Here is a 41361-nt window from a genome sequence, read left to right as displayed (position 1 = left end):
GGTTCCTCCTGGTGGTGTGGTCCAAGGGGTGCCTGCGGAGACGAGAACGAGGGTGTCCAAGATCGTCTTATGGCGAACGACGTGGACACCCTCGCGACAGCACTCTAGGCGACGACCGACGACATGCTGAAAGAGCGTCCCGACCCGGCGCCGTGGCGCCCGCCGGTCGGCATTACGCCCCGCCTGAGCGATGCCGAACTGGTCACCCTCGCCATGATGCAGGCCATACTCGGCTTCACCTCCGAGGCCAAATGGCTCCGCCATGCCCGTGCCCACCTGCGCCACCTCTTCCCCTACCTGCCCCAGCAGCCCGGCTACAACAAGCGGCTGCGCAAGGCCGCCGGTCTGATGCGAAGCGTCAACCGGATCCTGGCCACCACCACCTCGGTGTGGAGCGACGACGTATGGGTCGTGGACTCCACCCCGGTGGAATGCGGCCACTCCCGCGAGACCGTCAAACGCTTCGACCTGGCAGGCTGGGCCGAATACGGCTACTGCGCCAGCCACAGGCGCTTCTGGGGCCTGCGCCTGCACCTGGTCTGCACCCTTCAGGGCCTGCCCATCGCCTTCGCCCTGACCGGGGCCAAGGCCAACGAACGCGAGACCCTCCTCGACCTCCTGGCCGCCGAATGCGAGCTTCTGCGAGAGCGCCACGGACAGACTCTCATCGGCGACAAAAAACTACTTCGGCCGTGGTTTCGAACGCGAACTGTCCGAGCGTGGAGTCCAGTTGCTGCGGCCGGCCCGTAAAGGTGAACGGGAACGGCCTGGTGCAGCCCTGTTCAAGCCACTGCGGCAGGTCATCGAATCGATCAACGAGCCCTTCAAGGGACAGCTTGACCTCGAACGGCATCGAGGGCGCACACCCGGAGGGGTCATAGCCCGCGTCATGCAACGCATCCTCGCGCTGACCGCCGCGATCTGGCACAACGACGCCACCGGACAAACCGTCCTACGCTCACTGATAGATCATCTAGTGTCTGGGCGCAGCGTAGGGGGTGATCGAGGAGAGGTCATCGGTCGCGTCAGCGATGATGGCGGAGAGTGGTCTCTGTAGGGGGCGCATCAAGTTATATCGACGACTACTTCTCGATCCGGCGCCGATGCCTGGCCGTCAAATCGGACTGCTCGGGATCTGCCGTGTTTTGCCTTGTCAGTAGTAGTGCGGCCGAGGCGAGCAGGGTGCAAAGGGTCATTCCGGCGAACAGGGGTATGGCGGTGTGCTCGCCGGCGACGCTCATCAAGGGGGCCACAGCAGCGCCGAGGACGTTCTGCAGCATGCCCAGCACCGCCGAACCCGTTCCGGCAGCGTGCGGAACTCTGTATGCGCTCGCACGCGTTCTGCGGTTGGGTGGGATAACGGAGGCAGGACTGCCGTCCCTGGCGCCGTCGGAGCTGGACGTGCTGCGCTACGTGCTGGACTCGCCCGGCACGGGCACCAAGGCGCTCGCCCACGAGCTGGGCCTGCACAGCAGCAACGTCAGCACGGCCGTGCGCGGCCTGCTCGCCCGCGGTCTCATCCGCCGCGAGCCCGATTCGCACGACCGTCGCGCGGTACGCTTGTACCCGACCATGAGCGCCCAGCACGGCATGGCCCTGATCGAGGACGCCCAGGCGGAGATATTCGCCGCTGCCCTCGCCACGCTGCCCCCGGGCGAACGCGGAGCCCTGACGGCCGCCGTGCCCGCACTCCACTCCTTCGGCGCACCTCTCAGGGGGCGACGCGCTCCTGCCCGCGACTGATCAGCCGGTGTGTGTGGCCAGCAGTCCGCGGACGGTACGAGCGCCCGCCGCGGCCACTCCGGGGATGCCCGAGGTGATGAACGGACCGCCACCGGCCAGGTCGCCCACCACGTACAGGCGCGGGTCGGCGGGGACCAGCCCGCCCGACGGGTGCAGCGCGGCCAGTCCATCGGCGAGCAGGCACGTGACCAGCGGCTCGGCCGCGCGGGGCACCGCCCGGGGCGGCGGGTTCACGGCGTTGACGACGACTCCGGCGTTCAGGTCGCCACCGTCGCCCCGGACCCGGAACCCTCCCTCCACAGCCTCGATCTTGCGTACGCCTGCCGTCATGGTGAGCTGCCCGGACTCGAACAACCGCAGCAGGGCGGCGGCGTTCACCGGCACCATGGGCGAAGCCATGCTGGTGGCCAGGCGGAAGTGCCTGCGCAGCCGTTCGCGGTCGGGCTCGGGCAGCAGCCGCCAGGCGTACGGGCCGACGGTGTGGGCGGTCTCCTGGAGCACCCGCCGCCCGATCCGCGGGTCGTCGACGGCGGCCAGTTGCCGCCGCAACCGCCCTACGGGCTCCTCCGATCCCGCTGCCAGGAGCTCGGCCGTGAAGCGCGCGAAGTCCTCCCCCTCCGCGGCCAGTTCGGCGCGGAGCAGCCCGGCGAGGTCGTCGAGGGTGACGCCGCCGTGCTCTCGGCACAGCGCCTCCACCCGCTCGACGGTCACGTGCGCGGGCCGGTGGCCGAGGGGACGCTGCCAGACGTGGGGCAGCATGCCGCTGCGCGACACCAGCGCGATCCGCCCGGCATGGCCGCGCGCGGCGAGCGACACCACCACGTCCACGGCGGTCAGCCCGCTGCCGATCACCGCGACGTCGGCCGCGGCCGGGACTTGGCCGAGCCTGTACGCCAGCGGATACGGATCACCTACGAACCCTGGAGCGCCGCCCAGGCCGTAGTGGTCCTGCGGCATCCCCCCGCCCACGCACAAAACCACCCGGTCGGCCGGATGGGCGCGCCCGTCCTCGGTGCGCAGCTTCAGCCGGAGGCCGCCGCCGGAGCGGGCCGCCGCGACGACCCGGGCGGCGACGACCCGTGTCCGCCACCCGCGCCCGCGCAGCACGGCCAGGGCGGCCTCGGCGGTGTCGGCCAGATACTCGCCGTAGAGCGCGCGCGGCACCAGCGGTTGCCCCAGCAGGCCGTCCAGATGGGCGGCGGCACGCTCCGTGCCCAGCCAGGAGGCGTAGTGCCCTGGGTCCAGATGGCGGATCGACATGATGGCGGGCGGGGCGTTGACCAGAACACTGTCGAGATCAGGTGCGTACGGCCGTCCCCGCCACAGGTACGCGGACGGCTCGAACACGGTGACCTCCCCCACCCCCATCCCCGCCTCGCTGACGGCCAGCGCGTCCAGCAGGCCGACCGCGGCGGCGCCGGCCCCGATGATCGCGATATGCACGACGTTTCTCCCCTTTTCGTCCAAAAGGTCCTTTCGAGCCTCGTGGACGTCACGACCGCGCTCCATTCCCCGCCTGCGGGGGATCGGCAAGAAATGACCCCCTCAAATGAGGGGTTGGCGAAGGCGGGGAGAACAGGCAAGCTGACCCGCGTCCAACCTTCCCAAGTGACCCAGCGCCTGAAGGAGCTCGATGACCCACCCGCCCCGCCACGCCGAGATCCTGTCGGCTGTCGAGCGGGCCGCCAACGCGCTGGAGCTCTTCAGCCACGCCTCGGCCAGGCTGCGGCGGCACATGCCGTTCGACGCCGCGGTGTGGACGGCCACCGACCCGGAAACGAGCCTGGTCACCGCACCCATGCTGGTGGAGAATCTCGGCTCCGGCGAAGGATGCGCCGCCTACTGGCAGAGCGAGCTGCTGGAGGAGACCGTCCTGCCGTTCCGTGACCTCGCCCGCGCACCCGTCCCCGCGGCCGGTCTGCGCGCGGCCACCGGAGACCTGCCCGCGCGCAGCGCCCGCTTCCGCCGCCTGCTCGGCGACCAGGGCGTGGACGACGAACTACGGGCCGTGCTGCGGATCGGCGACCGGCCGTGGGGCGCGGTGAGCCTGTTCCGCATGCGAGGAGGCCCCGCGTTCGGCACGCACGAGATCGCGTTGCTCGCCGATCTGTCCGGACCACTCGCCGACCGGCTGCGCCGGTTCGCCCGTCCGTCCGGATCGGACGGCGCGCCCGGCGCCTCCGCACCCGGCCTGCTGCTGTTCGACGAGCACGGCGAGGCCACGTCGATCAACGAGGAAGCTCGGCGCTATCTCGCGCTGCTGCCGGACGGGCCATCCATGCCCACGGCGCTCGGGCTCAGGCTGCCCATCTGGCTGATCGGCACGACTCTGCAGGCGCGGGCCATCGCCCAAGGCCACGATCGAGGCAGCGCCAGGATTCGCATCCGAACCCGCGACAAGCAGTGGCTGACCTGCCACGCCTCATGCCTGAGCGGTCCCGGCGGACGGCCAGGGCCGACAGCGCTCGTCATCGAGCCCGCGCCCCCCGCCGACCTGGCGGTCATCGTCGCCCAGGCATACGGGCTGACGCCCCGGGAGTTCGAGGTCGCTCAGCTCGTGGCACGGGGCCTGTCCACCGCCGAGATCGCCACGGCCCTGTTCATCTCTCCCCACACCGTTCGCGGTCACCTCAAGGCCGTCTTCGGCAAGGCGGGGATCTCCAGCCGCGGTGAGCTCGTCGCGCAACTGTTCGCCGAACCCTACCGGCCGTAGGCGCCACCATCAGTGGCCGCCGGGCACCCACATCTCGCCCGAGCCCTAGCATGAGTACGCGCGCTGACCGACAGCCGGGGTGCCGATCGCGTCGTGGACCCTTCAGGTCCGCTGGAGCAGTCGCTGAAATCGGTCACGCCCCAGCGGCGAGGTGGCCTTCGTCGACTACTGGCTGTTGGGCGCCAAGGGTGCCAAGCCAACAGCGCAAAGACCTCGGCGCGCTCGCGGTCGTTACCGGTGAGGTCGCCGGCCTTGCCGTAGAACCCAGGTCCTTGCCGGCGGTGCTGCCGTTCCCCACCGCATTCGGCCCTTCGTCCGCCTCCTGCCGGTCAGCTGTCCGCGATCCATCTGGTAGCTGGGAAGGCTGACGATCGCCACGTCTGGATACCCTTGCCCGGCCGCCGTCTCCCTGTCGGGCGCCGAAGCTGGTGAGCGTTACCGCGATAGCCGGTCTCCTCGATCGAGCGTTCCTCCACCGTGCCGAGCGCCCCGGACCAGCATGTTCACGCGGTCGGCCATGGTCACCTTGGGGCTGACCAGGAGCATCGCGCGTAGGCGGCCACGTCATTCGCTGATCGTCCAAAGGGTCGCGTGCTGGGTGGGGGCGATGCCGAAGCCGGGGGCATCGCGGGAGCTCACGTAGCCGGCCGCGTAAAGCCGAGCAGTCGCCGGCATCTTGACCAGTTCGGTGGCCAAGGCCAGTTTGCCCGGGGGTGCAGGGAGCCGTTCCTTGGTCCAGCGTCCACCGGACAGGTGCCACAACTCTTCCGGCCGATGCTCCGGGCCCGCCGTGACCCAGAGCCCGCCCCTGCCATCCGGCTCCGCGTCGCCGATGGTCCAGCTCATCGGCCCCCAGGAGCAGGTCCATGACGTGCCGTTCCAGTGCAGGACGAAGAGGCGGGCACGCAGGGGTTCTTCAGCGTACTCCTCGTTGTCCTGATCCCAGCCGACGTAACCGGTCGCCCAGACATCGGAGGGCCCGTTCACCGCCACATCGCCGAGCAGCGGTGTGGGCGGGCTGCCGAGCGCCGGCCCGCCCAGCGCGGGCAATTCGATCGGCTGCCAGCCCCGGCCCTCCCAACGCAGCAGCACTGGCCGCTTGCCGGCGTCGTACTGGTCGGCCCGCAGGAGCCAGATGTTGTCACCCTCACCGCCGACAGCGACGGCTGGGGTTTCGCCGGGCAACCGGTGGGTCGTCCAGCTCCGGCCGTCCCACCGCATGGCGATGGGGTCGCCCACGAAGGCCCCGGTGCCGCGTGCGATGAAGGAGGACTCTGCCTGCAGGCCCCTGGTGTCAGGGTCGGCCACTACGAAGTCGTGCCAGCGCCCGTTTTCGAGGGTGCTGATGAGCATCCGGCTTTTCCCCGTCTGGCTGACCTCCTGCATGCTCTTGCTCGTGGTGCCGATGAGGTGAACCTGGTCGGCCGAGACCGCGGCGAGATCGCCGATGCGGTCCACGGCGACGGACGGCCGGGCGAAGCTCTGCCACCGGTCGGCGTACCAGCGCCGGATCTGCGGTTCCTGCTCGTTCAACCACCGGGTCTGCATCCACACGGCGCCGTCGGGCGCGACGTCGAGAGCCTCGATGAGGTTGGCGTCAGGGAGCGTGGACACCCGCTCCCAGCTTGACTTGGCGCTCATGGCGGGTCGGATGTCGCCCGTCTTGGAGGGGGGCTGGGCGCACTTGGCGGGCTTGGCGGCGATGGGTGGATAGCGCTGCTAAACAGCGCGGGCTGTTGTTTCGCCGCGTGGCCCAGCCGGTCAGGCTCGGCCGGCTCCAGCTGCTGCAGGTCCAGGTCCAGGCCGACCAGTCCGGCGCGGCGCAGGCCGACGCCGAACAGCAGGTAGACGATGACCCGGTCGCGGCCTGGACGGGCGTGGCCGTGCAGGTGAGGAGCGGCGCCGCGGTGGCGGCGGCATTGAGCTCGTTGGGGGCATCTTTCACCGCACCGGCCGCCCGCGAAAGGTGGCTGCAGCCCCGCCCGGCCGCACCACCCGGGCAAACTCGGCCGTGATGAGCGGTGCGGTCAGCCCTGGTCCGGCATGCACGCCGGCCACCGTGACCGCCGTACCGGCGGGCTGCAGACGGTGGCCGGTCACTGGCCGGTTCTGATGGGGGTGGGTCGCTGGGTCGGCCTACGAATCCTTGGCGGCGGCCCTTGTCATGCTGGGAGAGCCGGGTCGGGACGGACCGGGGCATCTTGTGGGGGAGAGGAGGGGTAGTCGGCCTGGAGCGCGGCCAGGACAGCAGCAACCCGGCGGCTGCTCTCGGGAGTGTCGTTCAGATCGAGCCGGGCGAGAATCGCGGTGATGTAACCGTCGACGGTCTTCGCGGTGATCTGCATGCGTCGCGCGATGCCGATGTTGGACAGCCCTTCGGCCATCAGCATGAGAACTTCCCGCTGCCTGGGTGTGAGTCGGCTGATCCTGGCCTGCATCTGCCCGCGAGTGACCATCTGCTTGAGGAGATGCTGGTCGATGACGGTCTCGCCGGCGACGACCCGGCGGAGGGCACTCAGGATGGTCTCCAGATCGTTGGTGTCCTTCAGCAGGTATCCGACGCCGCTGCCGATCTTCACGAGGCGTTCGGCGTAGGCGACTTCGCGATAGGCCCCCAGGACGAGCACACCCAAGTTCGGATGACGCCGGCGGAGTTCAGCGGCGCCGACGATGCCCTCATCGGTGTGGGTGGGTGGCATGGAGACGCCGACAACCACGGCATCCGGCAGTGACTCCCGCATCAAATGGCGAAGCTGCTCGAAGTCTTTCGCCACACCGGTGACATGGACGCCCTCCGCCTCCAGGAGCATTTTCAACCCGTCGCGGTAGGTTCCAGGGTTTTCGCAAATCATCACTCGCATCGCAGCCGGGCCGCTGGAGCCGCGGGACTCGGCTCCAGCGGGTGAAGGGAGTCGGGCGGCCGCGCCTGATTGGAGGCGGTCGAGGAGGTCCTCCAGGTCCGCGCAGCGGGTTTCGGCGGCAGCGCGGCGCTCGTGGGCGAAGTTCAGCTGGCTGGTGAGGTCGGCGATCTCGCGGTTCAGCCGGTCGCGATCGGTGTCCCAGTCGGCACGCATCCGGGCGTTGTCGGCAGTGAGATCGGCAAGCCGTCGTTCGCGGCCGGTGAGTTCGGTTTCCAGTCGGTTGACGTGGCGTTCGCTCTCACGGAGGGCGGTGAGTGCGACGTCGAGTTCGTCGGTGACGCGCCGAACCTTGTAGTCGTGAGGGTGGGCGACTTGGAGCGCGGCCAGCTGGAGGTCGACCAGATGGCCCTGGGCCTCCTCGGTGAGCGGAGTGCCGGCCTTGACCCGCAGGGCGAACAGCCGGTCCAGGAGCCACCGCTCGCGCGGGACACGCTTGCCGTTGAGGTAGCGGGACAAGCTGCCCTTGTCGATGATCCCCTGGCTGGTGGCGCAGAACTGGCCGAGGGTGAGACCGACGGTGTCGAACAACCGCTTCAACTCGGCCGCGAACACGACGACCTCGGTCCGCTCTTCCACGAGGACGTGCCGGGCGGTGCGTTCGATGTCAGCCACATGTCCATCATCTCCACGAGCGCCCGGATCCGCCCGGATATCGAGAACGGTCACCGTTTGCCGATGACGTCGTGGAGGCCGCGGGCCGTCCCGCCGAACGCGGCGATCCCGGTCAAGACCGCGGCCGGCGCGACCGCGCCGGTCCACAGGGTGAGGGCCCCCACAACGACTCCGGCGGCGAGGGCGAGAGCAAAGATGACCGCCGCCCGCAGCGACAGCAGCGGCTCGGGCGGACGGTCAGGGTTGGGGGCCTGTCGGGCCATGGTCGGGGTTCTCCTCATCATCGTGACGGGCTTGATGACCCCATGAGGCCATACCGCCCCGGTGTTGCGTTTTTCTGCAACGGCCGCAAGCGTTGCCACCCCGTGCAACGCCCGGACACTGCCGCGCACCCGCCGCGTGCCTCTGATCGCCGCCGCCACCGGAGCCGATCCGGACCGTATCGACCAGCTGCTGGTCGAAAGCATGCGCTGACGCCGCCCGGTAGGCCGGGTTCGGCCCCCTCAGGGGTGAGCACGACTGCCCGGCCATCGGGTCGAACCAGGGAGGGGACAGGCGAACACAGTTCGAGACGTCTCCTCGAGCGTGACCGCAAACAAGCGTCCACGAGCTGGACCGGCATCTCGACATCTGGGCGGCTGACACAGACCGTAAACACAAGACTGCAATTTTGTGACGATGCCCCCTAGATTCCTCGGCGCGGCAACCGAAGAAGGGGTGCAATGTCGGAAATATGGGAGATGTCCGCCTGGGAGCTGGCGCGCCAGATCCAGGCTCGCACGGTGTCGAGCCGCGAGGTGGTCGAGGCGCATCTGCGGCGGATCGCCGAGGTCAACCCCTGGGTGAACGCGGTCACCGTCGTCCTGGCCGAGCAGGCGCTGCAGGCGGCGGACGCGGCCGACCGGGCCATGGGCTCGGGCGCGCCGGTCGGCCCGCTGTGCGGGGTTCCGGTGACCGTGAAGGAGAACATCGACGTCGCGGGATCAGCCACGACGCTGGGCATCGTCCCGCTGCGTGAAGCGGTCGCCGCCGCGGACGCGCCGCACATCGCCGAGCTGCGCGCGGCCGGGGCCATCCCGATCGGGCGGACCAACATGCCGGAGTTCGGCATGCGCTGGCACACCGACAACGAGCTGCGCGGCGCCACCCGTAACCCGTGGTCGGCCGCGCACACGCCCGGCGGCTCCAGCGGCGGCGACGCCGTGGCCGTGGCGACCGGTATGGCGGCGCTGGGGCTGGGCAACGACGGGGGCGGCTCGCTGCGCTGGCCCGCCCAGTGCTGCGGCGTCGCCGCGTTGAAGCCGTCGCTGGGGCGCGTGGCCCAGGTCGGCCTGCCGGCCGGCACGGGCGGTCCGCCCCAGCCGACGCCGTTCGGGTTCCAGCTGCTGGCCGTGCACGGGCCGATCGCCCGGAGCGTACGGGACCTGCGCCTGGCCTTCACACACATGTGCGCGGACCACGGCGGGGACCCCTGGCACGCGCCGGTGCCCCTGCACGGTCCCCCGGTTCCCGCACCCGTGCGGGTCTGGCTCGCCACCGACCCGGACGGCCCCGATCTGGACCCCGGCGTCGCGGCCGCCCTGCGCCAGGCGGCGGAGCGGCTCTCCGACGCGGGGTACGTCGTGACGGAGGGCCGGCCCCCGGCCCTGGTACGGGCCGGAGAGATCTACACGCAGCTCTTGTCCGCCTACGGCCGGGTGCACGAAGTGCAGCCGCCGGTCGAGTCGGTGGCTTCCGAGGGGTTCGTCCGTTTCTGGGCGGAGTACGAGCCGCACTGGAACCGGGCGGCCGGCCAGGCGGCCTTCGATCCCATGATGGAACGCGCCGCGATCGCGCGTGCCTGGATGGCGTGGATGAGCCAGGCTCCGCTCGTCCTCGCGCCGATCTGCACCGACCCGGCCTTCGCCGTGGGATCCGACCTCGACGCCGACCGACTCGCTCGGTGGCCGGCATCCCTGCGCATGGCGTGGACCGTCAACCTCCTGGGGCTTCCAGCGGTGGCCGTCCCCACGGGTCTGGCCGAGGGGCTGCCTCAGGGCGTCCAGATCATCGGGCCGCGCTTCCGTGAGGACCTGTGCCTGGACGCCGCCGAGGCGATCGAGGCCCGCACTCCTCCGCTGACCCCGATCGCCCCGCGCTAGCCGCCGGGAGGACTTATCGGCCACAACGCCGCCCTCCGCCAGGTCGGCAGCCGCCTGGTCGAAATCCTGCACGGCTGCCTCAAACCAGCACCACCTACGACCAGGCAACCGCATGCTGTACCGCCAACACGGCCTCGCGGCTGCGCGTGATCAACGACGGCGCCACCGTCCGGCCTGCCCCCGGCCCGCGACGGGGCGCCGGGCTGGACGACCTGGCGGCGCGGGCCGCGGAGAGCGGTCGGCTGGTGGCCGCGTCACGGGGCGATCGCTTCGTGCTGACCGCCGACGTCCCCGCCTGAGCACCGGCGTCGCCACCGTCACGTGCGCGCTGCGGAGACGCCAGAAATGCGGGCGTGGCGGCGCGTGGGTGTGGGGCGAGCGCGAGTGCGGCTGACCGTGGTGTGTCGGCCTGCATGAGTGCGCCCGTCGGTGGTGTGGCCTGCGTGGTGCGGCAGCCCAGGTGGAGGTGGTTCAGGCGGTGATGTCGGCTTCGATGTGGGTGACGGCGGCCATGGCGCCGTAGGCAAGAAGGAAGATGGTGCAGTGGTCGCTGAAGCGGCGGTCGGTGGCGCGCCAGGCGGCGACGTGCTCGTCGGTGATGGCGTGCGGCGCGAGGCCGGCGAGGATCGCGACCCGGGCCCCCGCGCGCTCGTCTGGTGTCAGGCCCGCCAGCGGGCGGTCGAGCCAGTCGCCGACCGGCAGTCGGCGGCCCCGGTGCTCGGCGATCACCTCAGCCGTCACGTCCGCGGCCTCAGGGGTCAGCAGGCCGGCGCCCTGGGCGGCGGTGGCGGCGAGGGCGGCGTACGCGGTGCCGATCGGGCGATCGGCGGCCCACGACGGGATCGGTGCGGTGGGCAGGCCGTCCAGGAGGGGGAGTGTGGCGCCGGGGCGCAGGTCCTGGTCGAGCGGGCGCAGGACGGGGGCGCCGTCGAAGGGCGGTTCGTCGTCGGGGTTGAGGGTGCCGGGGGTCAGCCCGGCGGGCAGCATGGCGGCCGCGACCCGGTCGACGAAGTGCGTGAACAAGAGCGTACCGAGGAATTCGGCGGCTTCGGGACCGGCGGGGAACGGGCGCCGCAGTGGCTCCCGGTCGGCCACGCCGGTGGAGGCGGACCAGTCCAGCAGGGCGGCGAGCCTGGCGTCGGCGGGCGCGTCGCCGCGTTCGATGGTGTCGGCCAGCCGCGCCTCGCCCAGCAGGCGCAGCACCGACAGGAACGCCTGGATGTCGTAGTTGAGGTCGTTGGCCTGCGCAGCACCCAGCGCCACGACAGCCTTCTCCAGCGCCGGGACGTCGCCGGCCAGCTGGCTCTCGCGCATGAGCGACCAGCCCGCGGCCATGAGCTCGGGGGAGGGCGACACCATCATCACGGCCGGGCCGATGCTGCTGAACTCGGCGTTGACCTGCGCGTACACCTCCCGCACCACGCCGCGGGCGCGGTGCGGGAGGACGGGGGTGATGTGCCGTACCAGGGTCGATGACATGGGGCGATGCCTTTCTTCGGGTGAGATGTCGAGCATCGCGGCCTGGGCATGGTGGTGTCGTCGTCCCGGCGACGTCACCCCCCGATACTCCCTGGGGGGTATCGGGGAGCGCGGCTACGTTGGGTGGAGTACGGACGGCCACGCGTCTTCTCAGGGCAAGCCTGCGGTGCGTTGCTGGTGTGGTTTGAAGGCCCGGTTGGGCTGCTTCCCGAATCCGGCGAAGGTGGCCGCTCCGATGATGACGATGCCGGGGTCGGCACCCGTGGGTGATGCTCTAGATGATCTCGAGGTTGGCCATCATGCCCATGTCCTCGTGTTCGGCGTTGTGGCAGTGGAAGAGGTAACGGCCGCGGTAGCCGTCGAACCGGGTGATGATCTCCACGGCTTCGCCGGGTCGCAGCGAGACGGTGTCCTTGAGCCCCGCGTCGTGGGCCAGTGGTGCTCTGCCGCTGCGCGAGAGCACGCGGAAGCCGACCAGGTGCAGGTGGACGGGATGGTGGACGTCGGCGACGAGCCGCCAGACCTCGACGTCGCCGAGCCGGGCCGTGACATCGGTACGGGCGGGGTCGAACGGCAGGCCGCCGATGAGCCAGCCGTGGCCCGCGTGCATCTGCCCGGCGCGGAAGGAGAAGTCGCGCACCCTGACGGCGTCCGAACGCCGCCAATCCGGCAGGTCGGTGGACAGCGTGCGGGGGACGCGGCTGTCGTCGGCGGCCTTGCGGGCGACGCGGAAGGCCATCACGTCCCGGGTACGGCCGGAGCCAAGCCGGTTGATCAACCTGACGAGGCTACCGGTCGGGACGCCGGAGAAGTCGATGATCACGTCGTAGCGTTCGGCGGGTGCGATCGGCAGCAGCCGGTGGGTGACCGGGGCGGCGAGGAGTCCCTGGTCGGCGCCGATCTGGACGAGGTCGAGGCGGCGTCCGTCGTCGGTGACCGCTTCGAGTTCGTAGTGGCGGGCGTTGGAGGCGTTGAGGACGCGCAGCCGGTAGCGGGCCGCGTCGACCTCGTGCACGGGCCACGGCGCGCCGTTGACCAGGATGACGTCGCCGAGGACCCCGGCGAGATACGGCTCGCGGACGCCGGGCCGTACGCGCAGGGTGGAGTCGAGGGCGGGGTAGGCGAGGCTGCCGTCGGCGGCGAACGTCCGGTCGGCGATCATGAGGAGCAGCTCGCGCGGACCGGCGGGCAGGCCGAGGGCGTCCTCGGCGTCGTCGCGGATGATGTGCAGCCCTGCCAGGCCGCGCCAGATCGCGGGGGCGGTGAAGTCCATCCGGTGGTCGTGGTACCACAGCAGCGTGGGCCGCTGGTCCAGCGGGAACGTGTAGTCCCTCGTCAGCTCGGTCACCACGGCCCTCGGGTCGTGCATGCCATGCTCGGAGCCGTGCCCCATGTGCATGGAGTGCTCCTGCCAGCCCTCGGGCAGGACGAGGTCGGTCGGGTACCCGTCGGAGGCTGCCGGAGTCCGGCCGCCGTGCAGGTGCACGACCGTAGGGACGGGCAGCTCGTTGCGGTGTGACACGGTGACCGGCCGGCCGCGGCGCGACTCGATCGTCGGCCCCGGGAAGGTCCCGTTGTACGTCCACAGCGGTGTCCTGACACCGGGCAGGATCTCCGCACTCGCTTCGCGCTGGGTGATCTCGTAACGGTCGACCCCGCCGGAGGTGCTGACCGGCTTCAGCACGGCGGGCATCGGCAGCGGCACCTGGAACGGGGGCGGTAGCGGTACGGCGCTGCGCAACTCGGCACCGGTGATCGGCGGGCGCCGGGCCAGCGCGGCCGAGGCCGACAGCCCGGTGGCCGCCATCAGCCCGAGCGCCCCGCCGATGCCCAGAACCCCCCGCCGGGTCAGGCCCCGCGCATCGTGCTCACGCATTGTGGACCTCCCGCCGCGACAAGGGCCGGCGCCAGACGGCGATGAACAGCACGACGAGCGCGGCGACGGTCATCACACCCAACGGGATGTGCAACCACAGCGCGCCGTCCAACCCGGCGAAGTACTGCACCGTCTCGGCCGCCACCACCGCCATCGTGGCCACGAACGGCCAGGCCTGACGCAGCCGAATCCACACCACGATCGCGACGATCACCTGCAGGTAGCCGATGGAGGTGACCACGTCGGCGCCGACCGCGTGCCAGCGCAGGCTGTCGAAGTCACCGGTCAGATAAACCCCGGCGAACACCGGCTGGCCGACGATCGCCGCCGTGTGCGCGCTGACGACGGCCCGCAGTGTCCACCCCGTCGATGTCGTCCGAGGCGCGGCCATGGTGAGCATGCGATATCCCTCCTCACTTAGTTCTCGCTTTCGCGAGCGGCCTTGACACTATGGCTCGCGAGTTATCTTGTCTAAGATCAATATCGCTATGCTGCTATGTGTCGGGAGGCATGATGGAGCTGAGCAGGTTCCTGGTGGTGGCGCGGGCTGGAACACCTCAGCCGAGCGGCCGACGAGTTGGGGCCCCGGTAGTCCTGGCCGAAAAACAACGGATAATCGCTGACCTGGAGTGATGCGGGGTCAGTGTCGGGCGTTCTGATCACCACCGTTACGGTTCGTACCGTTTGTCTGGTACGTCGTGGAGGTGGACGGTGTCGACGCGGTTGTTCTCCGAGGATCAGCTGGAGCAGCTGCGGTCGTTCCCCGACATCGGCCGGGATGATCTGATCCGGTTCTTCACGCTGACGCCGGCTGATGTCGCGTTCATCGACCCGGGCCACGGGCGGGGTGCAACGGACCGCCTGGGGCTTGCTGTCCAGCTATGTACGTTGCCGTGGCCTGGGTTCGTGCCGGATGAGGTGGGCTCGGCGCCGCCGGGTGGCGGTGGCCCGGCTGGCGGAGCGGCTGGGTGTGGACCCGGCGGTGCTGGAGGAGTACGGCAGGCGAGAGCAGACCCGGACCGATCACCTGCGGTCGGTCGTGAAGTATCTGGGATGGGTGCATGCCTCGCCGGGCAGCGCGGCGTTCAAGGAGCTGGAGCAGTTCCTACTGAACCGGGCGATGGAGCACGACTCGCCGACGCTGTTGTTCAACCTGGCGCGTGAGTACCTGATCGCGGCGTAGGTGATCCGGCCGGGTGTGGTCACCTTCATGGAGATGGTCGGGACGGCGCGTAAGGCGGCCACCGACCTCACCCATGAGATCTGTTGACCGAGCAGGTCTGTAGCGATCTGGATCGGATGCTGGCGGTGGATGTCGGGCGGGGCATGACACCGCTGGCCTGGCTGACGACCCCGGCGGTGGAGGCGGCGGTCAATTCGGTGAAGGCGACCATCGAGAAGCTGGAGTGGCTGCGCGGCATGGACGCGCATCTGCTGGATTTGTCGGCGTTGCCGACGGAGCGGCGCCGGTTCCTGGCGACGGTGGGCCGCCGGTCCACCAACCAGGCGCTGGAGCGCCGCGATCCAGAGCGTCGGTATCCACTCCTGTTTGCGGTGGCGGCGCAGTCGGCGGTGGACCTGCTGGATGAGGTCGTCGCGTTGTTCGACCAGACGGTGTCGGCTCGGGAGTCGCGGGCCAAGACCAAGCCCGATGAGGCGCTGGTCGAGCGGGCGTAGAAGGGTGAGACCCGCCAGCTGCTGATGCATGTGATCCTGCCTGTGCTGGCCGACCCGTCGATCCCCGACGAGCAGGTCGGTGGCCTGCTGCGGGAGCGGATCGGGATGAGCAGGCTACGGGAGACGGTGGCGGGCGAGTGGCGGCCGCTCCCCAAGGACCACGGCCGCCTGCCGGCAATGCACGCCTCTTATTCCTGCCTGCGGCAGTTCACCCCGAACGCGCTGGCGGCGATCGATTTCCAGGGCGGCCCAGGCGCCGCCGATCTGATGGCCGCGGTGGCCATCTTGAAGAAGCTGAACACCGGCGGTGGCCGGAAGGTGCCTGAGGACGCGCCGACCTCATTCGTTCCGGCCCGGTACGCCGACTACCTGGACAAGGCCCGCAAGACCGGGGACGACACCTCATTCCGCCACTACTGGGAGCTGTGGTGATCTTGGGCCTGCGGGACGGGCTCCGGTCCGGGGACATCTTCGTGCCGGGATCGCGCCGGTACGCCGACCCGTCGACCTACCTGTACACCCGAGCAGTGGCAGCCCAGCCAGGCCGCGTTCTGCACGCTGGCCGGCAAACCCGCCGACGCCGGTGAGGCGATCGTCCAGGGTAAGGAGGAGGGCATGCGGCGTCCCCGCGACGTCTTGGCCTGGGCGATGGAGTGGTACGTACGCGAGGGCACGCTGCGCGAGGTCAACACCTGCATCATCAACCACCATCACGGTCTGGAGCTGGCAGGAGTGTTCGGCGGCGGCACCATGTCCACCTCCGACGGGCAGCGCTTCCCGGTGCGCGGCAAGTCGACCACCGCCCGGGATGTGCCTGATGAGCAGCTGGCCCACATCTCCCCGGCCCACAGCAAGAACGTCAACTTCTTCGGCGTCATCACCGTCGACGTCGAGCTCGCCAAACTTGACGGAGGCGGCTGGCGCCCCTTGCGCCCGGCCGCTGTTGAGCCGAGCCTGCGCCCATGACGGGTTCTTGGGGGGCTGGGTAAGGTTCCGGTTCTGGCCGAACGCCGTGCCGCCATGTGCGTGGGCTTGGAGGAGCGAGGCGGGGAGAGGAGTGGTCCGGCGTTCAACTGCCGAGGGCGCGCTTTTGTGGGTGGATCGTCTCGCCGCGGGCGAGCATGTCAACGAACTGGGTGATACGGCGGGCTCGGGTCTCGGCGCGTTTGGCGTTCGTGATCCGATAGAGAATGGCGTAGCGGTTTTGGGAGGTGAGGATGTCGAACATCGCTTGTGCCTGGGGCTTCGCGGCCAATGCGGCGGCCAGGTCGGCTGGTACCTCGATGCCGGCTTGTCCCGCGTAGGCCGTGTCCCAGCGGCCGTCGGCCTTGGCGCGTTCGACCTCGGTCATTCCGGCCGGATGCATCCGGCCCTCGCTGATCAGACGGGTGACGATGGAAACGTTCCGCGCTGACCAGGTACTTTGCCTTCCGCGAGGGGTGAAGCGCCGGCAGAAGGTGATCTCATCCCGCCGTCGTAGCTGACCATCGATCCAGCCGTGGCACAGGGCTTCGTCGAGCGCCTGGTCATAGGTCAGGCTGGTGGGCCGGGTCGTGTTCTGCTTGGCGAGGACTAGCCACACCCCTGCCGAGCTGTCGTGGTGCCTGCTGAGCCACTCCCGCCAGGCTCGGGCATCGGTAACGGTCAGTTCCAGTAGTTCGTTGCTCATCGTCATGTGCCCCTGGTGATCATCAAAGGGATGGTTGTCGGCGGTCACCCGAAGGTGGGAGCCCAGGATGGGGGCCTGCCGGAAGTGGCGCTGGATCGGTCAGCGGTGGAGCTGGCCGATCACGTCCTTCGCCACGTCGACCACCGCGGCCTCTGGACGGATGACGCCCGCCCGCCTTCACCAGGTCTTGCCGGCCTGCTCCCGGATCGTGTGGTTGATCCGGTTGAAGAAGTTGGTGATTGCGATGTTCAGGATGATCGCGGACATCTGGTTCTCGTCGAAATGGGTGGCAGCACCGTCCCAGATCTCGTCGGTCACGCCCGGCGCGCCGTCCTGGATCCGGGTGGCGGCCTCGGTCAGCGCGAGCGCTGCCCGCTCCTCCTCGGTGAAGAACGGGGTCTCGCGCCAGGTGACCACGTTGTGCAGCCGCTCCTCGGTCTCTCCGTGCTTCTTCGCCGACTGGACTCCGGCGAACACACACGGGCTGCAGCCGTTGATCTGGCTGGCCCGCAGATGGACCAGCTCGAGCACGAGCGGGTCGACGCCACCGGCGTGAATCGCCTTGTGGAGATGCTGGATCGCTGTGATCACGTCGGGATTCGCCACGCTCTTCATGCGTGCTTCCATGGGTCCTGCCCCTCGTCGGTTACGTGCGCCCATCCGGGCCCGTCATCTAACGCACCTTGGCGGAGGTCATCGTCGTCGTAATGGACTTTTCGGCCGAGGAGTTCTCGGTCATGCCGGCGACGTTACGGCATGACCCGGTCAGAAACGGTCCTGGTTATCGAGCAGACTGTTAGCCATGGTCAACACCTCGGCGCGGCTGCTGCGGCTGCTGTCTTTGCTGTCAACGCGGCAGTCCTGGACGTGCGCTGATCTGGCCGCCCAGCTGGAGATCACCGAACGGACGGTTCGCCGGGACATCGCCCGGCTACGCGAACTCGGCTACGGCATCGAATCGGAGATGGGCCCATGGGGCGGCTACCACCTCGGGCCCGGAACCAGCATTCCGCCACTGATCCTTGACGAGGAGGAGGCCCTCGCGGTCGCTGTCGGGCTGCGCACCGCCGCCTTCAGCGGAGTCTCCGGCAGCGACCAGGCAGCCCTGTCGGCGCTGCTGAAACTACGCCAGGTGCTGCCGGCCAGGATCGCCGGCCGGCTCGGCGAGTTGGACGCCGCGTTCACCCACACCGCACGACCCGACGACAGCCAGATCTCCCCCGCGCTGCTGCTCGACCTGGCCACCGCGTGCCGGCGAGGCGAACGCACCCAGTTGACCTACCGCGACCGGGCCGGAACGACGTCCACCCGCCGAGTGGACCCATACCGGCTCATCTACACCGGCCGCCGCTGGTATCTCCTCGCCTACGACCTGACGCGGCAGGACTGGCGCACCTTCCGTACTGATCGCATCATCGATGCCACAGCCACCGGGCAGGCCACTGCCCTGCCCGACCCGCCAGATCCAGCACAGATGGTCGGCACGGGCATCGCGCTGAGGCCCTACCCGGTGCGGGTGACCATCCGCCTGGCCGTACCGGCCGATGAGGCCCGCAGGCTGGTGCCACCAACGGTCGGCGTCCACCATCCGGACGGCGATGACGCCACGATCATCGACATCGGCGGGCCAGACGCCGACGGCCTGGCCCGCTACCTGCTCAGCCTCGGCCGACCACTCCAGATACTGCACCCGGAAGAGGTCCGCCAGGCATTCCTCACCCGCACACAACAACTCCTCAAGGACAACCAGTAACACAAACACCCACCGATCGCCGACACGGCTACCTGCTTGACTGTCTCAATCGAGGTTCGCTCGACGAGACACGCCGCACTGCCGGTCCGCGAAGACGCGACCTGCGGAAACGCTGTCTCAGATAGGTGGTCCGCGAAGCTGTCCGGTGATGGGGGCTAAACCGTACGCTTTCGGGGTGGGAGAACTGATCGGCTAAGCCAGATGCTCGACCGTCCTGCATCATGCTGGCCGTGTGCGCCGAATTTGAAGCCGACCTGCGGAAGATGCGCACCCCCGCGAGGGCATGGCCATCGCCCGTTCCCGCGGCAAGCTCAAGGGCAAACAGCCCAAGCTCACCGCCCGTCAGCAAGCCGAGCTGGTGCGGATGCACGCCACCGGCGACTACACCATCGCCGATCTCATGGAGGTCTTCTCCATCGGTCGCGCCACCCTCTACCGCACCAAGACGATGGGGACGACGAGCGCAGGTCAGCGATATCCGTTGGTTTTTCGGCCAGGACCACCGGGACCCCGAGTTTCGCGTCGCCGAGCCGTACCATCGCCCGCTTGGAGAGCGAAAAATGGGCACGCCGCTGCCCGATCGCAGCGGCCGGCTCCGGCTGAACGACACGGGCGAGCTCTTCCGTCGTTACGTCGAACGCTTTCTCGGTGACCTCGACGCGGGCCGGCGAGCCGTTCAGCTGCTTGATGAGGCGGTGTGGGAGGCCACGTCACTCGATCATCCGCTGGCGGGGCCGCACGTCGGTGGGCATCGACGAACTCGCCTACCAGCCTTTCTTCAGCGCCCGTAAGGGGCACTGGCAGCGCCGGCTCTCGATCGGCTCTTCGCCACCAGAGGCCTCACACCGAAGATCGTCTGTGAAGGCGACGAGCCCAGCGCCATCACCGAGATCGGCGCGGGGTTCGGCATCGGTCTCGTCCCCCCTCGCGGTTGACAGCCCCCCGTCGACCGCTGCCGTCGGTGGTGAGGGTGGCGCCGGGGGCATTGAGTACGACAAGGGTGACGCGGTCGGGCGGCGCCATTCGACCACTTCATGCGTTCGGGCCGCTGCCTCGATGAGCGGAGCACCGCCCGCGTGCGGAGCGGCGTTGCTGCTCATCCGGGTCGCCGCACCGGCGCCCTTGGCGCACCAACGACCGCGAGCTGGGCCGCGTCCACCGGGTCGCCCTGTCGGGCCCCGCCGGACCACCGAGCTTGATGGCCCGCCGACCGCGTAACTCGGCGACGCGCCGGCCTCACAATCCGAGGGGCTATCTGGTCGGTAACTACAGAGACGCCGGTTTCACCCTAAGGAGAGGCGACATGTCAACAGCTCAGGAAGCGCGCAACAAGGAGACGTACCACCGCTTCCACGAGGCCGTCAACAGCGGCGATCTGGAGATCATCTCGAAGGCGATCGACGAGTACATTCACCCGGACGGGCGCTTCCACCCGGCGCAGCAGACTGACGTGACGGCGGTGCAGGCGCAAAAGCGCATATGGGCGATCCTGCTGCGGGCGTTCCCCGACATTCACGTGACGGTCGAGGACCTGCTCGCCGAGGGAGACAAGATCGTCGCTCGGCAGACGGTCACCGGGACCAACTCCGGCGAATACCGGGGCATGCCCCCGACCGGCAAATCCGTCACCTACAACGAGATCTTCATCGCCCGCTTCGCCGACGGCCGGATCACCGACATCTGGGGAGTCGTGGACGTCTACTCGCAGCTGCAGCAACTCGGCCACATCCAGGCGTAGTACCTCGTCGGCCCACCGATGATGGGCGCCGCAGATCCGGGGTGGCGGGGGTGCTGGAGTCGGCCGAGATGTGCTGTTCGACTCGGTCGAGCAGGTGTGCATGGACAGCCGGCACCGCGGCCGCGTGGTGCTCGTGGGTGACGCGGCCTGGTGCGTGACGGTGTATGCGGGGATGGGCGCCTCGAGCGGGATGGCCGGCGCCGAACTGCTGGGCATCATGCCGGCCCGCCACCCCGGCAGCGTGCCGCGGGCGCTTGCCGAATGGGCGGTGGCGGACCAACGGCAAGGCGGCCCGGATGAAGGACATGGACCTCTCCCACCCCGGCTTCGCCCTTCATCCGGCCCCGCCACGTCGTACACACTGACCAGCCCCGGGTCCTGGCCGGGCGCGACATGAAGTGCCGAGGAGGGTAGGCGGCCGTGCGTCCGTGGAAGGATCGTGGGTGGACGCCGTGGTCTCCCTTGAAGGACGTGGTCGGATGCGCCGTTACACGAACGGCAAGGTCGCGGCTGTGCTCGCCGTCGTCTACGCCGCTCTCGTGCTGGTTCTCGGCGTGATCTCGCTGGTGATCCTGCTGACGGTGCGGGATCCGATCCTGCTGACCGGCGTCGCGCTCATCGGCGTCACCTTTCCCCTCGGATGGCTGATCTGGTGGGGATGGGAGGACCTGGTGCCGCCTCATATCGCGAACCCGGTGCTGCTCACCGTGGTCCTGTCCGGCGCCGGTCTGCTGCAGGCGTGGCTGATCTGGCGGATCTTCCGGGGGCGGCCGGTCCCCGGAGACGGAGCGTGAGCGCGCGACCAGGCCGTCAGATCGCGGCCGCGATCTGGTCGCGGTGCTCGTTCAGCCAGTCGTCGAGAGAGCGCAGCCGGGGGTTGAGCTCGCGTACCAGGTCGAGGTCGCGTACGCCGGTGAAGTAGGCGGACGCCTCGGAGTAGAACTCGAACATGTTGCCGATCTCGACCGCGCCCGGGAAGCCGGCGGCCCGCATCTGGTCGTAGGTCAGCGGCGCGTAGGTCACCGGCTCACCGAGCAGCGTGGTGAACTTCTCCGCGAGCTCCTTGCCGCCCGCGTGCTCCCCGGCGATGCTCACGGTGCGGCCGACGAACTCCGGGCCCCGCCGGAAGATGCCGAGCGCGGTGCGGCCGATGTCCTCGGCGGCGATCAGGGACATCGGGTTGCCCGCCATGGGCAGCGTCAGCACGAGGCGGCCGCTCGCGTCGCGGTGCGGGCCCTGTCCCTGGAGGAAGGCCTCGTAGTAGAAGGTGCTCTGCAGGAACGTGGTCGGCACGCCCAGAGCGGTGAAGGCCGCGTTGGCCTCGGCCTTGGCGTCGAAGTGCGGCACCGCGTACTCCCCGAGCAGCTTCGGCACCTGGCGGCCCAGGTGCGCGAAGTGCGGCCGGGTGTCCTCGAGCGTGGACCACACGACGTGCCGGAGCGCGGCGGACCTGGCGGCGCGGGCGGCCGCGTGCGCCTGGTCGATCTCCATGCGGGCGGCATCGCGCGCGGCCTCCTGCTCGGGGGTGCGCCGGGCCCAGAAGTTGGTCACGACGTACGCGCCCCAGGCCCCGGCGAAGGCGTGATGCACGCTGTCCTCGTCGTCGAGGTCGGCGTACACGATCTCGGCGCCCTGCTCGGCCAGGGCGCGGGCCTGCGCGGAGTCGGTGTCGCGGGTGAGGGCGCGGACGGTGAACGGCCCGTCGGGGTCGGCGAGGACGGCGCGGACCAGGCCGCCGCCCTGCGCTCCGGTGGCCCCGACCACAGCGATGATCTTCTTGTCGGTCATGCCTCCACCCTGGCGGCGTTCCCGCGCGGGCGCCTGCCCCTGTCCTGGGTACCCATGCCAGGGGATGGGAGCAGCCGGCGGATGTGGCGACAATGGGGGCATGGGAGAGCAGCTGGGGGAGTTCCTTCGCGCCCGCCGTGCCGCGCTGACGCCCGAGGCCGGCGGCGTGCCGACCTACGGCACGCCGCGCCGGGTGCCGGGCCTGCGCCGCGACGAGGTGGCGCAGCTGGCCGGGATCAGCGTCAACTACTACACGCGCCTGGAGCAGGGCGAGAGCCATCAGATGTCCGACTCGGTGCTGGAGGCGCTGGGCAACGCCTTCCAGCTGACCGCCGATGAGCGCATGCACCTGGTACGGCTCGCCCGCCCCGAACAGGTCCAGGTGGCGCGCCGTCCCTACGGCCCCGAGCAGCTCCGCCCGTCGGTGCTGGCGCTGGCGGAGGGGGTCACCGACCAGGCGGTGATCATCCTCGGCAGGTACTTCGACCTGCTCGGGGGCAACCGGCTCGGCTACGCGCTGTACGGCCTGAACCCCGGCCAGCGGGTGAACCTGGCGAAGATGATGTTCCTCGACCCAGCCATGCGCGACCTGTATCCCGACTGGGAGACGCACGCGGACGAGGTCGCCGCCTACCTGCGCATGGCCACCGGCGACATGCCGGACGATCCCCTGCTGGCCGAGCTGATCGGCGAGCTGAGCATCAAGAGCCCCGACTTCACCCGCGTCTGGGGCGCCCAGCGGGTCGCCGAGTGCACCTATGCGGCGCGGCGGGTCCACCACCCCCTCGTCGGGCCGCTGGAGCTCAACGAGGAGACCATGCGCGTGCCGGACGACCCCGGCCAGCGGATCATGTTCCTCGGCGCGGCACCCGGGACGGACACCGCCGAGCGCCTGCGGCTGCTCGACTCGCTGAGCTCCTAGCCGCGGGGCGACGGCAGCAGGACCATCAGCGCCACCAGGACGGCCGCCGCCGGTGCGCCCCAGAACAGGACGTCGGGGATGGCCGCCGCCGTCGCCGCCGGACTCGGAGCGCGGCCCTGGAGCTCCCGGGTCAGGAGGTTGCCGAAGATCGCCACGCCGAGCGAGAGTCCCAGCCCGCGAACGGACACCGTGGCCGAGGTGGTGGCGGCCAGATCCGCGGGGGAGGCCGCGTTCTGCGCGAGGACGACCAGGTTCTGCATGAGCAGCCCGAAGCCGGCCCCCAGCACGCCGATCCCCACGGCGAGCACGACGTACGGACTGCCGGGCTCCAGGCGGCTCAGCAGCGCGAATCCCAGCACCGCGATCACCGACCCGGCGATCAGGTACGGCTTGAACCGGCCGCCGACGCGGGCGCCGGCCAGGAACGAGACCGCCATGAACGTCAGGACGTACGGATTGAGCGCCAGGCCCGCCTGGGTCGCGCCCATCCCGTACGCGGCCTGCAGGTAGGTCGGCAGGTAGACGATCGAACCGCCGAGCAGCGCGCCCAGCAGCGCGGTGGCCGGCAGCGCGACCCGCAGGACCGGGCCGGCCAGCAGGCGCGGCGGCAGCAGCGGGTTCGCCGCCCGCCGCTCCCACCAGACGAACAGGCCCAGCAGCACGGCGAAGGCCGCGACCAGGGCGAGGATCACACCGGAGGTCCACGCGTGGGTCCGGCCGCCCCACTCGGCCACCAGCAGCAGGGCCACGATCGCGCCCGCGATCAGCGCGGCCCCCGGCAGGTCGACCCTGCCGTCCCCGCCGGGCCTGGGCAGGCGCAGCGCGTACGCGGTGAGCGCCACGCTGAGCAGGCCGAGCGGCAGGTTGACGTAGAAGATCCAGCGCCAGCCCCAGGCGTCGGTGATCGCGCCGCCGGCCAGCGGGCCGCCCACGCTGGCCAGGGCGAAGACGCCGCCGGTGAAGCCCTGGACCCGGCTGCGCAGATGCTGCGGGTACAGCTCCGACAGGGCGATCGTGGGTAGCACGAACAGCGCGCCGGCGCCGACGCCCTGCACGGTCCTGGCGGCGATCAGCTGGGGGATCGTCTGGGCCAGGCCGCACAGCGCGGAGCCGGCGACGAAGACGGCGATCGCGGCGATGAAGACCGGGCGGCGGCCGAACCGGTCGCTGACGCGGCCGTAGAGGGCGCCGGTCGCGGTGGAGGCCAGGACGTAGGAGGTGACGATCCAGCCGATGGCGTCCAGGCCGCCGAGGTCGGCGGCGATGTCGGGCAGGGCGATGGCCACCACCGTCTGGTCCAGGACCGACAGCAGCATGCCGATCAGGAGGCCGGCCGTGGCCAGGGGCAGGTTGCCCGCCCTGGGCGGGGCACCGGAAGTGGTCGGCGTGAGGTCGGCGGTCATGGTGCTCAGCTCCTTTCCCGGGTCAGGAAGTTGTGGACGGGGCCGGTCGGGGCGTTGCGGCCCTGCCCGGCGTCGAGCAGGAGCACCGTACGGTGGACCCGCCCCAGGGTCAGGGCCGCGGCCATACCGGCCGGGCCAGCGCCGACGATGACGGCGTCGAACATCTCTGCCTCCAAAGCGATGATCGCTTGACGTGGAGACAACTCTGCAAGTTAATGTCAACATGAGGTCAAGCGAGTTCATGCAGATCGGAGAGCTGGCCGAGCGGTTCGATCTCGCGCCGCACGTCCTGCGCCACTGGGAGGCGATGGGCCTGCTCACTCCGGCCGCCCGGGTGAGCGGCCGCCGCCGCTACACCCGCGACCACGTCATCCGCGTCCTGACGATCATCCGCGCCAAGGCGGCAGGGATGAGCCTGGATCAGATCCGGGAGATGCTCGGCGCCTGCGGCCAGGCCGAACGCCAGGCGCTCCTGCAGCGCCATCACGCCGAGCTGGAGGAGCGGCAGCGGGAGATCGCGGCGTCCAAGGCGCTGATCGAGCACCTCATGCAGTGCACGGCGGACGACTTCACCCAGTGCCCCGACTACCGGCGCATCGTGGAAGGCGCGGCCGGGCTCCACGACCACGGCGGGGACGAGTGCCTGGTCTGAGCGGACACGCACTCGATCAACACCCCTCGGCCCGGAAGGAAGCACCTCGTGCGCACGTTCAAACTCCAGGTCCAGATGACCGTCGACGGCTACATGGCGGGCCCGAACGGCGAGATGGACTGGCTGTCCTTCCCGTGGACCGACGACATCAACGCCTACATCGACGCGCTCACCGACCCCGTCGAAGAAGTCCATCGACAAGATGAACAACACGCCCAAGGTCGTCATCTCCGACACCCTCACCGAGTCGCCCTGGGAGAACGCCGTGGTCGCGGGCGGCGAACTCGCCGAGATCGTCAACGGGCTCAAGGCCCGGCCGGGCGGTGACCTGATCGCCTACGGCGGCGGCACGCTCGTCTCGAGCCTGATCGCCCGGGGGCTCCTCGACGAGCTCCACCTGTTCGTCAACCCGGTCGCCAACGGCGCCGGAATGCCGGCGGCCTAGCCGACGAGGCGTCTGCGCCAGTCCAGCGGCGTGACGGTGATGGCCTGCAGGGGGTCGCCGTTCCATTCCACCGGCAGCCCGCTCTCCTGGAGCGCCGCCACGACCTCGCGGCCGACGGAAGTCGCCGTGGATCCGTCGAACGTGCCGTACAGGAGCGTCAGCCCGTGGCCCCGGGCGGCGGCGTCCGTGCACTGCGAATGGAAGTAGACGAAGCCGCGGGCGTCCACCGCGCCTGCCGCGCCGATCTCCGCGTCACCGCATGAACGGCAGCAGGCGAAGTCCTCCCGGGCCGTGATGCCTGCCTGCTCCAGCGCCGTGAAGGCGCGGGCGAGCCGCTCGGGGTCGGTCTCGCCTGTCCAGGCGGCCTGTTCCTCGACGCGCTCCAGCCACATCCGGTCGGCCAACTGCCACGCCTGCTCGCGCGACACCGGCCGGTGCTCGCCGGAGACGAGATATTCCTCCGCGAGCTCCGCCAGTTGCGCCCGCGTGGCGTAACCGCCGGCCAGCACCTCGCGCAGGCGCGTTACGAGCCGCCCACGCGCGTCGTCGTCAAGGTCGAGCGGGGGAGGAGGGGCCGGGGCCGGCCCCAGGTCCAGCGGCGCCCAGTCCAGGCCGAACCCCCAATCGTGCTCCTGGAGTGCCCAGCCGGTCATGGCGGCGATCACTGGCTCGGGGGCGCCGACCGTCACCTGGAAGTGCTGGTCGGGGCCGCCGTCGCGGTGCTCCAGCGTGTAGTCGCCGCCCGCTTCGTGCCACACCTGGATGAAAACGTCAGGCAGGTCCGGGATCCGCTGGATGACCAGGAACCTGTCGCCGTCTTCGCCGATCCGGTGGACCAGGCCGGCAAGCTCCTGCGTGGTGACCCGGATGTGCCGTTGCCCGTTCTCCGTCTGCACCGTGATCGCAAGCATGCCGCCCACTCTGGCACAGGCCGTCGTCAGGTGGTGGGGACGCACTCGATGATGGTGTGCCACGGCGGCATGTCGTGCACGGCGGCGACCCGCAGCCCGGCGGACGCGGCCAGGGTCCGGTAGTCGTCGATGGTCCGTTCCCGGCCGCCGGTCAGGACCAGCATCCGCAGGTTCATCTCCGCGAACATGGCCGGATCGACCTCCGAGGTGCTGGGCGACTCGAGGATCAGCACCCGGCCGCGCGGGCCCGCCGCGGTGGCGCAGCGGCGCAGGATGGCGGTCGCCTCGGCGTCGGCCCAGTCGTGCAGCACCCGGTTGAGCACGTACGCGTCGGCGCCGGTGGGCAGTTCGTCGAAGAAGCTCCGCGCGACCGTCTCGCACCGGTCGGCCAGCCCGCACTCGGCCAGGAACTGCTGCCCGCGCGAGACGGTGTCCGGCAGGTCGATCAGCACCCCGCTCAGGCCCTTGTGGCGCAGCAGCAGCTCGGCCAGCAGCTTCCCGGTGCCGCCGCCGACGTCGGCGACCCGGGTCAGCGCCGGCCAGTCGTAGCCCTCCGCCACCTCGCGGCCCCCGGCGTTGGCGGCCATCGTCGCGTCGAAGGACGCGCTCAGCTCGGGGTCGGCGTCGAGATAGTGCCAGAACGGTGCCCCGAACACCGCCGGCCAGGCCGGCCGGCCGGTCCGCACGGTGTCCTGCAGGCCGGTGAAGGCCAGGTCCATCCGGCCGCCGAACCCGTCCAGGTCCAGCCACCGCCACGCCGCGGACGGGTGGTCCCGGCGCAGCAGGGCGGCCGTCGCGTTCACCGCGAACGCGCCGGGTCGGGGCTCGGCGAACACGCCGCGGCCGACGAGGTGGCGCAGCACCCGGCCCAGCGCGTCCGGGTCGGCGCCGGCGCGGGCGGCCAGGTCGTCGAGGTCCGAGCCGTCCTCGTCCACCAGATCGGGCAGTCGCAGGGTCACGGCCACCCGGAGGGCCATGGGGGTGATCAGGTCCATCAGCGGCGTCAGGGCCCGCCATGCGGCGGTCGCGTCCAGGGCGGCGTCGTCGATTGTCATGCGCCTATGATGCGCCCCAGATTACGAATCTACATTGTAAAGGGCCCCACCGGGGTGGCCCTGGCCGTTCACCTGGCCCTGCACCACATTCCCGTCCGGGTCATCGACGCCGCCCCCGGCCCGGCCACCACCTCCCGTGCCCTCGGCCTGCAGCCGCGCGGCGTCGAGGTGCTGGAGCGGATCGGCGCGCTCGGGGATCTGCCGGAGCGCTCGCAGTCCTCCCTCAACATGTCCTACAACGAGGGATCTCGTACGGTGCTGCGGCTCCACGTCGGCCAGGCCGTCGCGGACCAGCCCAAGCAGACGCTGCTGATCTCCCAGGCCGAGATCGAAGGCGCGCTGCGGCGACGTCTGGCCGACCTGGGCGGCACCGTGGAGTGGGGGACCAGGCTGATGGCGGCCCGGCAGGACGCCGCCGGCGTCACCGTCACCGTTCAGACGGCCGACGGCGCCGAAGAGCACCTCGAGGCCCACTGACTGGTCGGCTGCGACGGAGCGCACAGCACGGTGCGCAAGCTCGCCGGGATCGGCTTTCCGGGTCGCAAGCTGCTCGAACGGCTGCTCATGGTCGACGTACGGGCCCAGTGGCCCTTCGACAAGAACGGCAGCACGACCTGGATGGAGGCCGGCCACATGCTCTCGGTCACCGCGCTGCCCGGCGACACGTGGCGGGTGTTCACCGAGCCGCCGCCCGGCCTGCCGGACCAACTGTCGGACGGTGAGATCGCCGAGAGGGTGCTGGGGGAGTTCTCCCGCCGCAGCGGCGTCGGGCTCGACTCGGTCACCGATGTCTGCTGGGCGTCGGAGTTCCGGATCCATCGCCGGCTCGCCGACGCCTATCGCCGGGGCCGGATCCTGCTGGCGGGTGACGCGGCGCATATCCAGAGTCCCACGGGCGGCCAGGGGCAGAACACCGGCCTGGGCGACGCGGAGAACCTGGGCTGGAAGCTGGCGCTGGTCGCCCGCGGCCGCGCCGATCAGCGGCTGCTGGACACCTATGAAGGCGAACGCCGCCCGCTGGCCCGTAACGTCCTGCGTGCCACCAGCACCGCGGTGGACATCATGCTGCCGCACACGCCGTGGAAGCGCCTGGTCCGCGACAGGGTCGTGCTGCCGGTCGTCCCGCTGCCGGCCGTGCAGCGCAGGCTGTGGCTGGCCGCCTCCCAGCTGGGCATCAGCTACCGGGGCGGGCCGCTGGCTCCGGCCGTGCACCGGTGGATGCCGGGCCTGCGTCCGGGTGACCGGATGCCCGATCTCGCGTGCCGGGGTCTCGACGGTGGCCGGACCATGCTGCACGCCGCGATCGGCGGGCGCTGGGTGGTGCTCGCCGGCGAGATGGACGTCGCCGTCCGGCACGCCCGGGTGGCCGCCGAGCAGCTGGGTGAGGAGATGGTGGTCGCGCTCACGCCGGTCGAGCCGTACTCGCGGGAGGTGGTGTTGATCCGTCCCGACGGGCACATCGGTTGGCGTGGCCGTCCGGCACCCGACAGACTGATGGCATGGCTAAATCAGGTGCTGTGGCCGGCTAGAACGCCATGGTCGCCCGCGTGATCCGGAAAACGACGCCGCGATCCTGGATGCGGCGTTGGACCTGCTGATCGAGCGCGGCGCGGCGGGCACCGGCATCGAGGCGGTCGCCCAGCGCGCCGGTGTGGCGAAGCTGACCGTCTATCGGCGCTGGCGGTCGAAGGAGGATCTCCTGATGGCCGCGCTGGAGCACGCCCGCAGCCCCGACACGGACGCGCCGCCGGTCGGGCAGTCGATCGAGGACCTGGTGGAGTCGGTCGCCGAGCTCCTCAGCCGTCCCCGGTTCCGGGCGCTGATGGCGCGGGTGATCGGTGCCTCGGTCGACTATCCGGAGCTGGTGACCGCCTACACCAGGCGGTTCCTGCAGCCGCGGCTGGAGGCGGTGGCCGAGACCGCGCGGCGGGCGGTCGAGGCCGGCCAGTTCCCGCCCCACACCGATCCCGGGGTCATTCAGGACGTTCTGGCCAGTTCCATCGGATCCGTGCTGCTCCAGCGGGCGGAGGAGGTGACCGCGGAGCAGGTCGGGCGCAGGTTGCGCGTCCTGCTCCGCCACGTCGGATACCGGCCGTGACCGGGGCTCACTTCTTGAGGGTCTGGTTGAAGCGCAGCATGTTGCCGGCGGGGTCGCGGAAGGCGCAGTCGCGGACGCCGTAGAACTGGTCCATCGGCTCCTGTAGCACCTCGCCGCCGGCGGCGCTGATGCGTTCGAAGGTGGCGTCGCAGTCGTCGGTGGTGAAGATGATGCCGCGCAGCAGGCCTTTGGCCATCAGCTCGGCCATGACCTGTTTGTCGGCCGGTGAGGCGTTGGGGTCGGCGAGTGGTGGTTCGAGGACGATGTCCACGTCCGGCTGGGAGGGCGACCCGACGGTCACCCAGCGCATCCCCTCGTACCCGACGTCGTTGCGTACCTCCAGGCCGAGTACGTCGCGGTAGAAGGCGAGCGCCTTGTCGTGGTCGTCGACGGCGATGAAGCAGGTGGAGAGCTTGATGTCCATGCACTTCACCCTACGGGCGAGCGGTGGGGCTCGCTTCTCCATTCCTGACCGGTCGTGTGTAGATCTTGGCTATGCAGGCGGGGATGTCGGCGGCGTGGTCGTGGTCGCGGGCCCGGTAGGCGCTGGGGCTCTCGCCGACCAGTTGGGTGAAGCGGGTGCTGAACGATCCGAGTGACGTACAGCCGACCGCGAAGCAGACCTCGGTGACGGACAGGTCGCCGCGCCGCAGCAGTGCTTTGGCCCGCTCGATGCGGCGGGTCATCAGGTAGCTGTAGGGGGTCTCGCCGTACGCGGCGCGGAAGCTGCGGGAGAAGTGGCCCGGGGACATCAGGGCGTCATGGGCCAGCGCCGGGACGTCGAGGGGCTCGGCGTAGTCGCGGTCCATCCGGTCGCGGGCGCGCCGCAGCCGGACAAGATCGTCGAGGTCCTGCCGTTTCACCTCGTCAGTTTCTCACAGCATCCGGGCGCGACCGGTCAGGAATGGAGAAGCGTGTTCCGGTGGGCTGCGGCTAGCGTGACCGGCACAGACATAACCTTTTCGAACAGGAGTGACCATGACCGGCTCTTCCACCCAGCCCGATGGCAACGTCCTGGGGCTGCTTCAGGACCGGTGAATGCCGGTTCCTGCCGACAGAAAACCCGACATAATCCTCGAAACTGGTCGGATCGAGCCAGGCGACGCCGACGGGGACCGCGAAGGCGGTCCTGCCCCACAGATGGAGACACGATGAGCAAGGCCACGAGCACGGACCCGCAGTCGCCTGCGCCGCACGCTGCCGACAGCCACGACCTGATCCGCGTGCACGGCGCGCGCGAGAACAACCTCAAGGACGTCAGCATCGAGATCCCGAAGCGCCGGCTGACGGTGTTCACCGGCGTCTCCGGCTCGGGCAAGAGCTCGCTGGTGTTCAACACGATCGCCGCGGAGTCGCAGCGGATGATCAACGAGACCTACAGCACCTTCGTGCAGGGCTTCATGCCGACGCTGGCGCGGCCCGAGGTCGACGTGCTGGAAGGGCTGACGACCGCGATCATCGTGGACCAGCAGCGCATGGGCTCCGACCCCCGCTCCACGGTCGGCACCGCCACCGACGCCAACGCGATGCTGCGCATCCTGTTCAGCCGGCTCGGGCAGCCGCACATCGGCTCGCCCAACGCCTTCTCCTTCAACGTCCCCTCGGTACGGGCCAGCGGCGCGATCACCGTGGAGCGCGGCGCCAAAAAGACGGAGGTGCAGACCTTCACCCGCACCGGCGGCATGTGCACGCGCTGCGAAGGCCGGGGCGCGGTCTCCGACATCGACCTCACCCAGCTCTACGACGACTCCAAGTCGCTGGCCGAGGGCGCGTTCACCATCCCCGGCTGGAAGTCCGACAGCTTCTTCACCGTACGGGTCTACGCCGAGTCGGGCCTGCTCGACCCGAACAAGCCGATCCGCGACTTCACCAAGAAGGAGATGCAGGACTTCCTCTACCGGGAGCCCACCAAGGTCAAGGTCGAGGGCGTGAACCTCACCTTCGAGGGGCTGATCCCCAAGATCCAGAAGTCGTTCCTGTCCAAGGACCGGGAGGCGATGCAGCCGCACATCCGGGAGTTCGTGGACCGGGCGGTCACCTTCACCACCTGCCCCGAGTGCGACGGCACCCGGCTCAGCGAGGCCGCCCGCTCCTCGCGGATCAACGGCGTCAGCATCGCCGACGCGTGCGCGATGCAGATCAGCGACCTGGCCGACTGGATTCGCGGCCTCGACGAGCCGTCGGTTGCGCCGCTGCTGGCGACGCTGCTGCGGACGCTGGAGTCGTTCGTGGAGATCGGGCTGGGCTACCTGTCGCTCGAACGGCCGGCGGGCACGCTGTCGGGCGGCGAGGCGCAGCGCGTCAAGATGATCCGCCACCTCGGCTCCTCGCTCACCGACACCACCTACGTCTTCGACGAGCCCACCATCGGCCTGCACCCCCACGACATCCAGCGGATGAACGACCTGCTGCGGCGGCTGCGGGACAAGGGCAACACGGTGCTCGTCGTGGAGCACAAGCCGGAGGCGATCGCGATCGCCGACCACGTCGTCGACCTCGGCCCCGGCGCCGGTACGGCGGGCGGCACCGTCTGCTTCGAGGGCACCGTCGAAGGGCTGCGGGCCAGCGGCACCGTCACCGGCCGCCACCTGGACGACCGGGCCGCCCTCAAGGAGAGCGTGCGCAAGCCCACCGGCACGCTGGAGATCCGCGGCGCGAGCGCGAACAACCTGCGTGACGTCGACGTCGACATCCCCCTCGGCGTGCTGGCCGTCGTCACCGGCGTCGCCGGCTCCGGCAAGAGCTCGCTGGTGCACGGGTCGATCCCCGCCAGGGCGGGCGTGGTGTCGATCGACCAGAGCGCGATCCGCGGCTCGCGGCGCAGCAACCCGGCGACCTACACCGGCCTGCTCGACCCGATCCGCAAGGCGTTCGCGAAGGCCAACGGCGTCAAGCCGGCGCTGTTCAGCGCCAACTCCGAGGGCGCCTGCCCCGCCTGCAACGGCGCCGGTGTCATCTTCACCGACCTGGCCATGATGGCCGGCGTCTCCACCGTGTGCGAGGAGTGCGACGGCAAGCGGTTCCAGGCCTCGGTGCTGGAGCACCACCTCGGCGGCCGCGACATCAGCGAGGTGCTGGCGATGCCGGTGGCCGAGGCCGAGGAGTTCTTCGGCGCGGGTGAGGCGCGCACGCCGGCCGCGCACGCCATCCTCGGCCGGCTGGCCGACGTCGGGCTCGGCTACCTGAGCCTGGGCCAGCCGCTCACCACGCTGTCCGGCGGCGAGCGGCAGCGGCTCAAGCTGGCCACCCGCATGGCCGACAAGGGCGGCGTGTACGTCCTGGACGAGCCGACCACCGGCCTGCACCTGGCCGACGTCGAGCAGCTGCTCGGCCTGCTGGACCGGCTGGTCGACTCCGGCAAGTCGGTCATCGTCATCGAACACCACCAGGCGGTCATGGCGCACGCCGACTGGATCATCGACCTCGGCCCGGGCGCCGGTCACGACGGCGGCCGGATCGTGTTCGAGGGCACGCCCGCCGACCTCGTCGCCGCCCGCTCCACCCTCACCGGTGAGCACCTCGCGGCCTACGTCGGAGCGTGATCGCGGCGCTCGCGTGGCCTGGTGCCGTGCGGGCGCGGGCGTGTGAATAGACTTGTCCGACGTGACGTCCAAGCCGCGTATCCCGAATGTCCTGGCCTCGCGTTATGCCTCGCCGGAGCTGGCCCGCCTGTGGTCCCCCGAATACAAGATCATCGCTGAGCGGCGGTTGTGGCTGGCGGTGCTGCGGGCGCAGGCCGAGCTGGGGGTGACGGTCCCGGAGGGCGCGGTCGACGACTACGAGAAGGTGGTCGAGCAGGTCGACGTCGACTCGATCGCGGCGCGTGAGCGGGTGACGCGGCACGACGTGAAGGCGCGCATCGAGGAGTTCAACGCGCTGGCCGGTCACGAGCAGGTGCACAAGGGGATGACCTCGCGCGACCTGACCGAGAACGTCGAGCAGCTGCAGATCCGTGACAGCCTGCTGCTGGCGCGTGACCGGGTGGTGGCGTTGCTGGCGCGCCTGGCGACGCTGGCCGAGGAGCACAAGACCACGGTGGTCGCCGGGCGTTCGCACAACGTGGCGGCGCAGGCGACCACGCTGGGCAAGCGGTTCGCGTCGGCGGCCGATGAGCTGCTGGTGGCCTACCGGCGGCTGGAGGAGCTGATCGGCCGCTACCCGCTGCGCGGGATCAAGGGGCCGGTGGGCACCGCGCAGGACATGCTCGATCTTCTGGGCGGCGACCAAGGCAAGCTGGCCGAGCTGGAGGAGAAGGTGGCCGCGCACCTGGGGTTCGCGCACCGCTTCACCAGCGTGGGGCAGGTTTACCCGCGTTCGCTGGACTTCGAGGTGGTGACGGCGCTGGTGCAGCTGGCGGCGGCGCCGTCGTCGCTGGCCAAGACGATCCGGCTGATGGCCGGGCACGAGCTGGTCACCGAGGGGTTCAAGGAGGGGCAGGTCGGCTCGTCGGCGATGCCCCACAAGATGAACACCCGCTCCTGCGAGCGCGTCAACGGCCTGGCCGTCGTGCTGCGGGGCTACGCCTCGATGGCGGGCGAGCTGGCGGGCGACCAGTGGAACGAGGGCGACGTGTCGTGCTCGGTGGTGCGCCGGGTGGCGCTGCCTGACGCGTTCTTCGCCTTCGACGGGCTGGTGGAGACGATGCTGACGGTGCTGGACGAGTTCGGCGCCTTCCCGGCGGTCATCGCCGCCGAGCTGGAGCGCTATCTGCCGTTCCTGGCCACGACGAAGATGCTCATGGCGGCGGTGCGGGCCGGGGTGGGCCGGGAGACGGGGCACGAGCTGATCAAGGAGCACGCGGTGGGGGCGGCGCTGGCGATGCGCTCGCGCGGCGCCGGCAACGAACTGCTCGACCTGCTGGCGGCCGACACCCGCTTCCCGCTGGACCGGGCCCGGCTGGAGGCGCTGCTGGCCGACCAGGTGTCGTTCACCGGGGCGGCGGCCGACCAGGTGGAGGCCGTCGCCCGGCAGGTGGGCGAGGTCGTGACGGCGCACCCGGAGGCGGCAGCCTACCGGCCCGGCGCCATCCTGTAACGAGCTGTGGCGCGCTGTGACCATACGGGAGTTACGCGACGACGCCGAGGTGCGCGCCGCGTGCGGTGACGACGACCTGCTGGTGTGGGCGGCGCAGGGGCTACGCGGCGGCGCGCGGGCGTGGGCGCTGGGCGGTGCGGTGGCCGCCGCCGGCCCCGGGGCCTCGCGCCGCGACCGGCTGGGCGTGTGGGGCGCGGCCTCGGACGCGGTGGAGCTGGTGCGGCACGCGCTGGCCGAGCTGGGGCCCTCCTACCGGCCGTTCGGGGAGCTGGAGCTGGTACGCGAGGTGAGCGCCAAGCTCGACGGCCTGCGCGAGTCAGGGACGTTCTCCTGGATGAGCCTGCCGGCGCTGGACGGCCCCGCCCCCGGCGGGGTGGGCTGGCTGGAGCCGGAGGCCGAGGACGAGGTCGCGGCGCTGCTGGCGGCCGACGCGCCCGACTCGTACGCGGTGCCCGGCATCGCCGGGGTGCGGCGGTGGGCCGGGGTGCGCGTCGGCGGTGAGCTGGCGGCGGTGGCGGCCGACGCCTGGTCGGCGCCCAGCGTGGGCCTGCTGGCCGGGGTGGCGACGAAGGCGGGCCTGCGGGGACGTGGGCTGGCCGACCGGGTGTGCCGGTGGGCGTCGGGCGAGCTGCTGGCCGCCTACGGGCGGGCGGCGCTGATGGTCGACGACGCCAACGTGGCGGCCGTCACGGTCTATGAGCGGATCGGCTACCGGCGCCGGCGGGTGATGGCCTCTCGCGTGGCCGGGTGACCCGCGCGGGCACCGGGAAAATCGGGTGAGGTTCGGGCGGCGCTGGGGCAGAGTTGACGGCGTGATGTCCGATTTTGTACCTGGTATTGAGTTGTCCCGCGCCTTCTACGGCGAGGTGGTGGCGCCTTTGGTGTCCGGCGTCCCGCACAGCGCCGCGTTGATCGGGCCGGGGTCGGAGGTGCTGGAGTTCGACACGGCCCGCTCGGCCGACCATGACTGGGGGCCGCGGGTGCTGGTGTTCGTGGCGCCCGGGACGGCGCCCGAGGTGCGGGCCAGGGTGGTGGCGGGCCTGCCGGAGCGGTTCGGCGGTTTTCCGACCGTGTTCGGCTACCACGGCAGCGTGCAGCCCGGGGTGGCGGTGACGGAGCTGGGGTCGTGGCTGGTGGAGCGGCTGGGTTTCGACCCGCGTGAGGGGGTGTCGCTGCTGGACTGGCTGTCGGCGCCGTGGCAGAGCCTGGCCGAGGTGACGCGGGGTGAGGTGTTCCACGACGGGCTGGAGGCCGCCGCTCCCGGGGGCGGGCTGGAGGCGGCCCGCGCGGCGTTGCGCTGGTATCCGGAGGATGTGTGGCGGTATGTGCTGGCGTGTCAGTGGCGGCGGATCGCCCAGGAGGAGCCGTTCCCGGGCCGATGTGGCGAGGTGGGCGATGAGCTGGGCTCGGCCGTGGTGGGGGCGCGGCTGGCACGGGAGGTGATGCGGCTGGCGCTGCTGTTGCGGCGGCGCTACCCGCCGTACGCGAAATGGCTCGGCAGCGCGCTGGCGCGCATGCCGGGCTCGACGGAGCTGGGGGAGTGCCTGGGGGCGGCGGTGGCGGCGCGCTCCTGGCGGGAGCGGCAGGAGGGGCTGTCGGGGGCGTACGCGCGGGTGGCGGCGCTGCAGAACCGCATGGCGCTGGCCGAGCGGCTGGATGAGCGGGTACGGGGGTTCTTCGACCGGCCGTTCGAGGTGATCGGCGGGGACCGGTTCGCGCAGGCGCTGCTGGAGTCGGTGTCGGACCCGGTGATCAGGGGGTTGCCGGTGGTGGGGTGCGTGGATCAGCTGTCGGATTCGACGGATCTGGTGATAGCGCCGGGGCGGGCGCGGGCGCTGACTGCGGCGGTGCTCGGCCTCGGAGCTTAGTGATCTACATTGTAAAGGGCGGGGGTGGTTGCACCCCACTCTTCACCCCCTGAAAACCCCTAATCCACAAGGGAAGAGGCCAGTTCCTCGACATGGATGCGCCAGGCGTCGAGGAAGGTGGTGTCGCCGGCGTGGGTGACGATGAGCCGGGCGCCCTGGCCGGTGCCCTGGGTGAGCTCCCAGCGGACGGGGCCGGTCGGGGTGTCGTATTCGAGGAGTTTGGCGCTCTCGGCCCGTGTGACCGGCCCGGGGCGGAGGCCGGGTGCGGTGAAGGGGGCGGGCGGGGGGTCGCCGAGGGTGGCGTCGTCGCCGTTGAGCAGGTGCCAGACGTCTTCGGCGGGGCGGGTGAGCTGGCGTTCGACGCGTACGTCGCCGTTTTCGGCGGTGGCGGGGACGAGGCCGAGGATGGCGACGTAGTCCTCGTGGAGGCGGGCGAATTCGGCGGGTTGTTTGTCGGCGGGTTGCTGGACGGGGCGTTCGTCGAGGGTGTGGAGCAGGGCCATGAGGCAGGTGTGCCAGCCGGAGGCGAAGCTGGCGGCGCCGTGGTGGTCGGTGAAGGTGTGGGTGAAGGTGAGGATGCTGGCGTGGGGGCCGTCGGGGTGGATCTCCCAGCGGAGTTCGTCGTCGCCCCAGGTGTGGGCGTAGGTGTGGGGTGGGTTGTTCTCGGTGATGCGGCCGCCGGGTCCGAAGCCGTAGGTGATGTGGTCGCCGTCGATGGTGACGGGGGCGGGGAACCAGTGGGCGAGGTGTTCGGGTCGGGTGATGGCGCGCCAGATTTTTTCGGGTGGGTGGGGGAGGCGGCGTTGCATGCGCAGGGTGGTGCGGCCGTCGGGGTGGATGGTGAGGTTTTCGTTCATTGGTCGTCTTCCATGGTGTCGAGGTGGTGTTCGAGGCGGTCGAGGCTGTGGTTCCAGAGTTTGCGGTAGGGGGTGAGCCAGGCGTCGATTTCGGCGAGGGGGGCGGGGCGGAGTTCGTACCAGCGGCGTTGGGCGTCTTTGCGGACGGTGACGAGGCCGGCTTCGCGCAGGACTCGGAGGTGTTTGGAGGTGCCGGGTTGGGTGAGGCCGAGGTGGGTGGTGAGTTCGCTGACGAGGCGGGGGCGTTCGAGGAGGAGGTCGAGGATGTGGCGGCGGGCCGGTTCTGCGAGCACGTCGAAGCGCATGGCTCGTTAATATACCCGCTTGGCTATATACCGGCAAGGGCATGTATTGGTCGTAGGCGCTCGCCTGAGCTCGCTGGACTCTCCCTCGGTGGGAGGGTCCATGCTGGTGGGCGTGGATGAGGAGTTGCTGCCGATCGGGCAGTTCGCCCGGTTGGGGCGGTTGAGTGTGAAGCAGTTGCGTCACTATGACGAGCTGGGGTTGTTGCGGCCGGCGCAGGTGGATGCGGTGACGGGTTACCGGTTTTATCGGGCGTCGCAGGCTCGGGTGGCGTTGTCGATCGCGTTGCTGCGGTCGCTGGATGTGCCGCTGGCGGTGGTGGGCGAGGTGCTGGCGGGTGGGGCGCAGGCGCTCGAAGGGGTCAGGGAGGATCTGGAGGCGGAGCTGGCGCGGCGGCGTCGTACGCTCGCGTCGTTGGAGCGGGTGATGGCGCAGGGGTTGCCGTCGGTGCCGGTGCGGGTGGTGGAGGAGCCGGCGCGGCGGGTGGCGGTGGCGACAGAGCGGGCGGCGGGTCCTGAGGATGTGGGGCGGGCGGCGTCGGCGGCGCTGTCGCGGCTGCTGGGGCCGGCCGGTGGGGGGCCGGTGCAGCTGATCGGGTTGTTCCCGGTGGACTTCGGCGAGGTGTTCGACGTGGAGGCCGCCCGGGTGCTCGGGGACGGGGAGGGTGGCGGGGGTGCGCCGGTGCGGGTGTTGCCGGGGGGCCGGTTCGCCTGTGCGACGCATGTGGGGCCTTATGACCAGATGTCCCTGACGGCGCATGCGGTGCTGGCCTGGTGTGGTGAGCGCCGGTGTGCGGTACGGGGGCCGATTCGCGAGGTGTACGTGTCGGATCCGGCGGTGACCTCGCCTGACCATCTCGTCACGCAACTGATGATCTGTTTGGAGGAGTCATGAATCCTGAACTGACCACGTACGGTCCGGTGACCTGCCTGAACGTGACGGGCATGGGTGAGCCGGGCGGGAGTGAGCACCTGTCGGCCATCGGCGCGCTTTTCGCGGTGGCGGCGGGGATGGGTGGCCCGGCGGGGCCGCTGGAGGGGTTGTGGTTCGTGGAGGACGAGCGGCCGGGGCTGGAGGTGCCGCGGGAGTTGTGGCGCTGGCATCTGCTGCTGCCTCTTGCGGAGGTGCCGGAGCCGGGGCTGGTGGAGCGGGCGCGGGAGGCGGCGCGGTCGTCGGGGGCGGCGGTGGACCGGGTGCGGGTGGCGACGTTCACCGAGGGGGAGTGTGTGGAGGTGCTGCATGTGGGCGCCTTCAGTGAGGAGTATCGGTCGCTGGCGGTGATGGAGGTGTTCATGGCCGAGCGGGGGCTGGTGCCCAACGGGCCGCATCATGAGGTGTATCTGACGCCGTTCGACGATCCGGAGCCGCGTACGGTGCTGCGTCAGCCGGTGCGTCAGCTGGTGCGTCAAGGGCCGGCCTGAAGCGGGCTCTCGCGGGCGTCGCCGGGGCGGCGTTAGCATGGCCGGTGGCGGCCGTCCCCGCCCAACCTCCGGCCACCCGCCCCAGCCGGGTCACCTGAAGGAGGCAAAGGGAGGTTCACCTCTCGGACGGAGGATCTGCCGGTTGGTCGTGCGCCTGCCGCGCCGGTCGCTGGGGGACGTCGCGGACGGCGCTCGGGAGACGTTCATGACCAAGCAGGCGGATTTCAAGCGGCGGGTGCGTGCCCGCATGGCCAAGACCGGTGAGTCGTACGCGATCGCGCGCCGCAGGCTGCTGGGTGAGCAGCCTGCCTGCGAAGAGGACCGGATGGCGGCGGCGCTGCACATCAGCAACGGCGACTGCACCGACCTGGCGGGCACGGGGCTGGCCCGGCGGATCGTGTTCTGGCGGGACGTGCTGCACGAAGGGCCGGTCCCGGCGCTGGGGCGTGAGGAGCTGCGCCGGGTCAGGGCCGCGTTCCTGGTGGGGGCGCACGCCGATGACCACGGCGAGGGGCTGGGCATGTTCCTGGAGCGCGACGCGGCCGTGGAGGCCAACCGGGGCGGCGAGTACGTGCTGTGGTTCGAGGCCGACCTGTACGACCAGCTGCAGATCGTGCAGATCCTCGCCCGGCTGGCCGAGCTGGAGGTGCCGGCCGAGGCCGTCACGTTGATCTGCATCGGGGAGCATCCCGGCATCGCCCGTTTCGGCGGTCTGGGCGAGTTGCGTGCGGAGCAGTTGCGGGAGCTGCCGGCGACGAGGGCGTGTGCGAGGCTCACTCCGGCCGCGCTGGATCTGGCCACTCGGGCGTGGGCGGCCTTTCGCGCCCCGACGCCGGAGGGCCTGCCGGCGATCGCCGCCACCCGCTCCGGGGAGCTGCGTTTCCTCGGCGAGGCTTTCGAGCGCCTGAGCCGTGAGTATCCCTCCACGCGTGACGGGCTGTCTCTCACCGAGCGGCGGGTCCTGGCCGCGGCCGCGGCGCAGGAGGGTACGGCCGGGGATGTGTTCGTGCGCGCGACGGCGCGTGAGGCGCGTCCCTATCTGGGGGACACGTCGTGTTTCGCGATGATGGACCGGCTGGCCGGGGCTCCATACCCGCTGCTGGAGCTGCGGTCCGCCGGCGTCCCGGTCGAGTGGGGCACGCTGGTGCGGCTGACTGCTGTCGGCGCCCGGGTGCTGGCGGGTGAGGAGGATCATGTGCGGCTCAACGGCGTCGACCGCTGGATCGGTGGGGTGCATCTGAGCGGGCGTGACGTGCGGTGGAGGTGGGACGAGGGCCGGGAGGCCCTGACGACGTGAGGGTACCTACGTACCCATCAGACGTAGGTACCTATAAGGGTATTTTTCACCTCTTCTTGACGGGGTGCTGTGAGGCACGTTGGAAGCGTACGGAAAACAGCTGGATGCGAGGAACGGGGGAATCCGCACCATGTGTACGCACCAGCCTCCCTGTCCTCCGGCGAACTCGGCCGCTCACCAGGCCGCGCGCCTGGTCGCCTACCACCCCGAGCAGGGATGGGGACTGCTGTGCAACGGGGTGGTGTTCTTCGACGACACCGGCGAGCTGCTGCCCGACGGCCGCAGCGTCGTGCCGGTCCCTGTCCTGGAGCGGGCCGCGTGAGCGCCGTCCTGGCGTCGTGGACGTTCACGTCGCAGGCGGCCTCGGTGCGCCGGGCCCGGCACGCCGCCCGCGCCCAGCTGGCGGAGTGGGGGCTGCAGCAGGCCTGCGACTTCGCCGAGCTGCTGATCAGCGAGCTGGTCACCAACGCGGTCCGGCACGCGCGCGGCCTGGTACGCATGAGCCTGTCGGCGGCCGACGGGCTGCTGCGCTGCGAGGTGGAGGACTCCAGCCCGGTGCTGCCGAGCCCGCGCGCCGCCTGCCGCGACGACGAGGGTTCGCGCGGGCTGCTGCTGGTGGAGGTGCTCTCGTCCGGCTGGGGCAGCGTCCCCACGGGCCGGGGCAAGCTGGTCTGGTTCGAGGTGCCCGTACGGATGCCGGCCCATGCGTGAGCGGGCGCGGTTAACGCGGCGAGTACAGCCACGGCTCGCGCAGGTCGAAGTAGTCCACGTCGGAGACGAACAGCTCCTTCCACTCCCGCAGCAGCTCCCGGATCGCGGGCGGCTGCAGCTTGGCCTCCCCCTGCCGGGCCGCCAGCTCGCTGGTGAAGTACGCGGTCTCGACGCAGCCGCCCTGCCCGTAGAAGGCGGCGGTGCCGCCCATGAGGTCCGGCCGGAAGCCCGCCAGCTCCTCCTGCCCCCGCTCCAGTACCTCGCGCACCTGGGC

General features: G+C 70.6%; 50 protein-coding genes and 2 pseudogenes (1 of these 52 only partly in view). 32 read left to right on the top strand and 20 right to left on the bottom strand.

All coding sequences use genetic code 11. From position 1 onward, the window contains the following. The first annotated feature begins 123 nt into the window (after positions 1-123). On the top strand, positions 124-750 hold the full coding sequence (locus tag ACIBI9_RS57830) for a transposase (protein WP_397235979.1): 627 nt from the start codon (positions 124-126) through the stop codon (positions 748-750). Positions 751-1082: 332 nt separating this feature from the next. On the opposite strand, the gene ACIBI9_RS57825 is transcribed toward ACIBI9_RS57830, so the two are convergent. Next, on the bottom strand, positions 1083-1280 hold the full coding sequence (locus tag ACIBI9_RS57825) for a hypothetical protein (protein ID WP_397235977.1): 198 nt from the start codon (positions 1278-1280) through the stop codon (positions 1083-1085). A 67-nt stretch (positions 1281-1347) separates the two neighbouring features. Here ACIBI9_RS57825 and ACIBI9_RS57820 point away from each other — a divergent pair, with 67 nt between their 5' ends. Further along, positions 1348-1743 (top strand): MarR family winged helix-turn-helix transcriptional regulator, encoded by a 396-nt coding sequence (locus ACIBI9_RS57820; protein ID WP_397235975.1) that lies wholly within the window; start codon positions 1348-1350, stop codon positions 1741-1743. Here ACIBI9_RS57820 and ACIBI9_RS57815 read toward each other — a convergent pair whose 3' ends face one another. Further along, entirely contained in the window at positions 1744-3186 is a 1443-nt protein-coding gene (locus ACIBI9_RS57815) for an FAD/NAD(P)-binding protein (RefSeq protein WP_397235973.1), read from the bottom strand. 190 nt (positions 3187-3376) lie between these two features. Here ACIBI9_RS57815 and ACIBI9_RS57810 point away from each other — a divergent pair, with 190 nt between their 5' ends. Continuing rightward, on the top strand, positions 3377-4456 hold the full coding sequence (locus ACIBI9_RS57810; protein WP_397235971.1) for a response regulator transcription factor: 1080 nt from the start codon (positions 3377-3379) through the stop codon (positions 4454-4456). 564 nt (positions 4457-5020) lie between these two features. Here the strand turns inward: ACIBI9_RS57810 and ACIBI9_RS57805 are convergent. Continuing rightward, on the bottom strand, positions 5021-6097 hold the full coding sequence (locus tag ACIBI9_RS57805; RefSeq protein ID WP_397235969.1) for a hypothetical protein: 1077 nt from the start codon (positions 6095-6097) through the stop codon (positions 5021-5023). A gap of 95 nt (positions 6098-6192) precedes the next feature. Here ACIBI9_RS57805 and ACIBI9_RS57800 point away from each other — a divergent pair, with 95 nt between their 5' ends. Beyond that, a complete protein-coding gene (locus ACIBI9_RS57800; protein WP_397235967.1) occupies positions 6193-6471 on the top strand; it encodes a hypothetical protein in 279 nt (92 codons plus the stop codon). Positions 6472-6618: 147 nt separating this feature from the next. Here the strand turns inward: ACIBI9_RS57800 and ACIBI9_RS57795 are convergent, their stop codons facing one another. Then, positions 6619-7989: a LuxR C-terminal-related transcriptional regulator gene (locus ACIBI9_RS57795; RefSeq protein WP_397235965.1), complete on the bottom strand. Its 1371-nt coding sequence runs from the start codon at positions 7987-7989 to the stop codon at positions 6619-6621. Between the two features lie 50 nt (positions 7990-8039). Then, positions 8040-8252: a hypothetical protein gene (locus ACIBI9_RS57790; RefSeq protein ID WP_397235963.1), complete on the bottom strand. Its 213-nt coding sequence runs from the start codon at positions 8250-8252 to the stop codon at positions 8040-8042. Positions 8253-8711: 459 nt separating this feature from the next. Between ACIBI9_RS57790 and ACIBI9_RS57785 the strand changes: the two genes are divergently transcribed. Together ACIBI9_RS57785 and ACIBI9_RS57780 are read left to right on the top strand one after the other, a co-directional pair. Further along, positions 8712-10130 (top strand): amidase, encoded by a 1419-nt coding sequence (locus ACIBI9_RS57785; RefSeq protein ID WP_397235961.1) that lies wholly within the window; start codon positions 8712-8714, stop codon positions 10128-10130. A 146-nt stretch (positions 10131-10276) separates the two neighbouring features. Next, complete coding sequence (locus ACIBI9_RS57780) at positions 10277-10429, top strand: hypothetical protein (protein ID WP_397235959.1); 153 nt, start codon at positions 10277-10279, stop codon at positions 10427-10429. 172 nt (positions 10430-10601) lie between these two features. On the opposite strand, the gene ACIBI9_RS57775 is transcribed toward ACIBI9_RS57780, so the two are convergent. The 3 genes from ACIBI9_RS57775 to ACIBI9_RS57765 all read right to left on the bottom strand — a co-directional run bounded on the left by ACIBI9_RS57775 (position 10602) and on the right by ACIBI9_RS57765 (position 13885). Next, positions 10602-11609, bottom strand: a complete 1008-nt coding sequence (locus tag ACIBI9_RS57775) for a hypothetical protein (protein WP_397235957.1) — start codon at positions 11607-11609, stop codon at positions 10602-10604. A 274-nt stretch (positions 11610-11883) separates the two neighbouring features. Next, positions 11884-13485, bottom strand: coding sequence for a multicopper oxidase family protein (locus tag ACIBI9_RS57770; RefSeq protein ID WP_397235955.1), 1602 nt, complete (start codon positions 13483-13485; stop codon positions 11884-11886). Beyond that, complete coding sequence (locus ACIBI9_RS57765) at positions 13478-13885, bottom strand: hypothetical protein (protein WP_397235953.1); 408 nt, start codon at positions 13883-13885, stop codon at positions 13478-13480. Before ACIBI9_RS57765 ends, ACIBI9_RS57770 begins: the two co-directional genes overlap by 8 nt. A gap of 311 nt (positions 13886-14196) precedes the next feature. On the opposite strand from ACIBI9_RS57765, the pseudogene ACIBI9_RS57760 reads away from it, so the two are divergent. From ACIBI9_RS57760 to ACIBI9_RS57740, 5 genes and pseudogenes are all read left to right on the top strand, one after another. Continuing rightward, positions 14197-14358: pseudogene (locus tag ACIBI9_RS57760) on the top strand (DUF4158 domain-containing protein); the annotation flags it as partial. Between the two features lie 40 nt (positions 14359-14398). Next, positions 14399-14668: a DUF4158 domain-containing protein gene (locus ACIBI9_RS57755; RefSeq protein ID WP_397235951.1), complete on the top strand. Its 270-nt coding sequence runs from the start codon at positions 14399-14401 to the stop codon at positions 14666-14668. Positions 14669-14751: 83 nt separating this feature from the next. Further along, the gene (locus tag ACIBI9_RS57750; RefSeq protein ID WP_397235949.1) at positions 14752-15162 is read left to right on the top strand and encodes a hypothetical protein; all 411 of its coding nucleotides are present in this window, start codon (positions 14752-14754) and stop codon (positions 15160-15162) included. A 30-nt stretch (positions 15163-15192) separates the two neighbouring features. Further along, complete coding sequence (locus ACIBI9_RS57745) at positions 15193-15594, top strand: hypothetical protein (protein ID WP_397235947.1); 402 nt, start codon at positions 15193-15195, stop codon at positions 15592-15594. Positions 15595-15777: 183 nt separating this feature from the next. Further along, on the top strand, positions 15778-16128 hold the full coding sequence (locus tag ACIBI9_RS57740) for a Tn3 family transposase (protein WP_397235945.1): 351 nt from the start codon (positions 15778-15780) through the stop codon (positions 16126-16128). Positions 16129-16231: 103 nt separating this feature from the next. Here the strand turns inward: ACIBI9_RS57740 and ACIBI9_RS57735 are convergent, their stop codons facing one another. Next, the gene (locus ACIBI9_RS57735) at positions 16232-16879 is read right to left on the bottom strand and encodes a YdeI family protein (RefSeq protein WP_397235943.1); all 648 of its coding nucleotides are present in this window, start codon (positions 16877-16879) and stop codon (positions 16232-16234) included. Positions 16880-17008: 129 nt separating this feature from the next. Then, positions 17009-17458 (bottom strand): carboxymuconolactone decarboxylase family protein, encoded by a 450-nt coding sequence (locus ACIBI9_RS57730; protein WP_138720058.1) that lies wholly within the window; start codon positions 17456-17458, stop codon positions 17009-17011. A gap of 175 nt (positions 17459-17633) precedes the next feature. On the opposite strand from ACIBI9_RS57730, the gene ACIBI9_RS57725 reads away from it, so the two are divergent. The 6 genes from ACIBI9_RS57725 (at position 17634) to ACIBI9_RS57700 (ending at position 21116) form a co-directional block, all read left to right on the top strand. Continuing rightward, on the top strand, positions 17634-18584 hold the full coding sequence (locus ACIBI9_RS57725; protein ID WP_397235941.1) for a helix-turn-helix transcriptional regulator: 951 nt from the start codon (positions 17634-17636) through the stop codon (positions 18582-18584). 283 nt (positions 18585-18867) lie between these two features. Continuing rightward, positions 18868-19236 carry a helix-turn-helix domain-containing protein gene (locus ACIBI9_RS57720; protein ID WP_397235939.1) on the top strand — a complete coding sequence of 123 codons (369 nt, stop codon included), beginning with the start codon at positions 18868-18870 and terminating at the stop codon, positions 19234-19236. Then, positions 19145-19375, top strand: coding sequence for a hypothetical protein (locus ACIBI9_RS57715; RefSeq protein ID WP_397235995.1), 231 nt, complete (start codon positions 19145-19147; stop codon positions 19373-19375). Before ACIBI9_RS57720 ends, ACIBI9_RS57715 begins: the two co-directional genes overlap by 92 nt. 512 nt (positions 19376-19887) lie before the next feature. Further along, a complete protein-coding gene (locus tag ACIBI9_RS57710; RefSeq protein WP_397235937.1) occupies positions 19888-20322 on the top strand; it encodes an ester cyclase in 435 nt (144 codons plus the stop codon). A gap of 70 nt (positions 20323-20392) precedes the next feature. Then, positions 20393-20719 (top strand): hypothetical protein, encoded by a 327-nt coding sequence (locus ACIBI9_RS57705; protein ID WP_397235935.1) that lies wholly within the window; start codon positions 20393-20395, stop codon positions 20717-20719. Positions 20720-20801: 82 nt separating this feature from the next. After that, the gene (locus ACIBI9_RS57700) at positions 20802-21116 is read left to right on the top strand and encodes an SCO4225 family membrane protein (protein ID WP_397235933.1); all 315 of its coding nucleotides are present in this window, start codon (positions 20802-20804) and stop codon (positions 21114-21116) included. Between the two features lie 16 nt (positions 21117-21132). Here ACIBI9_RS57700 and ACIBI9_RS57695 read toward each other — a convergent pair whose 3' ends face one another. After that, on the bottom strand, positions 21133-22110 hold the full coding sequence (locus ACIBI9_RS57695) for an NmrA/HSCARG family protein (protein WP_397235931.1): 978 nt from the start codon (positions 22108-22110) through the stop codon (positions 21133-21135). A gap of 100 nt (positions 22111-22210) precedes the next feature. Here ACIBI9_RS57695 and ACIBI9_RS57690 point away from each other — a divergent pair, with 100 nt between their 5' ends. Then, entirely contained in the window at positions 22211-23032 is an 822-nt protein-coding gene (locus ACIBI9_RS57690) for a helix-turn-helix transcriptional regulator (RefSeq protein ID WP_397235929.1), read from the top strand. Here ACIBI9_RS57690 and ACIBI9_RS57685 read toward each other — a convergent pair. Further along, complete coding sequence (locus ACIBI9_RS57685; RefSeq protein ID WP_397235927.1) at positions 23029-24435, bottom strand: MDR family MFS transporter; 1407 nt, start codon at positions 24433-24435, stop codon at positions 23029-23031. The genes ACIBI9_RS57690 and ACIBI9_RS57685 overlap by 4 nt on opposite strands. Before the next feature lie 5 nt (positions 24436-24440). After that, a complete protein-coding gene (locus ACIBI9_RS57680) occupies positions 24441-24599 on the bottom strand; it encodes an FAD-dependent oxidoreductase (RefSeq protein WP_397235925.1) in 159 nt (52 codons plus the stop codon). Between the two features lie 59 nt (positions 24600-24658). On the opposite strand from ACIBI9_RS57680, the gene ACIBI9_RS57675 reads away from it, so the two are divergent. Together ACIBI9_RS57675 and ACIBI9_RS57670 are read left to right on the top strand one after the other, a co-directional pair. Further along, positions 24659-25087 (top strand): MerR family transcriptional regulator, encoded by a 429-nt coding sequence (locus ACIBI9_RS57675; protein WP_397235923.1) that lies wholly within the window; start codon positions 24659-24661, stop codon positions 25085-25087. 202 nt (positions 25088-25289) lie between these two features. Further along, entirely contained in the window at positions 25290-25532 is a 243-nt protein-coding gene (locus ACIBI9_RS57670; RefSeq protein WP_397235921.1) for a dihydrofolate reductase family protein, read from the top strand. On the opposite strand, the gene ACIBI9_RS57665 is transcribed toward ACIBI9_RS57670, so the two are convergent. Beyond that, complete coding sequence (locus ACIBI9_RS57665; protein ID WP_397235919.1) at positions 25529-26443, bottom strand: DUF6891 domain-containing protein; 915 nt, start codon at positions 26441-26443, stop codon at positions 25529-25531. The two genes, ACIBI9_RS57670 and ACIBI9_RS57665, sit on opposite strands and share 4 nt — an antisense overlap. Before the next feature lie 26 nt (positions 26444-26469). Beyond that, on the bottom strand, positions 26470-27498 hold the full coding sequence (locus ACIBI9_RS57660) for a methyltransferase (protein WP_397235918.1): 1029 nt from the start codon (positions 27496-27498) through the stop codon (positions 26470-26472). Positions 27499-27504: 6 nt separating this feature from the next. Here ACIBI9_RS57660 and ACIBI9_RS57655 point away from each other — a divergent pair. The 3 genes and pseudogenes from ACIBI9_RS57655 to ACIBI9_RS57645 form a co-directional block, all read left to right on the top strand. Further along, positions 27505-28527: pseudogene (locus ACIBI9_RS57655) on the top strand (FAD-dependent monooxygenase); the annotation flags it as partial. A gap of 33 nt (positions 28528-28560) precedes the next feature. Further along, positions 28561-29049, top strand: a complete 489-nt coding sequence (locus tag ACIBI9_RS57650) for a hypothetical protein (RefSeq protein WP_397235993.1) — start codon at positions 28561-28563, stop codon at positions 29047-29049. Next, positions 29006-29596, top strand: coding sequence for a TetR/AcrR family transcriptional regulator (locus ACIBI9_RS57645; protein WP_397235991.1), 591 nt, complete (start codon positions 29006-29008; stop codon positions 29594-29596). The genes ACIBI9_RS57650 and ACIBI9_RS57645 overlap by 44 nt, the downstream gene beginning before the upstream one ends. 7 nt (positions 29597-29603) lie before the next feature. Here the strand turns inward: ACIBI9_RS57645 and ACIBI9_RS57640 are convergent, their stop codons facing one another. Then, positions 29604-30020: a VOC family protein gene (locus ACIBI9_RS57640; RefSeq protein ID WP_397235917.1), complete on the bottom strand. Its 417-nt coding sequence runs from the start codon at positions 30018-30020 to the stop codon at positions 29604-29606. A gap of 10 nt (positions 30021-30030) precedes the next feature. Next, entirely contained in the window at positions 30031-30405 is a 375-nt protein-coding gene (locus tag ACIBI9_RS57635) for a helix-turn-helix transcriptional regulator (protein ID WP_397235989.1), read from the bottom strand. A gap of 342 nt (positions 30406-30747) precedes the next feature. On the opposite strand from ACIBI9_RS57635, the gene ACIBI9_RS57630 reads away from it, so the two are divergent. From ACIBI9_RS57630 to ACIBI9_RS57615, 4 genes are all read left to right on the top strand, one after another. Beyond that, positions 30748-33138 carry an ATP-binding cassette domain-containing protein gene (locus ACIBI9_RS57630; protein WP_397235916.1) on the top strand — a complete coding sequence of 797 codons (2391 nt, stop codon included), beginning with the start codon at positions 30748-30750 and terminating at the stop codon, positions 33136-33138. Between the two features lie 61 nt (positions 33139-33199). Next, positions 33200-34630: an adenylosuccinate lyase gene (gene purB, locus ACIBI9_RS57625; RefSeq protein WP_397235915.1), complete on the top strand. Its 1431-nt coding sequence runs from the start codon at positions 33200-33202 to the stop codon at positions 34628-34630. A 16-nt stretch (positions 34631-34646) separates the two neighbouring features. After that, positions 34647-35381, top strand: a complete 735-nt coding sequence (locus ACIBI9_RS57620) for a GNAT family N-acetyltransferase (protein WP_397235914.1) — start codon at positions 34647-34649, stop codon at positions 35379-35381. A 64-nt stretch (positions 35382-35445) separates the two neighbouring features. Then, entirely contained in the window at positions 35446-36498 is a 1053-nt protein-coding gene (locus ACIBI9_RS57615; protein WP_397235913.1) for a DUF4037 domain-containing protein, read from the top strand. Positions 36499-36557: 59 nt separating this feature from the next. On the opposite strand, the gene ACIBI9_RS57610 is transcribed toward ACIBI9_RS57615, so the two are convergent. Beyond that, on the bottom strand, positions 36558-37355 hold the full coding sequence (locus ACIBI9_RS57610; protein ID WP_397235912.1) for an SRPBCC domain-containing protein: 798 nt from the start codon (positions 37353-37355) through the stop codon (positions 36558-36560). Next, entirely contained in the window at positions 37352-37660 is a 309-nt protein-coding gene (locus ACIBI9_RS57605) for an ArsR/SmtB family transcription factor (RefSeq protein ID WP_397235911.1), read from the bottom strand. The genes ACIBI9_RS57610 and ACIBI9_RS57605 overlap by 4 nt, the downstream gene beginning before the upstream one ends. Before the next feature lie 100 nt (positions 37661-37760). On the opposite strand from ACIBI9_RS57605, the gene ACIBI9_RS57600 reads away from it, so the two are divergent. The 5 genes from ACIBI9_RS57600 (at position 37761) to ACIBI9_RS57580 (ending at position 41087) form a co-directional block, all read left to right on the top strand. Next, a complete protein-coding gene (locus ACIBI9_RS57600; RefSeq protein WP_397235910.1) occupies positions 37761-38552 on the top strand; it encodes a MerR family transcriptional regulator in 792 nt (263 codons plus the stop codon). Further along, entirely contained in the window at positions 38549-39079 is a 531-nt protein-coding gene (locus tag ACIBI9_RS57595) for a hypothetical protein (RefSeq protein ID WP_397235908.1), read from the top strand. The genes ACIBI9_RS57600 and ACIBI9_RS57595 overlap by 4 nt, the downstream gene beginning before the upstream one ends. A gap of 148 nt (positions 39080-39227) precedes the next feature. Next, positions 39228-40376, top strand: coding sequence for a hypothetical protein (locus ACIBI9_RS57590; RefSeq protein ID WP_397235987.1), 1149 nt, complete (start codon positions 39228-39230; stop codon positions 40374-40376). Between the two features lie 130 nt (positions 40377-40506). Further along, a complete protein-coding gene (locus ACIBI9_RS57585) occupies positions 40507-40698 on the top strand; it encodes a DUF5999 family protein (protein WP_397235907.1) in 192 nt (63 codons plus the stop codon). Next, positions 40695-41087: an ATP-binding protein gene (locus ACIBI9_RS57580; protein WP_397235906.1), complete on the top strand. Its 393-nt coding sequence runs from the start codon at positions 40695-40697 to the stop codon at positions 41085-41087. Before ACIBI9_RS57585 ends, ACIBI9_RS57580 begins: the two co-directional genes overlap by 4 nt. Positions 41088-41097: 10 nt before the next feature. On the opposite strand, the gene ACIBI9_RS57575 is transcribed toward ACIBI9_RS57580, so the two are convergent. Beyond that, positions 41098-41361 carry the end of a hypothetical protein gene (locus tag ACIBI9_RS57575; RefSeq protein WP_397235905.1) on the bottom strand. 345 nt of this gene lie beyond the right edge of the window, so only the last 264 of its 609 coding nucleotides appear in the window; its start codon lies beyond the right edge, outside the window — the gene reads right to left on this strand; its stop codon occupies positions 41098-41100.

The organism is Nonomuraea sp. NPDC050451, from assembly GCF_044458585.1.
This window is presented reverse-complemented; position numbering and strand designations above follow the sequence as displayed.

What these genes read in the sequence shown, in the direction of transcription:
- ACIBI9_RS57785 (WP_397235961.1), top strand. Translation starts at nt 8,712, where the DNA reads ATGTCGGAAATATGGGAGATGTCCGCCTGGGAGCTGGCGCGCCAGATC.
- ACIBI9_RS57715 (WP_397235995.1), top strand. Translation starts at nt 19,145, where the DNA reads ATGGGCACGCCGCTGCCCGATCGCAGCGGCCGGCTCCGGCTGAACGAC.
- ACIBI9_RS57725 (WP_397235941.1), top strand. Translation starts at nt 17,634, where the DNA reads ATGGTCAACACCTCGGCGCGGCTGCTGCGGCTGCTGTCTTTGCTGTCA.
- ACIBI9_RS57600 (WP_397235910.1), top strand. Translation starts at nt 37,761, where the DNA reads ATGCTGGTGGGCGTGGATGAGGAGTTGCTGCCGATCGGGCAGTTCGCC.
- ACIBI9_RS57830 (WP_397235979.1), top strand. Translation starts at nt 124, where the DNA reads ATGCTGAAAGAGCGTCCCGACCCGGCGCCGTGGCGCCCGCCGGTCGGC.
- ACIBI9_RS57615 (WP_397235913.1), top strand. Translation starts at nt 35,446, where the DNA reads ATGTCCGATTTTGTACCTGGTATTGAGTTGTCCCGCGCCTTCTACGGC.
- ACIBI9_RS57690 (WP_397235929.1), top strand. Translation starts at nt 22,211, where the DNA reads ATGGGAGAGCAGCTGGGGGAGTTCCTTCGCGCCCGCCGTGCCGCGCTG.
- ACIBI9_RS57790 (WP_397235963.1), bottom strand. Translation starts at nt 8,252, where the DNA reads ATGGCCCGACAGGCCCCCAACCCTGACCGTCCGCCCGAGCCGCTGCTG.
- ACIBI9_RS57680 (WP_397235925.1), bottom strand. Translation starts at nt 24,599, where the DNA reads ATGTTCGACGCCGTCATCGTCGGCGCTGGCCCGGCCGGTATGGCCGCG.
- ACIBI9_RS57585 (WP_397235907.1), top strand. Translation starts at nt 40,507, where the DNA reads ATGTGTACGCACCAGCCTCCCTGTCCTCCGGCGAACTCGGCCGCTCAC.
- ACIBI9_RS57700 (WP_397235933.1), top strand. Translation starts at nt 20,802, where the DNA reads ATGCGCCGTTACACGAACGGCAAGGTCGCGGCTGTGCTCGCCGTCGTC.
- ACIBI9_RS57650 (WP_397235993.1), top strand. Translation starts at nt 28,561, where the DNA reads ATGCTGCCGCACACGCCGTGGAAGCGCCTGGTCCGCGACAGGGTCGTG.
- ACIBI9_RS57740 (WP_397235945.1), top strand. Translation starts at nt 15,778, where the DNA reads ATGCGGCGTCCCCGCGACGTCTTGGCCTGGGCGATGGAGTGGTACGTA.
- ACIBI9_RS57730 (WP_138720058.1), bottom strand. Translation starts at nt 17,458, where the DNA reads ATGGAAGCACGCATGAAGAGCGTGGCGAATCCCGACGTGATCACAGCG.
- ACIBI9_RS57765 (WP_397235953.1), bottom strand. Translation starts at nt 13,885, where the DNA reads ATGCTCACCATGGCCGCGCCTCGGACGACATCGACGGGGTGGACACTG.
- ACIBI9_RS57660 (WP_397235918.1), bottom strand. Translation starts at nt 27,498, where the DNA reads ATGACAATCGACGACGCCGCCCTGGACGCGACCGCCGCATGGCGGGCC.
- ACIBI9_RS57805 (WP_397235969.1), bottom strand. Translation starts at nt 6,097, where the DNA reads ATGAGCGCCAAGTCAAGCTGGGAGCGGGTGTCCACGCTCCCTGACGCC.
- ACIBI9_RS57665 (WP_397235919.1), bottom strand. Translation starts at nt 26,443, where the DNA reads ATGCTTGCGATCACGGTGCAGACGGAGAACGGGCAACGGCACATCCGG.
- ACIBI9_RS57755 (WP_397235951.1), top strand. Translation starts at nt 14,399, where the DNA reads ATGAGGTGGGCTCGGCGCCGCCGGGTGGCGGTGGCCCGGCTGGCGGAG.
- ACIBI9_RS57710 (WP_397235937.1), top strand. Translation starts at nt 19,888, where the DNA reads ATGTCAACAGCTCAGGAAGCGCGCAACAAGGAGACGTACCACCGCTTC.
- ACIBI9_RS57670 (WP_397235921.1), top strand. Translation starts at nt 25,290, where the DNA reads ATGAACAACACGCCCAAGGTCGTCATCTCCGACACCCTCACCGAGTCG.
- ACIBI9_RS57630 (WP_397235916.1), top strand. Translation starts at nt 30,748, where the DNA reads ATGAGCAAGGCCACGAGCACGGACCCGCAGTCGCCTGCGCCGCACGCT.
- ACIBI9_RS57675 (WP_397235923.1), top strand. Translation starts at nt 24,659, where the DNA reads ATGAGGTCAAGCGAGTTCATGCAGATCGGAGAGCTGGCCGAGCGGTTC.
- ACIBI9_RS57595 (WP_397235908.1), top strand. Translation starts at nt 38,549, where the DNA reads ATGAATCCTGAACTGACCACGTACGGTCCGGTGACCTGCCTGAACGTG.
- ACIBI9_RS57770 (WP_397235955.1), bottom strand. Translation starts at nt 13,485, where the DNA reads ATGCGTGAGCACGATGCGCGGGGCCTGACCCGGCGGGGGGTTCTGGGC.
- ACIBI9_RS57775 (WP_397235957.1), bottom strand. Translation starts at nt 11,609, where the DNA reads ATGTCATCGACCCTGGTACGGCACATCACCCCCGTCCTCCCGCACCGC.
- ACIBI9_RS57635 (WP_397235989.1), bottom strand. Translation starts at nt 30,405, where the DNA reads ATGGACCGCGACTACGCCGAGCCCCTCGACGTCCCGGCGCTGGCCCAT.
- ACIBI9_RS57695 (WP_397235931.1), bottom strand. Translation starts at nt 22,110, where the DNA reads ATGACCGACAAGAAGATCATCGCTGTGGTCGGGGCCACCGGAGCGCAG.
- ACIBI9_RS57825 (WP_397235977.1), bottom strand. Translation starts at nt 1,280, where the DNA reads ATGCTGCAGAACGTCCTCGGCGCTGCTGTGGCCCCCTTGATGAGCGTC.
- ACIBI9_RS57720 (WP_397235939.1), top strand. Translation starts at nt 18,868, where the DNA reads ATGGCCATCGCCCGTTCCCGCGGCAAGCTCAAGGGCAAACAGCCCAAG.
- ACIBI9_RS57640 (WP_397235917.1), bottom strand. Translation starts at nt 30,020, where the DNA reads ATGGACATCAAGCTCTCCACCTGCTTCATCGCCGTCGACGACCACGAC.
- ACIBI9_RS57605 (WP_397235911.1), bottom strand. Translation starts at nt 37,660, where the DNA reads ATGCGCTTCGACGTGCTCGCAGAACCGGCCCGCCGCCACATCCTCGAC.
- ACIBI9_RS57685 (WP_397235927.1), bottom strand. Translation starts at nt 24,435, where the DNA reads ATGACCGCCGACCTCACGCCGACCACTTCCGGTGCCCCGCCCAGGGCG.
- ACIBI9_RS57810 (WP_397235971.1), top strand. Translation starts at nt 3,377, where the DNA reads ATGACCCACCCGCCCCGCCACGCCGAGATCCTGTCGGCTGTCGAGCGG.
- ACIBI9_RS57610 (WP_397235912.1), bottom strand. Translation starts at nt 37,355, where the DNA reads ATGAACGAAAACCTCACCATCCACCCCGACGGCCGCACCACCCTGCGC.